At 49.5% G+C, this 57671-nt stretch carries 50 protein-coding genes (1 of these 50 running past the window's edge); 24 read left to right on the top strand and 26 right to left on the bottom strand.

Annotation, left to right across the window (positions count from 1 at the left end):
- The 5 genes from lon to bolA all read right to left on the bottom strand — a co-directional run.
- A protein-coding gene (gene lon / locus ABLV75_RS12940) for an endopeptidase La (protein ID WP_004099539.1) crosses the window boundary here: on the bottom strand, positions 1-2169 show its 5' portion. Its footprint begins 186 nt before the window's first position; only the first 2169 of its 2355 coding nucleotides appear in the window; it begins with the start codon at positions 2167-2169; its stop codon lies off the left edge, out of view.
- A 183-nt stretch (positions 2170-2352) separates the two neighbouring features.
- The gene (gene clpX, locus ABLV75_RS12935) at positions 2353-3627 is read right to left on the bottom strand and encodes an ATP-dependent protease ATP-binding subunit ClpX (protein WP_004099538.1); all 1275 of its coding nucleotides are present in this window, start codon (positions 3625-3627) and stop codon (positions 2353-2355) included.
- A gap of 132 nt (positions 3628-3759) precedes the next feature.
- The gene (clpP, locus tag ABLV75_RS12930; RefSeq protein WP_003021624.1) at positions 3760-4383 is read right to left on the bottom strand and encodes an ATP-dependent Clp endopeptidase proteolytic subunit ClpP; all 624 of its coding nucleotides are present in this window, start codon (positions 4381-4383) and stop codon (positions 3760-3762) included.
- 315 nt (positions 4384-4698) lie between these two features.
- A complete protein-coding gene (gene tig / locus ABLV75_RS12925; protein ID WP_004099537.1) occupies positions 4699-5997 on the bottom strand; it encodes a trigger factor in 1299 nt (432 codons plus the stop codon).
- A 347-nt stretch (positions 5998-6344) separates the two neighbouring features.
- Positions 6345-6662: a transcriptional regulator BolA gene (gene bolA, locus ABLV75_RS12920; RefSeq protein WP_004133447.1), complete on the bottom strand. Its 318-nt coding sequence runs from the start codon at positions 6660-6662 to the stop codon at positions 6345-6347.
- A 305-nt stretch (positions 6663-6967) separates the two neighbouring features.
- Between bolA and ABLV75_RS12915 the strand changes: the two genes are divergently transcribed.
- From ABLV75_RS12915 to ABLV75_RS12880, 8 genes are all read left to right on the top strand, one after another.
- Positions 6968-7546, top strand: a complete 579-nt coding sequence (locus tag ABLV75_RS12915) for a lipoprotein (RefSeq protein WP_004099533.1) — start codon at positions 6968-6970, stop codon at positions 7544-7546.
- 45 nt (positions 7547-7591) lie between these two features.
- Positions 7592-9067 (top strand): muropeptide MFS transporter AmpG, encoded by a 1476-nt coding sequence (gene ampG / locus ABLV75_RS12910; protein ID WP_004099531.1) that lies wholly within the window; start codon positions 7592-7594, stop codon positions 9065-9067.
- Positions 9068-9547: 480 nt separating this feature from the next.
- Positions 9548-10495 carry a cytochrome o ubiquinol oxidase subunit II gene (gene cyoA / locus ABLV75_RS12905; protein ID WP_004099529.1) on the top strand — a complete coding sequence of 316 codons (948 nt, stop codon included), beginning with the start codon at positions 9548-9550 and terminating at the stop codon, positions 10493-10495.
- A 19-nt stretch (positions 10496-10514) separates the two neighbouring features.
- Positions 10515-12506 carry a cytochrome o ubiquinol oxidase subunit I gene (cyoB, locus tag ABLV75_RS12900; RefSeq protein ID WP_004099527.1) on the top strand — a complete coding sequence of 664 codons (1992 nt, stop codon included), beginning with the start codon at positions 10515-10517 and terminating at the stop codon, positions 12504-12506.
- Positions 12496-13107 carry a cytochrome o ubiquinol oxidase subunit III gene (locus ABLV75_RS12895; protein ID WP_004099525.1) on the top strand — a complete coding sequence of 204 codons (612 nt, stop codon included), beginning with the start codon at positions 12496-12498 and terminating at the stop codon, positions 13105-13107. The genes cyoB and ABLV75_RS12895 overlap by 11 nt, the downstream gene beginning before the upstream one ends.
- Positions 13107-13436 (top strand): cytochrome o ubiquinol oxidase subunit IV, encoded by a 330-nt coding sequence (locus tag ABLV75_RS12890; RefSeq protein ID WP_004099523.1) that lies wholly within the window; start codon positions 13107-13109, stop codon positions 13434-13436. Before ABLV75_RS12895 ends, ABLV75_RS12890 begins: the two co-directional genes overlap by 1 nt.
- Before the next feature lie 11 nt (positions 13437-13447).
- Positions 13448-14335 (top strand): heme o synthase, encoded by an 888-nt coding sequence (cyoE, locus tag ABLV75_RS12885; RefSeq protein ID WP_004099521.1) that lies wholly within the window; start codon positions 13448-13450, stop codon positions 14333-14335.
- 283 nt (positions 14336-14618) lie between these two features.
- Complete coding sequence (locus ABLV75_RS12880; protein ID WP_004099519.1) at positions 14619-14951, top strand: hypothetical protein; 333 nt, start codon at positions 14619-14621, stop codon at positions 14949-14951.
- Between the two features lie 53 nt (positions 14952-15004).
- On the opposite strand, the gene ABLV75_RS12875 is transcribed toward ABLV75_RS12880, so the two are convergent.
- Complete coding sequence (locus tag ABLV75_RS12875) at positions 15005-15763, bottom strand: IclR family transcriptional regulator C-terminal domain-containing protein (RefSeq protein ID WP_004099518.1); 759 nt, start codon at positions 15761-15763, stop codon at positions 15005-15007.
- A gap of 153 nt (positions 15764-15916) precedes the next feature.
- On the opposite strand from ABLV75_RS12875, the gene ABLV75_RS12870 reads away from it, so the two are divergent.
- From ABLV75_RS12870 to ABLV75_RS12825, 10 genes are all read left to right on the top strand, one after another.
- A complete protein-coding gene (locus ABLV75_RS12870) occupies positions 15917-16738 on the top strand; it encodes a shikimate 5-dehydrogenase (RefSeq protein ID WP_004099516.1) in 822 nt (273 codons plus the stop codon).
- The gene (locus ABLV75_RS12865) at positions 16735-18435 is read left to right on the top strand and encodes an FAD-dependent oxidoreductase (RefSeq protein WP_004099514.1); all 1701 of its coding nucleotides are present in this window, start codon (positions 16735-16737) and stop codon (positions 18433-18435) included. Before ABLV75_RS12870 ends, ABLV75_RS12865 begins: the two co-directional genes overlap by 4 nt.
- A complete protein-coding gene (locus ABLV75_RS12860; RefSeq protein WP_004099512.1) occupies positions 18425-18745 on the top strand; it encodes an NIPSNAP family protein in 321 nt (106 codons plus the stop codon). The genes ABLV75_RS12865 and ABLV75_RS12860 overlap by 11 nt, the downstream gene beginning before the upstream one ends.
- 10 nt (positions 18746-18755) lie before the next feature.
- Positions 18756-20459, top strand: a complete 1704-nt coding sequence (locus ABLV75_RS12855; RefSeq protein WP_004099510.1) for an FAD-dependent oxidoreductase — start codon at positions 18756-18758, stop codon at positions 20457-20459.
- 64 nt (positions 20460-20523) lie between these two features.
- Positions 20524-21342 carry a TIM barrel protein gene (locus ABLV75_RS12850; RefSeq protein WP_004099508.1) on the top strand — a complete coding sequence of 273 codons (819 nt, stop codon included), beginning with the start codon at positions 20524-20526 and terminating at the stop codon, positions 21340-21342.
- A 10-nt stretch (positions 21343-21352) separates the two neighbouring features.
- Positions 21353-22717 carry an aromatic acid/H+ symport family MFS transporter gene (locus tag ABLV75_RS12845; protein ID WP_004099507.1) on the top strand — a complete coding sequence of 455 codons (1365 nt, stop codon included), beginning with the start codon at positions 21353-21355 and terminating at the stop codon, positions 22715-22717.
- A 404-nt stretch (positions 22718-23121) separates the two neighbouring features.
- Positions 23122-24522, top strand: a complete 1401-nt coding sequence (locus ABLV75_RS12840) for an MFS transporter (protein ID WP_023329370.1) — start codon at positions 23122-23124, stop codon at positions 24520-24522.
- Positions 24523-24612: 90 nt separating this feature from the next.
- Entirely contained in the window at positions 24613-25791 is a 1179-nt protein-coding gene (locus ABLV75_RS12835; RefSeq protein ID WP_032734250.1) for a Gfo/Idh/MocA family oxidoreductase, read from the top strand.
- Positions 25792-25947: 156 nt separating this feature from the next.
- A complete protein-coding gene (locus tag ABLV75_RS12830) occupies positions 25948-27333 on the top strand; it encodes an MFS transporter (RefSeq protein WP_004099503.1) in 1386 nt (461 codons plus the stop codon).
- A 796-nt stretch (positions 27334-28129) separates the two neighbouring features.
- On the top strand, positions 28130-28456 hold the full coding sequence (locus ABLV75_RS12825; protein ID WP_004099502.1) for a hypothetical protein: 327 nt from the start codon (positions 28130-28132) through the stop codon (positions 28454-28456).
- A 150-nt stretch (positions 28457-28606) separates the two neighbouring features.
- On the opposite strand, the gene ABLV75_RS12820 is transcribed toward ABLV75_RS12825, so the two are convergent.
- The 18 genes from ABLV75_RS12820 to ABLV75_RS12735 all read right to left on the bottom strand — a co-directional run bounded on the left by ABLV75_RS12820 (position 28607) and on the right by ABLV75_RS12735 (position 49533).
- Positions 28607-29593 carry a hypothetical protein gene (locus ABLV75_RS12820; protein ID WP_004099501.1) on the bottom strand — a complete coding sequence of 329 codons (987 nt, stop codon included), beginning with the start codon at positions 29591-29593 and terminating at the stop codon, positions 28607-28609.
- Positions 29594-29603: 10 nt separating this feature from the next.
- On the bottom strand, positions 29604-30536 hold the full coding sequence (locus tag ABLV75_RS12815) for an ACP S-malonyltransferase (protein WP_004099500.1): 933 nt from the start codon (positions 30534-30536) through the stop codon (positions 29604-29606).
- A gap of 9 nt (positions 30537-30545) precedes the next feature.
- On the bottom strand, positions 30546-31934 hold the full coding sequence (locus ABLV75_RS12810) for a hypothetical protein (RefSeq protein WP_004099499.1): 1389 nt from the start codon (positions 31932-31934) through the stop codon (positions 30546-30548).
- The gene (locus ABLV75_RS12805; protein ID WP_004099497.1) at positions 31931-32719 is read right to left on the bottom strand and encodes an outer membrane lipoprotein-sorting protein; all 789 of its coding nucleotides are present in this window, start codon (positions 32717-32719) and stop codon (positions 31931-31933) included. Before ABLV75_RS12805 ends, ABLV75_RS12810 begins: the two co-directional genes overlap by 4 nt.
- Before the next feature lie 9 nt (positions 32720-32728).
- Entirely contained in the window at positions 32729-34039 is a 1311-nt protein-coding gene (locus ABLV75_RS12800) for an ABC transporter permease (protein WP_004099496.1), read from the bottom strand.
- The gene (locus tag ABLV75_RS12795; protein ID WP_004099495.1) at positions 34040-34684 is read right to left on the bottom strand and encodes a hypothetical protein; all 645 of its coding nucleotides are present in this window, start codon (positions 34682-34684) and stop codon (positions 34040-34042) included.
- Positions 34668-35375: an ABC transporter ATP-binding protein gene (locus tag ABLV75_RS12790; RefSeq protein WP_004099494.1), complete on the bottom strand. Its 708-nt coding sequence runs from the start codon at positions 35373-35375 to the stop codon at positions 34668-34670. The genes ABLV75_RS12795 and ABLV75_RS12790 overlap by 17 nt, the downstream gene beginning before the upstream one ends.
- 13 nt (positions 35376-35388) lie before the next feature.
- The gene (locus ABLV75_RS12785; RefSeq protein ID WP_004099493.1) at positions 35389-36351 is read right to left on the bottom strand and encodes a hypothetical protein; all 963 of its coding nucleotides are present in this window, start codon (positions 36349-36351) and stop codon (positions 35389-35391) included.
- The gene (locus tag ABLV75_RS12780; protein ID WP_004099492.1) at positions 36352-37572 is read right to left on the bottom strand and encodes a beta-ketoacyl synthase N-terminal-like domain-containing protein; all 1221 of its coding nucleotides are present in this window, start codon (positions 37570-37572) and stop codon (positions 36352-36354) included.
- Positions 37573-37576: 4 nt separating this feature from the next.
- Positions 37577-40138 (bottom strand): beta-ketoacyl-[acyl-carrier-protein] synthase family protein, encoded by a 2562-nt coding sequence (locus tag ABLV75_RS12775; protein ID WP_071991980.1) that lies wholly within the window; start codon positions 40136-40138, stop codon positions 37577-37579.
- Between the two features lie 81 nt (positions 40139-40219).
- Entirely contained in the window at positions 40220-41380 is a 1161-nt protein-coding gene (locus ABLV75_RS12770; RefSeq protein ID WP_004099490.1) for an aminomethyltransferase family protein, read from the bottom strand.
- Between the two features lie 31 nt (positions 41381-41411).
- Positions 41412-41693: a phosphopantetheine-binding protein gene (locus ABLV75_RS12765; protein ID WP_004099489.1), complete on the bottom strand. Its 282-nt coding sequence runs from the start codon at positions 41691-41693 to the stop codon at positions 41412-41414.
- Between the two features lie 19 nt (positions 41694-41712).
- Positions 41713-42261: a 3-hydroxyacyl-ACP dehydratase FabZ family protein gene (locus tag ABLV75_RS12760; protein ID WP_024273836.1), complete on the bottom strand. Its 549-nt coding sequence runs from the start codon at positions 42259-42261 to the stop codon at positions 41713-41715.
- Positions 42262-42264: 3 nt separating this feature from the next.
- Positions 42265-43020 carry a 3-oxoacyl-ACP reductase family protein gene (locus ABLV75_RS12755; RefSeq protein ID WP_004110989.1) on the bottom strand — a complete coding sequence of 252 codons (756 nt, stop codon included), beginning with the start codon at positions 43018-43020 and terminating at the stop codon, positions 42265-42267.
- Between the two features lie 18 nt (positions 43021-43038).
- The gene (acpS, locus tag ABLV75_RS12750) at positions 43039-43407 is read right to left on the bottom strand and encodes a holo-ACP synthase (RefSeq protein WP_004099485.1); all 369 of its coding nucleotides are present in this window, start codon (positions 43405-43407) and stop codon (positions 43039-43041) included.
- Positions 43408-43425: 18 nt separating this feature from the next.
- Positions 43426-45072 (bottom strand): ShlB/FhaC/HecB family hemolysin secretion/activation protein, encoded by a 1647-nt coding sequence (locus ABLV75_RS12745; protein ID WP_004099482.1) that lies wholly within the window; start codon positions 45070-45072, stop codon positions 43426-43428.
- Between the two features lie 64 nt (positions 45073-45136).
- Positions 45137-47863: a filamentous hemagglutinin N-terminal domain-containing protein gene (locus tag ABLV75_RS12740; RefSeq protein WP_224324037.1), complete on the bottom strand. Its 2727-nt coding sequence runs from the start codon at positions 47861-47863 to the stop codon at positions 45137-45139.
- Positions 47864-49041: 1178 nt separating this feature from the next.
- Entirely contained in the window at positions 49042-49533 is a 492-nt protein-coding gene (locus tag ABLV75_RS12735) for a YajQ family cyclic di-GMP-binding protein (RefSeq protein ID WP_004099480.1), read from the bottom strand.
- 142 nt (positions 49534-49675) lie between these two features.
- On the opposite strand from ABLV75_RS12735, the gene panE reads away from it, so the two are divergent.
- Together panE and yajL are read left to right on the top strand one after the other, a co-directional pair.
- Positions 49676-50587: a 2-dehydropantoate 2-reductase gene (panE, locus tag ABLV75_RS12730; RefSeq protein WP_004099477.1), complete on the top strand. Its 912-nt coding sequence runs from the start codon at positions 49676-49678 to the stop codon at positions 50585-50587.
- Positions 50550-51143 carry a protein deglycase YajL gene (gene yajL, locus ABLV75_RS12725; RefSeq protein ID WP_004099475.1) on the top strand — a complete coding sequence of 198 codons (594 nt, stop codon included), beginning with the start codon at positions 50550-50552 and terminating at the stop codon, positions 51141-51143. Before panE ends, yajL begins: the two co-directional genes overlap by 38 nt.
- A 29-nt stretch (positions 51144-51172) precedes the next feature.
- On the opposite strand, the gene ABLV75_RS12720 is transcribed toward yajL, so the two are convergent.
- Together ABLV75_RS12720 and thiI are read right to left on the bottom strand one after the other, a co-directional pair.
- Positions 51173-51805 (bottom strand): hypothetical protein, encoded by a 633-nt coding sequence (locus ABLV75_RS12720; RefSeq protein ID WP_348854990.1) that lies wholly within the window; start codon positions 51803-51805, stop codon positions 51173-51175.
- A gap of 23 nt (positions 51806-51828) precedes the next feature.
- On the bottom strand, positions 51829-53277 hold the full coding sequence (gene thiI, locus ABLV75_RS12715; protein WP_024273832.1) for a tRNA uracil 4-sulfurtransferase ThiI: 1449 nt from the start codon (positions 53275-53277) through the stop codon (positions 51829-51831).
- 198 nt (positions 53278-53475) lie between these two features.
- Between thiI and xseB the strand changes: the two genes are divergently transcribed.
- The 4 genes from xseB to ABLV75_RS12695 are packed head-to-tail and all read left to right on the top strand — an operon-like array spanning position 53476 to position 57533.
- The gene (xseB, locus tag ABLV75_RS12710; RefSeq protein ID WP_004099468.1) at positions 53476-53718 is read left to right on the top strand and encodes an exodeoxyribonuclease VII small subunit; all 243 of its coding nucleotides are present in this window, start codon (positions 53476-53478) and stop codon (positions 53716-53718) included.
- Positions 53719-54618 carry a (2E,6E)-farnesyl diphosphate synthase gene (gene ispA / locus ABLV75_RS12705; RefSeq protein WP_004099466.1) on the top strand — a complete coding sequence of 300 codons (900 nt, stop codon included), beginning with the start codon at positions 53719-53721 and terminating at the stop codon, positions 54616-54618.
- Between the two features lie 18 nt (positions 54619-54636).
- Entirely contained in the window at positions 54637-56499 is a 1863-nt protein-coding gene (gene dxs / locus ABLV75_RS12700; protein WP_004099465.1) for a 1-deoxy-D-xylulose-5-phosphate synthase, read from the top strand.
- 59 nt (positions 56500-56558) lie between these two features.
- Complete coding sequence (locus ABLV75_RS12695) at positions 56559-57533, top strand: aldo/keto reductase (protein ID WP_004099464.1); 975 nt, start codon at positions 56559-56561, stop codon at positions 57531-57533.
- The last annotated feature ends 138 nt before the right edge of the window (positions 57534-57671 follow it).

Raw genomic sequence — 57671 nt, 5'->3', positions numbered from 1 at the left:
CAGTTTTTCCTTCAGACCACCGATTGGCAACACCTGACCGCGGAGGGTGATTTCCCCGGTCATCGCCACATCGGCGCGCACCGGATTACCCGTCAGGCAGGAAACCAGTGCGGTACACATCGCAATACCGGCGCTTGGGCCATCTTTCGGCGTTGCGCCTTCCGGTACGTGCACGTGGATATCGCGTTTTTCATAAAAGTCTGAGTTAATACCCAGCTTATCCGCACGCGAACGCACCACGGTCAGCGCAGCCTGGATAGATTCCTGCATAACCTCACCCAGTGAACCGGTATAGGTCAGCTTGCCTTTACCCGGAACGCAGGCGGTTTCAATGGTCAGCAGATCGCCGCCCACTTCCGTCCACGCCAGGCCAGTCACCTGACCCACGCGATTTTCACTATCCGCACGGCCATAGTCGTAGCGCTGCACGCCCAGGAAGTCATGCAGGTTGTCGCCGTTAATCTCAATATGCTTCAGCGACTTATCCAGCAACAGCTGTTTGACCGCTTTACGACACAGTTTCGAGATTTCGCGCTCCAGACCACGCACGCCCGCTTCACGAGTGTAGTAACGGATAATGCCGATAATCGCGCTGTCATCAACCGTCAGCTCGCCTTTTTTGAGCGCATTACGCTCTATCTGTTTTGACAGCAAATGGCGTTTGGCGATGTTCAGCTTCTCATCTTCGGTGTAGCCGGAGAGGCGAATCACTTCCATACGATCCAGCAGCGGCGCCGGAATATTCATGGAGTTAGAGGTCGCGACGAACATCACGTCGCTGAGATCGTAATCCACTTCCAGATAGTGGTCGTTGAAAGCCACGTTCTGTTCCGGATCCAACACCTCCAGCAGCGCCGATGCCGGATCGCCCCGCATGTCCGAAGACATTTTGTCGATCTCATCCAGTAAGAACAGCGGGTTTTTAACGCCCACTTTGGCCATTTTCTGGATCAGTTTGCCCGGCATTGAGCCAATGTAGGTACGGCGGTGACCGCGGATTTCCGCTTCGTCACGCACGCCGCCCAGCGCCATACGCACGTACTTACGTCCGGTTGCTTTGGCGATAGATTGACCCAGCGAGGTTTTACCAACCCCCGGAGGCCCAACCAGGCACAGGATTGGCCCTTTGAGCTTGTTAACACGGCTCTGCACCGCGAGGTACTCAAGGATGCGATCCTTCACGCGCTCCAGACCGTAGTGATCGGTGTCGAGGATCTCCTGAGCCTGACGCAGGTCTTTTTTAACCTTGCTGCGGGCGTTCCATGGTACCTGCACCATCCAGTCAATGTAGCCGCGAACGACGGTTGCTTCCGCCGACATCGGGGACATCATTTTCAGTTTTTGCAGTTCCGCTTCGGTTTTCTCTTTTGCCTCTTTCGGCATTTTCGCCGCGTCGATCTTACGCTTCAGCGCTTCGTTCTCGTCAGGGGCGTCGTCCATCTCGCCGAGCTCTTTTTGAATGGCTTTCATTTGCTCATTCAGGTAGTACTCGCGCTGAGATTTCTCCATCTGCTTTTTCACGCGGTTGCGAATGCGCTTCTCAACCTGCAGCAGATCGATTTCTGACTCCATCATCGCCATCAGATATTCCAGACGTTCGTTAACGTCGGACATCTCCAGCACGGACTGTTTGTCCGCCAGCTTCAGCGGCATATGGGCTGCGATGGTATCCGCAAGGCGCGCCGGATCGTCGATGCTATTCAGCGACGTCAGCACTTCCGGTGGGATTTTCTTGTTCAGCTTGATGTAGCCTTCAAACTGGCTGATAGCGGTACGAACCAGCACTTCCTGCTCGCGTTCGTCAATCGCCGGCGATTCGAGATATTCAGCTTTCGCCGAAAAATGCTCGCCGTTATCAGATAGCGCAGAGATGCGCGCGCGCTGCAAACCTTCGACCAGCACTTTGACAGTACCGTCCGGTAGCTTCAGCATTTGCAAAATAGACGCCACGGTCCCGACGGTGAAAAGATCGTTTACACCCGGCTCATCCGTCGAGGCTTCTTTCTGCGCAACCAGCATGATTTTTTTATCATGATCCATGGCTGCTTCGAGACAACGGATAGATTTTTCCCGCCCTACAAACAGGGGTATGACCATGTGCGGATAAACCACCACATCGCGCAACGGCAATACGGGGATTTCAATGCGTTCAGAACGCTCAGGATTCATAGAGCTCTCTCTTAGTTTAAAGTCCGCCAGGTAGCCGACGACGCAACTCAACGACGCGTCGCCGTTAATATGTAAACCAGTATATGGGGATGTATTCCATACATTCAACGGCGGGAATGCAGGAAAAATAAAAGGGGAGATAAAATCCCCCCTTTTTGTTAACTGCTTGAGCAAATTGGTTAATTATTCACCAGATGCCTGCTGCGCTTCCGGTTTGCCGTAAATCAGCAGCGGCTTGCTCTGACCATCGATAACCGAGGCGTCGATGACCACTTTTTCCACATCTTCCATTGACGGAAGATCGTACATGGTATCGAGCAGCGCAGCTTCAACGATAGAACGCAGGCCGCGAGCGCCGGTTTTACGCGCCATCGCTTTCTTAGCGATAGCATCCAGCGCTTCGTCGCGGAACTCCAGCTCAGCGCCTTCGAGGCTGAACAGCGCCTGATACTGCTTGGTCAGGGCGTTTTTCGGCTCTTTGAGGATCTGAATCAGCGCTTCTTCGCTCAGCTCGCTCAGGGTCGCCACCACCGGCAGACGCCCGATGAACTCAGGAATCAGACCAAACTTAATCAGATCTTCCGGTTCAACCTGAGACAACAGCTCGCCTTCGCTGGCCTTGTCGGATTTAGCCTTAACCGTCGCGCCGAAACCGATACCAGAACCGGTTTCAACACGGTGAGAAATGACCTTATCCAGTCCTGCAAAGGCGCCGCCGCAGATGAACAGGATCTTAGAGGTATCAACCTGCAGGAACTCCTGCTGCGGATGCTTACGCCCGCCCTGCGGCGGAACCGCGGCAACGGTGCCTTCAATAAGCTTCAACAGCGCTTGCTGCACGCCTTCGCCGGAGACATCGCGGGTGATCGACGGGTTATCCGATTTACGGGAAATTTTGTCGATTTCATCAATGTAGACGATACCGCGCTGGGCTTTCTGTACGTCGTAGTCGCACTTCTGCAGCAGCTTCTGGATGATGTTTTCAACGTCTTCACCCACGTAACCGGCTTCGGTCAGAGTGGTGGCATCCGCCATGGTGAAAGGCACATCCAGCAGGCGCGCCAGCGTTTCCGCCAGCAGCGTTTTACCGGAACCGGTCGGTCCGATCAGCAGAATGTTGCTTTTACCCAACTCTACGCCGTTGCTGGTGTCGCCATTGCGCAGACGTTTGTAGTGATTGTATACCGCCACCGCCAGCACTTTTTTCGCCGGCTCCTGGCCGATAACGTAATCGTCCAGATGGTGGCGAATTTCGTGCGGAGTCGGCAGCGCGCTGCGCTCGCGATGCGGCGCGACTTCTTTAATTTCTTCGCGAATGATGTCGTTACATAAATCAACGCATTCGTCGCAGATATACACGGATGGCCCGGCGATTAGCTTACGCACTTCATGCTGGCTTTTGCCGCAAAAAGAGCAGTACAACAGTTTGCCCGAACCATCTTTGCGTTTATCTGTCATGAGTCCAAACCTCTTATTAAGTTCTTTGTGCCGCACACGACGACGCAAATGCCATTCTCAGGCGCAAACCGCTATGAAGCGTTGTGCCGCCCTCTTACAACCAAGTATAGCGGCACCCTTGCGCCAGGGGCATCAATTACGATGAGTCAAAATGGAGTCGACGAGGCCGTATTCCACTGCTTCTGAGGCAGACAGGAAGCGATCGCGCTCGGTGTCACGCTCGATCTGCTCAAGAGATTGACCCGTATGATGTGCCATCAGTTCATTCATGCGACCTTTCACCTTCAGGATTTCGCGGGCGTGGATTTCGATATCCGTCGCCTGGCCCTGGTAGCCGCCCAGCGGCTGGTGAATCATCACGCGTGAGTTCGGCAGGCAGAAACGCTTGCCTTTCGCCCCGGCGGTGAGCAGGAATGCGCCCATAGAGGCCGCCTGGCCCATACAAATGGTGCTCACGTCTGGTTTAATGAACTGCATGGTGTCATAGATAGACATCCCGGCGGTAATCACGCCGCCCGGAGAGTTAATGTACAGATAGATATCTTTTTCCGGGTTTTCCGCTTCCAGAAACAGCATCTGCGCCACGATCAGGTTAGCCATGTGATCTTCTACCTGGCCGGTCAGAAAAATGACGCGCTCCTTGAGCAGACGGGAGTAAATATCAAATGAACGTTCGCCGCGTGAGGTCTGTTCAATGACCATCGGCACCAGGGCCATATGGGGTGCAAAGTTGTCTCGTTCGCCACTGTATGACATTTCCGTCTCCTGGATTAATTTGAAAAAAACCGCTGCACTGATTGTAACCTTACGGACGGATTATCAGCCAGAATTTCTGCTGTCGGGCAGAAGTGCATAGATGCACGCTTCATTACGGCGCATGATTATGCCAATGCAGTTACGTCTCCCGGTTATGGGGATGACGTCGCCATAATTCAAGCATAACAATCTTTTGCCGTAACGCTATCACTGAAATCGCCTTTTCGCACTCATCCTAAGGCTATCATTGCAATAAAAAAACCCGCAGCCTTTCGGCAACGGGTTTTTACTCAAACCTTAAACCTGGAGGCGAAATTACGCCTGCTGGTTCATCAGTTCGCTGAAGGAAGTGGCTTTTTCAGACACTTTAGCTTTCGCCAGCACGGCTTCAACGGCCTGCTCTTCCAGCGCAACGTTGCGCATGTTGTCCATCAGCTCTTTGTTCTTGCTGTAGAACTCGACCACTTCTTTCGGATCTTCGTAAGCGGAAGCCATCTCTTCGATCAGACCTTTTACGCGATCTTCGTCAGCTTTCAGCTCGTTGGTACGAATCACTTCGCCCAGCAGCAGACCAACAACAACGCGGCGTTTAGCCTGCTCTTCGAACAGCTCACGCGGCAGTTCCAGAGCCTGTTTCTCGTTACCGCCAAAACGCTGAGCAGCCTGACGACGCAGAACGTCGATTTCGCTGTCGATCAGTGCAGCCGGTACGTCGATATCGTTAGCTTTTACCAGGCCTTCGATAGCCTGAGACTTAACGCGATTACGCACGGCGCCTTTCAGCTCGCGCTCCATGTTTTTACGCACTTCAGCGCGCAGACCGGCTACGGAACCATCTTCAACGCCAAAACGTTTGATGAACTCTTCAGTCAGTTCTGGCAGTTCACGTTCTTCAACTTTTTTCAGGTTGATAACGAACTTCGCCGCTTTACCTTTCAGGTTTTCAGCGTGGTACTCTTCCGGGAAGGTCACGTCGATGGTGAACTCTTCGCCAGCTTTGTGGCCTTTGATACCCTCTTCAAAACCCGGGATCATGCGGCCCTGGCCCATCGCCAGGACGAAGTCAGAGGCTTTGCCGCCTTCGAACTCTTCGCCGTCAACGGAACCAGTGAAGTCAACGGTAACGCGGTCTTCAGCATCAACTGCGCCGTCTTTTTCTTTCCAGTTAGCCTGCTGCTTGCGCAGAGTATCCAGCATGGTATCAACATCGGCGTCGGTCACTTCAACAACCGGTTTTTCAACTTCGATCGCTTCCAGACCCTGCAGCTCAACTTCCGGATAAACTTCGAACTCTACCGCGTAGGTGAAATCTTCACCCAGCTTGTATTCGCCCGGAACATAGTTCGGCGCGCCGGCCGGATTAATTTTTTCTTTGATGATCGCGTCAACGAAGTTGCGGCTCATCAGATCACCCAGCACGTCCTGGCGAACAGATGCGCCATAACGCTGAGCAACAACATTCATCGGCACTTTGCCTTTACGGAAGCCGTCAATGCGAACTTTTTTCGCTACGTTGACCAGCTCGCTTTTGACAGCATTCTCGATGCTGTCAGCGGCGATAGTAATCGTTACACGGCGCCCAAGGCCCTGAGTGGTTTCAACTGAAACTTGCATCTTGTTACCTCAAAAAAATCACAGTGCTCGGTCAACTCTGGAAGCGCGAACTGGTTGCTTCGCAGAACCGGGATGCCCTCTTCAAATCAGAAACACATTCCCTGTCGTCAGAATCATCCCGAAGACATTCATAATAAAAGACGCGGCATTATAGCGGCATCACTTTTGTGAGTCGAGAACGGTTGTCGCCCACTGCTGCGGCTTTTTTCACATTTCCCGAGCAAATTTGCCTGCCAAAATGCGCGCATCGCACAATTTTCAGGCAAAACAAAACGGCCCGCAGGCCGTTTTCTCATAAATCTCCACGCAACATACTGGAAAAGCTCCAGCGGTTGCAAATGTGATTTCTACGCGATACTTCCAGCTCCGCGACAAGGAGGAGAAGCAAAGACGGTATCCTGTAGCCCTTCCCACTCTTTGATTGTGTAGGTATGCAACGCCAGAGCGTGCACGGTGCTTGATAGTTCCTCAGTCAACGTTCCGTAAATCATACGGTGACGATTAAGAAAACGCTCGCCAAGGAAGCGATCGCTTACCAACACCACTTTAAAATGACTTTCAGAGCCCGCAGGAACGTTGTGGCGATAGCTTTCATCCACGACTTCAAGATACACCGGGTCGAACGCTGCCCTAAGTTTTGCTTCGATCTGTTCACGTATCATCATGAATTTTCTCCTCCGACAACGCTGTATTGCCGCCATTCCCTTTAAATGTTAGCCGCTTTTACCGCTTCCATTGGGCGAAAACAACAAAAAATTAGCATTCCTCTGATATTTTGCGGCAAAAGTATCAGGTTTACTGATTCTGTCTCGCTGAAGCCCCGTCCGGATGGCGATAACCGATATGGCAAGGCCAGAAAACGCACAAGACGATGAATTTACATGCGTTGCCACTTCCCCTTGCCGTTGGCGATGTTATGATGGCGGGAATTTTCCTCATTACCACTCCACCATGCGTTGAGACCCTGAACATGTTTAAGAAAATTCTCTTTCCTTTGGTCGCGCTGTTTATGCTGGCCGGATGCGCCACTCCGCCGACCACTATTGAGGTATCGCCGAAAATCACGCTGCCGCAGCAGGATCCGAGCCTGATGGGCGTGACCGTCAGCATTAACGGCGCCGATCAGCGTCCGGATCAGGCGCTGGCGAAAGTCACCCGTGATAATCAGCAGGTTACGCTAACCGCCTCCCGCGACCTGCGTTTCTTGCTGCAGGAAGTGCTCGAGAAGCAGATGACCTCGCGTGGCTACATGATTGGTCCAAACGGCGCGGTTGACCTGCAAATCATCGTCAACAAACTGTACGCCGACGTTTCTCAAGGCAACGTACGCTACAACATTGCGACCAAAGCGGATATTGCGATTATCGCGACCGCCGCCAACGGCAATAAGATGACGAAAAACTACCGTGCCAGCTACTCTGTTGAAGGCGCCTTCCAGGCCTCGAACAAAAATATTGCCGATGCGGTTAATAGCGTCATGACCGACACCATCTCCGACATGGCGCAGGACACCAGCATTCACGATTTCATCAAGCAAAACGCGCGTTAATTTGAGTTGCAGACCCGGCCTCGCGTCGGGTCTGCACGATATGCTATGTCCAATCATTATTTACGCATTTTCACGCAGCCAAAATCAGCTATCCTGCTGATTCTCGGTTTCGCCTCTGGATTACCGCTAGCCCTGACCTCCGGCACGCTACAGGCGTGGATGACCGTTGAAAACATCGATCTCAAAACCATCGGTTTTTTCTCGCTCGTCGGGCAGGCCTACGTCTTTAAATTCCTCTGGTCGCCGGTAATGGACCGCTATACGCCGCCGTTTCTTGGTCGTCGACGCGGCTGGCTGCTGGCGACCCAGATCCTGCTACTTATTGCCATTGCGGCGATGGGATTCCTTGAACCTTCCACGCAACTACGCTGGATGGCGGCGCTGGCGGTCGTTATCGCCTTTTGCTCCGCCTCGCAGGATATCGTGTTTGACGCGTGGAAGACCGACGTGCTGGCCGCTGAAGAGCGAGGCACCGGGGCGGCAATCAGCGTGCTGGGCTATCGTCTGGGGATGCTGGTTTCCGGCGGGCTGGCGCTATGGCTGGCCGATCGCTGGCTGGGATGGCAGGGAATGTACTGGCTGATGGCCGCACTGCTAATCCCCTGCATTATTGCTACTCTGCTGGCCCCGGAACCCAGCGACGTCATTCCGGTGCCGAAGACGCTGGAGCAGGCCGTCGCCGCACCGCTGCGCGACTTCTTCGGCCGCAATAATGCCTGGCTTATTCTCTTGCTTATCGTCCTTTATAAGCTTGGCGACGCGTTTGCCATGAGTCTGACCACCACCTTCCTGATTCGCGGCGTCGGTTTTGATGCGGGCGAAGTGGGCATGGTCAATAAAACGCTCGGCCTGTTCGCCACGATTGTCGGTGCGCTTTATGGCGGCGTGCTTATGCAGCGCCTGACGCTTTTCCGCGCGCTGCTGATTTTCGGCCTGCTGCAGGGGGTATCCAACGCCGGGTATTGGCTGCTCTCAATTACCGATAAACACCTTTTCTCCATGGCGACGGCGGTGTTTTTCGAAAACCTGTGCGGCGGAATGGGCACAGCGGCATTCGTTGCGCTGCTGATGACGCTGTGCAATAAGTCATTTTCAGCCACCCAGTTCGCTTTGCTCTCAGCGCTCTCCGCTGTTGGGCGCGTATATGTGGGGCCTATCGCCGGCTGGTTTGTCGAAGCTCACGGATGGCCTGCTTTCTATCTCTTTTCCGTTGTTGCTGCGGTTCCGGGGATTTTGCTGCTGTTAATTTGTCGCCGTACGCTTGAACATACTCAACGTTCGGAGAGCTTTATGCCGCGCACGCTTTTTCCTCAGGCATACGGGCTGGCATTAGTTATTCTGGCGATTGGCTGCCTGATGCTGGCGATATGGCTACTGCTGCTGGTCCTCAACGCGCTGGATTACACCACCTTTTCCTTCCTCGCGGGCCTGCTTGAGGTTGCCGTTCTTACCGCCGTTGCGGGTATTTTGCTCGGCGCGTTCCTTGACTACCTCGCATTGCGCAAAACCGAGTTGATTTAAATCAGCGCAAGAACGTAAATGGACGTTGTAATTACTAAACGTAATTATAACGTCTTATTAACGATTTTATATTCAATGTACCTGATTTGTTGTTTTGTGCGTTTTAGATTTCTGGAAATTATTGACAATTTTTATGCGAATCTATAAATAATTTAACCGATTCAGCTCAGCTGGTTTTATTTTCGGCTTTTATGATGTCTTTAATTTGATAATTAATTGTTAATTATTTGTGTTGTTTTGCGGGTGGTTATGCTCATTCTCTTATAAACCCTTTCATTCTTATCCCTTTCGTTATCAATCCCGCGTAAATCAAGGTTTGCAAGCTATAATGTCACACTCCGTAACATATGTGACAAGGCAAGCAGAAGCCGCTAACATAGAACAGACACAGCTCCAACTATGTTTACAGTAATGCAACCTTCCCGTAAAATGCCCGTACACTTTAAGCGCCACCAGATTCCGTGGAATTGAGGTCGTTCAATGAGACTTAGGAAATACAATAAAAGTTTGGGATGGATGTCATTAATCGCAGGCACTGTATTACTCAGTGGTTGTGATTCTGCACTCCTCGACCCAAAAGGACAGATTGGACTGGAGCAACGCTCTCTGATTCTGACGGCCTTTGGCCTGATGATGATCGTCGTTATTCCAGCCGTCTTGATGGCAGTAGGATTTGCCTGGAAGTATCGTGCGAGCAATAAAGATGCGAAGTATAGCCCGAACTGGTCACACTCCAACAAAGTTGAAGCTGTGGTCTGGACGGTTCCTATTCTGATCATCCTGTTCCTGGCCGTTCTGACCTGGAAAACAACTCACGCATTAGAGCCGAGCAAACCGCTTGCTCACGATGAAAAACCTATCACCATCGAAGTCGTTTCGATGGACTGGAAATGGTTCTTCATCTATCCGGAACAAGGCATTGCTACCGTCAACGAAATCGCCTTCCCGGCGAACGTACCGGTACACTTCAAAGTGACCTCCAACTCCGTGATGAACTCGTTCTTTATCCCACGTTTAGGTAGCCAGATTTACGCAATGGCCGGGATGCAGACTCAGCTGCACCTCATCGCGAACGAACCTGGTACTTACGACGGTATCTCCGCCAGCTATAGCGGCCCGGGCTTCTCAGGAATGAAGTTCAAAGCTATCGCCACGCCGGATCGTGCAACCTTCGATCAGTGGGTAGCGAAAGCCAAACAGTCTGCGAACGCTATGGACTCCATGGAAACGTTCGACAAACTGGCTGCGCCTAGCGAATACAACAAAGTGGAATACTTCTCTAACGTGAAACCTGATTTGTTTAAAGATGTGGTGAACAAATTTATGTCTCACGGTAAGAGCATGGATATGACCCAACCCGAGGGCGAGCATGCAGCGCACGAAGGAATGGAAGGCATGGACATGAGCCACGCGGAAACCGCTCACTAAGGGGCCGAGGAAGAAAACGATGTTCGGAAAACTTACACTGGATGCAGTGCCCTACCATGAACCCATTATTGTGGTTACGGTGGCTGCAATTATCATTGGGGGGCTGGCGCTTCTGGCTGCCATCACTTACTTCGGTAAGTGGTCCTACCTTTGGAACGAGTGGCTGACTTCGGTTGACCACAAACGTCTCGGTATCATGTACGTTATCGTAGCAATCGTCATGTTGCTGCGTGGCTTTGCTGACGCCGTTATGATGCGTAGCCAGCAGGTGCTGGCCTCGGCCGGGGAAGCAGGCTTCCTGCCGCCTCATCACTACGATCAGATCTTTACCGCCCACGGCGTTATCATGATCTTCTTCGTAGCGATGCCGTTTGTTATCGGTCTGATGAACCTGGTGGTTCCGCTTCAGCTCGGTGCGCGCGACGTTGCCTTCCCATTCCTTAACAACCTGAGCTTCTGGTTCACCGTTGTGGGCGTGATTCTGGTTAACCTTTCTCTGGGCGTCGGTGAATTCGCGCAGACCGGTTGGCTGGCCTATCCGCCGCTATCGGGAATCGAGTACAGTCCAGGCGTCGGGGTCGATTACTGGATCTGGGCTCTCCAGCTATCCGGTATTGGTACAACGTTAACTGGTATTAACTTCTTTGTTACGATTATCAAGATGCGTGCCCCTGGCATGACCATGTTCAAGATGCCGGTATTTAGCTGGGCATCTCTGTGCGCCAACATCCTGATTATTGCCTCTTTCCCAATTCTGACCGTCACCGTCGCGCTGCTGACCCTGGACCGCTACCTGGGCACCCATTTCTTTACCAACGATATGGGTGGCAACATGATGATGTACATCAACCTGATTTGGGCCTGGGGTCACCCGGAAGTGTACATTCTGGTTCTGCCGGTATTCGGGGTCTTCTCCGAAATCGCCGCAACCTTCTCGCGTAAGCGTCTGTTTGGCTACACCTCGCTGGTATGGGCAACAGTATGTATTACCGTTCTGTCGTTCATCGTTTGGCTGCACCACTTCTTTACTATGGGTGCGGGCGCGAACGTAAACGCCTTCTTCGGTATTACGACCATGATCATCGCTATCCCGACCGGGGTTAAGATCTTCAACTGGCTGTTCACCATGTACCAGGGCCGCATCGTCTTCAACTCAGCAATGCTGTGGACGATTGGCTTTATCGTTACCTTCTCCGTAGGCGGTATGACCGGCGTTCTGCTGGCGGTACCGGGCGCAGACTTCGTGCTGCACAACAGCCTGTTCCTGATCGCGCACTTCCATAACGTCATCATCGGTGGCGTGGTGTTCGGTTGTTTCGCAGGTCTGACCTACTGGTGGCCGAAGGCCTTTGGCTTCACGCTGAACGAAACCTGGGGCAAACGCGCTTTCTGGTTCTGGATCATCGGTTTCTTCGTGGCGTTTATGCCGCTGTACGTGCTGGGTTTCATGGGTATGACCCGTCGCCTGAGCCAGCAGATTGACCCGCAGTTCCATCCGATGCTGGTTGTTGCAGCCTGCGGTGCGGCGCTGATCGCCTGCGGTATCCTCTGCCAGCTGATTCAGTTCTACGTGTCTATCCGCGATCGCGAGCAGAACCGCGACCTCACCGGTGACCCATGGGGCGGCCGTACGCTGGAGTGGGCAACCTCTTCTCCTCCGCCGTTCTACAACTTCGCTATTGTTCCTGTCGTTCACGAGCGTGACGCGTTCTGGGAAATGAAAGAAAAAGGCGAAGCGTATAAGAAACCGGCTGGCTATGAAGAGATTCATATGCCGAAAAACAGCGGCGCGGGCATTGTCATTGCAGCTTTCGCAACGTTGTTTGGTTTCGCAATGATCTGGCATATCTGGTGGCTGGCGATTGCAAGCTTCGTCGGCATCCTGGCGACCTGGATCATTAAGAGCTTTGACGAGGACGTGGATTACTACGTGCCGGTTGCAGTAGTCGAAAAACTGGAAAATCAGCATTTCGATGAGATTAACAAAGCAGGGCTGAAAAATGGCAACTGATACTCTTGCGCATAACGCCCACGCGCACGAACACGGGCACCATGATACAGGACCGATGAAGGTATTCGGTTTCTGGATCTACCTGATGAGCGACTGCATTATCTTCGCCACTCTGTTCGCTACCTATGCCGTTCTGGTGAACGGCACGGCGGGCGGTCCGACCGGTAAAGATATTTTTGAACTGCCGTTCGTTCTGGTTGAAACCGCGCTGCTGCTGTTCAGCTCCATCACCTACGGCATGGCGGCTATCGCCATGTACAAAAACAACAAGAGCCAGGTCGTTTCCTGGCTCGCGCTGACCTTCCTCTTCGGGGCAGGATTCATCGCGATGGAGCTCTATGAATTCCATCATCTGATTGTTGAAGGTATGGGTCCGGATCGCAGCGGCTTCCTGTCAGCGTTCTTCGCGCTGGTCGGCACCCACGGTCTGCACGTGACTTCAGGTCTGATCTGGATGGCGGTGCTGATGGTTCAGGTTTCCCGTCGTGGGCTGACCAGCACTAACCGCACCCGTATTATGTGCCTGAGCCTGTTCTGGCACTTCCTGGACGTCGTGTGGATCTGCGTGTTCTCTGTTGTTTATCTGATGGGGGCGATGTAATGAGTCATTCTACCGATCATAGCGGCGCTTCTCACGGCAGCGTGAAGAGCTACATGACAGGATTTATTCTGTCGATCATTCTGACGGTTATCCCGTTTGCAATGGTGATGAGTGGCTCCGCATCGCATGCGGCAATTCTGGGAACCATCCTGGTTACTGCAGTTGTGCAGATTGTGGTACACCTCGTGTACTTCCTGCATATGAACAGTAAATCGGACGAAGGTTGGAACCTGACCGCATTTATCTTCACCGTAATCATCATTGCTATCGTAGTCGTTGGCTCCATCTGGATTATGTGGAACCTGAACTACAACATGATGATGCACTAAGAGCGGCGAGTATGTTTAAGCAATACCTGCAAGTAACGAAACCAGGCATCATTTTTGGCAACCTGATCTCCGTGATTGGCGGTTTCCTGCTGGCCTCCAAAGGCCACATCGACTATCCGCTATTTCTCTGGACGCTCCTCGGAGTATCCCTGGTGGTCGCCTCGGGTTGTGTTTTCAACAACTATATCGACCGTGATATCGATCGTAAGATGGAACGGACGAAAAACCGGGTGCTGGTCAAAGGGCTGATCTCGCCAGAAGCTTCGCTGGTATACGCCACCGTGCTGGGTATTGCTGGCTTCATGCTCCTGTGGTTTGGCGCTAATCCCCTGGCCTGCTGGCTGGGGGTGATGGGGTTCGTGGTTTATGTCGGCGTTTACAGCCTGTACATGAAGCGCCACTCCGTCTACGGCACGTTGATTGGTTCTCTCTCCGGCGCTGCGCCGCCGGTGATTGGCTACTGCGCGGTTACCGGTGATTTTGACAGCGGTGCCGCGATTCTGCTGGCGATTTTCAGCCTGTGGCAGATGCCCCACTCCTACGCTATCGCGATCTTCCGCTTTAAGGATTATCAGGCAGCGAATATTCCGGTTCTGCCGGTGGTGAAAGGCATTTCAGTCGCCAAAAATCATATTACCGTTTACATCATCGCCTTCACCGTGGCTACGCTGATGCTCTCTCTGGGCGGCTACGCCGGATATAAATATCTGGTTGTCGCTGCGGCCGTGAGCGTCTGGTGGCTCGGTATGGCGCTGCGCGGCTATAAAGTGGCGGATGATAAAGTCTGGGCGCGTAAGCTGTTCGTCTTTTCGATTGTCGCCATTACCGCGCTGTCGGTGATGATGTCCGTTGACTTTATGGTGCCGGATTCACATAGCCTGCTGGCAATGGCGAGATAACTCGCAGGTCAGCTATCGTTCTACAGCCTCCGTTCGTAAGATCGGGGGCTGTTTTTTTTATCTACCCTTCCTTCTAATTCACATTATTTAAAGAAACTGGCCATTCGCTTCATTTTCTAACAGGTGAATGATGTACATCATATGTATTAGATTCATTAAAAATTGATAGAAAAATAAGCATATCCCTCAGCCTGGCATCTGGTTTCTCTCTTTCCCATGGTGTTAGCCTTTCGCTCGAGCAAGTAGCTCGCAATTTACAATATGTCCAATAAGGGAATAAAAAATGAAAGAATTAAATATTTGCGAAATGGAATGCGTTTCCGGTGGTTTCAACCTCGTCGATGCTGCCACGAGCTTTACCAATTTCGTGGTCAACTCGGGAGTTGGTTTCAGCTCTTTTGTCGCGACCTCCGGCGCAGCCTTCGCTAACTTCGTGATCGATAGCACGGTACAGTTTGGCAAATTCCTCAGCGGTCAAGTGGACTGGAACGCTTTTGTCTCCGCAGGTCTGGATAACTGGAATGGCTTCGTTAATACGGCCTCTAACAGCTGGTCAACCTTCGTTAACAACGCAGGTTCCGACTGGAACAGCTTTATCGACGTCGCGAAAGCGTAATTATGCGGGCAGGCTATCAGCCTGCCCATTTCTACTCCGCGCTGCGACGCGGGTTAGCCCACCAGCATCGCCTGGGCGCTATAGAGTAAATCCAGATGATCGCGACACAGCGCCTCCAGCGAGGTTCTCGACTGATGGCTGGTTAAGCTCAGCGCCCCCCAGTAGAGCCCTTCCCTGTCGGACAGCGGCACCGCCAGCACCAGCATGCCAATTTCAAACTCCTGCTCAATCGCGGCATAGCCCTGCCGACGCACCTGAGCGATCTTTTCCATTAAAGCCGCTACGTCCGTTACCGTATAGGGCGTGCGCTGTTCGCGGCGGATCCGCTGCAAAACGGTTTCACATTCATCTTCCGCCAGCGAAGCCAGCCAGAGCCGCCCTCCGGCGGTACAGTAAATCGGCACCCTTTCTCCCAGACGCACTGAAGTCGAGTTAAACGGCGTATGCTTGCTGCGGGCGATATAAACCAGCTCATCGTCATCAATCACACCTACCGAAGCATGCTCTTCCGTTCGGCTGGCGATGTACTCCACGATCGGTCGCACCATCCGCGGAAACTGCGCCGAATCCACATACGCCTGCCCCAGCCTTAACGCTTTGGGCGTCAGCCAGTAGTGACGTCCGTCGGTCTGCAGATAGCGCTCATGCAGCAGCGTGAGGAAAAAACGGCGTGCGGCGCTAGGCGTCAGACCGCTCATTTTCGCCGCCTGCGGCACCGTGAGACGTGGAAACTCTTTCGAAAATAGCTGGATCAGCGCCAACCCCTTTTGCAGGCCGACGATTAGATCGCGGGAATGAATCTGGTTTTGCATAGCTGTTCACACTTTCGCAACAATATGATCAGTTTAGCGCGATTATCGCAGTGGTGGTGCGATTAACAACCAGTATGGCCGAATTCTGCGTTGTCGCTCTCAGCTTCCGCTGAAATACTTTCACAACATTCATTTAACAAAATGAGGTTGGAAATGGTCAGTGGATTCACTCAGGTCGTCGCCGTTATCGGCCACCCGATTACCCAGGTTAAATCGCCGGAGAACTTCAACCGCTACTTCGCCGAACGACAGATGGATAGCATCATGATCCCGGTGGATATCGCTCCGCAAGCCGTTGCTGATTATCTCAATACGCTACGCGGCTGGCACAACATGAGCGGCGTGCTGGTTACCGTTCCGCATAAACAGCGTGCCGCTGCCCTGGTTGATGAGTTAACGCTGCGAGCCCGACACCTGAATGCCGTCAATGTCATCCGTAAGCTGGCCGATGGCCGTTTGCAAGGCGATATGCTGGATGGCGTCGGCTTCCAGCTTGCCGCAGAGGCGCATGGATTTAATGCCGCGGGTAAAAAAGCGCTTCTCTCCGGCTGCGGCGGCGTCGGCAGCGCAATTGCCTGGGGATTATGCGAAGCGGGCATCCTTCAGCTGGCCCTGCATGACCAGAATCCCGCTACCCTTCAGCAACTGCATAACCGACTGGCAGCCCATTTTCCCCACGTTCAGCTCCGCGACCTGCCCACTACCCTTACTGGTCTGGATTTAGTGGTGAATGGCTCTCCAGCGGGAATGACCGGTTTCGCTTCTTTACCGCTGCCGCAGGCGCTGCTGGAAACCCTTCCCGCAGCAACGCATGTCGCTGACGTGGTAACCGCGCCGATCGTCACCCCGCTTCTGGCCTTCGCCCGCGATCGCGGCTGCACTATCCAGACCGGGCCGGAGATGGCGCTGGCGCAGATGAAACTCATGGGGCAGTTCATTGGCGCCATTCCGCAGGAACAAGGAGCGGCAGCATGAAAAGCTGGGATGTCATCGTTATCGGCAGCGGCGCAGCAGGCTTTGCCGCGGCGGTGACCGCCTGCTGTAAAGGACTGTCGGTGCTGATGCTGGAAAAAGCCCCGCAGTTTGGCGGCACGTCCGCCATTTCCGGCGGCGCGGTATGGATCCACGATAGCGATCAGGCGCGAACAATGACTACAGACGATAGTCAGCAGGCAATCAAAACCTATCTGCGGACCATCATCGGCGAGCCCAACTATCGTCAGGATCTGATCGAAGCTTTTATCTCTTCGGGACGCGAGGCGCTGGCGTTTCTTGAAAAAGAGGGGGCGGTGAAATATAGCCTGCGTCCGCTTTCTCCGGATTATTACCCGGATGAACCCGGTGCCGTCGACGTCGGCCGGGCGCTGGAGGTGGTGGAGTTTGACGGGCGCAAGCTAGGCGAATATTTCCGCGATCTCCGTTCTCCTCCGCCGGGGATGCTGCTATTTGGCGGAATGATGGTTAATCGGGTCGATATCCAGCACTTTCTCGATCTGCGCCGCTCCCTGCGCTCTATCACCCACTGCGGCAAGCTGCTGCTGCGCTACGGCCGCGATCGGCTCAAATACCCTCGAGGAACACGGCTGGCGATGGGTAACGCGCTGATAGCGCGCATGGCGACGCTCGCCTTTCGCAAAGGAATGCAGCTCAGGCTCAACGTGAATGTGCTTTCGCTAAGCGAACGCAATGGCGAAATAACCGGCGTGGAAATCGAGAACGATGGGCAGCCACAGCTCCTCGAAGCCCGCTGCGGCGTGGTGCTGGCGGCGGGAGGTTTTGCCGCAGGCAAACTGGCTGAACGCTATCGCCCTGCTACTCGCGAGCACTACACCATGTCGCCCGCCGCCAACGACGGCGCCGCGCTGCGCCTTGCCGCCGCGGTCAATGCCCGCGAAGGCGCCGATCTGCCGTCTAACTTTTTCTGGGCGCCGGTCTCGGTTTTACGGCGTCCCGACGGCACGCAAGAGCGCTTCCCTCACCTGGTCACCGACCGCGCGAAACCCGGCGTCATTGCCGTTAACCAGCGAGCGGTTCGCTTCGTGAATGAATCAAATTCTTATCACCATTTCGCCAGCGCCATGCAAAGCCGGGCAGAAAACGCCCCCTGCTTCCTGATTTGTGATGCTCTGGCCATGAAGCGCTATGGCCTGGGCCTTGCGCGCCCTGCTCCGGTGAATAACGACGCGCTGGTGAAGGCGGGCTATCTGCACCAGGCCGAAACGCTGGCGGAACTGGCGCAACAGCTCGGGCTGGACCCGCAGACGTTGGCAGAAACGGTGGCACGCTATAACCGCGATGCCGCCCAGGGCCACGACCCGGAGTTCGCCAAAGGCGGCAACAGCTATAACCGCGCGATGGGCGATCCCGGCCATCGGCCAAACGCCTGTAACGCTCCGCTGACCAGCCCGCCGTTTTACGCCATTACCCTCTATACCGGCGATCTCGGCACCTCGCGCGGCCTGGTCACTACCGCCAATGCTCAGGTCATTAACCAGCAGGGGCGCCCCATTAAAGGGCTCTATGCCGTCGGTAACGATATGGATTCGATTATGGCAGGCACCTATCCCGGTCCAGGCATTACTCTCGGCCCGGCGCTCACCTTCGGCTATCTCTCAGCCAGCCATATGGCGCAACAACACGCACTCTCAACAGGAGAAAATTATGATCTATGAAAAACGTACCTACACCATTAATCCGCTGAAAATGGCCGACTGGCTGGCGTTATATAAAAGCGATGCTTACGCCGTACAAACCGAACATCTCGGCAAACTCATCGGCTTTTTCTTTACTGAAATTGGGGTGGTTAATCAAGTGGTGCATATCTGGGCCTATGAAAGCCTGGACGATCGCCTGGTGCGTCGGGCGCGCATGGCGCAGGACGAACGCTGGCTGACGTTTTCACGCAAGAACCGCGAACTGGCCGCCGTTGAGCGCCTGGAGTCGGTTCTTCTGCGCCCTACTGATTTTTCACCGCTGCAATAAGGAGTCGGTTATGAGCGGGCAGATGAACGTGGATGTTCTGGTGGTCGGCTCCGGCGCGGCGGGGCTCTCCGCCGCCGTCACTGCCGCCATTGGCGGCGCCAGCGTGCTGGTTGCGGAGAAAGAGTCGGTGATTGGCGGCACCAGCGCCTGGTCCGGCGGCTGGCTGTGGATCCCGCATAATCCGCTGGCGCGTGAAGAGGGGATTAAAGAAGAGCCCAACGCACCGCTGGTTTATTTGCAGCATGAAATGAACGGTGAACCGGCCGATGCGCGCCTGCTTGCCTACTTACGGCACGGACCGGAGATGATTGACTTTTTCCGCCGCCATACTGCCGTGCAGTTTCTTTCCGGCAGCAAAATGCCCGATTTTCATCATTCGCCGGGATCGGCCGCCGGAGGGCGCTCGGTCACGGCGCAGCCTTTCGACGGGCGGCTGCTCAGCGACTGGCTGCATCGCCTGCGCCCGCCTCTGGAGACTATCAGCCTCGCGGGAATGGGCATTGCCGGCGGCACGGATATGGCACACTTTTTCAACGCCACTCGCTCTCCGCGATCGGCGCTGTATGCCAGCCGTCGCCTGCTGCGCCACGGCTGGCAGCGGCTGCGCGCCGGACGCGGACAGTATCTGGTTAACGGCAACGCTTTGGTTGCCCGGCTGCTGCGCTCGGCGCTGGATGCAGGAGTGACTTTTCAGCTTAATGCGCCGGTTGAACGGCTGCTCGCATCCGGGAACGGAGTAAAGGGCGCGATATTACGCAGCGACGACGGCCGGATAGAGGTTCGGGCCGGTGCGGTGATCCTCGCCTGCGGCGGCTTTCCTCACGACAGACAGCGCCTGGCCGAAAACGTGCCGCACGCCGCCAGCGGCTATGGCCACTTCTCCGCCGCGCCTCCGGGTAATCAGGGGGAGGGCATCCGCCTTGGCGAAACGGTCGGCGGCCAGTTTGATACCACGCTCAGGCATGCGATGGCCTGGGCGCCCGTTTCGCGCGTGACGCAGGCCAGCGGTCTGCAGCTGCTCTTCCCACATCTGGTTGAGCGCGCCAAGCCCGGCTTTATTGCCGTACTGCCCAACGGTAAACGCTTTACCAATGAGGCTGATTCTTACCACGATTTTATCGCCGCGCTGCTGGAGGCCACGCCGCCTGGCGAAGCGCCACAGGCGTGGCTGATTGGCGATAGCCGTGCGCTTCGGCGCTATGGGTTAGGCCATGCCCGCCCTTTTCCTTTTGCCCCGGAGTCCTGGCGACGCACCGGCTATCTGTACGTCGGCGAGACGCTGGAAGCGCTGGCGAAAGCATGCGCTATCGATTCGCAGCAGCTGGCGGAAACGATCGCCCGTTTTAACGGTTTTGTAGACCAGGGAGAGGATAAGGATTATCAGCGCGGCGCGTCGGCATACAACCGCGCGCAGGGGGACGCCAGCCGTTCCCCTCACCCTACGCTTGGGAAACTCAGCCGCGCGCCTTTTTATGCGGTACGCATTCTGCCCGGTTCGCTGGGCTCCTTCAGCGGTTTAATTACCGATGAGAATGCGCGGGTTCTCAACGCGAAGCAGCAGCCGATTCAGGGCCTTTACGCCATCGGCAACGATATGTCGAGCGTGATGCGGGGATTCTATCCCAGCGGCGGTATCACGCTTGGTCCGGCCATGACCTTTGGCTACATGGTCGGTAAAAAACTGGCAGAAAACATTAATAAAGCAACGCAGTAAAGCATTTTACCAGGGACGGCAATACGCATAACAACAATCACCTGCAACTGTACTGGAGTCCTTTATGAACATGCGAACCCTGTCACTCGCCGCGCTTACCCTACTCGACGTCCCGCCACCGCAACAGGTGCGGATCGCGGCCCAAACCGGATTTACTCACGTCGGCCTGCGCCTGCTTCCCGCCACGGCGACCGACCCTGACTATGGCATGCTGGGCGATACTGCCGCTGTCCGCGATACCCTGGCAGCGCTGATGGAAACCGGTATTCGCGTCTCGGACGTTGAGATAGTCCGCCTGACGCCAGATTTTTCGCTGGACGCTCGTTTGCAGCTCTTTCTCCATACCGCCGCGCGTCTGGGCGCCAGACAGGTTTTAGTCGCCGGAAATGATGACAACCGCGCTCGCAGCGCGGAAAATCTGGCCCGGCTTGCCGAAGCTGGCCAGGAGTATGGTTTAACCATGAACCTGGAGCCCATGCCCTGGACACAGCTGCGCACCATCGCCGAAGCCCAGGCGCTTATCGCCGCCAGCGGCCGCCAGGATATCGGTATTTTGATCGACGCGATTCATTTCTGGCGCTCAGGCGAGTCGCTGTCTACGCTCGCCGCGCTGCCGAAAAACTGCCTCAACTATATGCAGCTTTGCGATGCCTCGCCGCAGATCCCAGCAGATGAACAGGAGCTGATTTACCAGGCCCGCGCCGCGCGTAAGGTGCCCGGCGAAGGCGGGCTCGATCTGCATGGACTGATGGCGGCGCTTCCGGCGACGCTGCCGGTTTCTATCGAGGTTCCGCTAAGCGGCGAACGCGGCGCGCTGCCGGCACTCACTCGCGCTCAGTTGCTGTTTAACGCCGCGCAGTCCTACCTGCGCCCTTGCGCATAAGGAGCATCCCATGACACAGACTCAACGCCTGGACGTCAGGGAGTTAATCAACGCCAATCCGCTCAGCCGCTTTCAAAAACTGGTGGTGTTTTTAGGCTTCTGCGTGATTGCGCTGGACGGCTTTGATATCGCCATCATGGGATTTATCGCCCCGACGCTGAAGCAGGAATGGGGAGTAAGCAACCATGAACTCGGTTTTGTCATCAGCGCCGCGCTGATAGGCCTTGCGCTGGGCGCTATATTCTCCGGGCCGCTCGCCGACTGGCTGGGGCGGAAAAAAATCATCATCAATAGCGTCTTCTTCTTCGGCTTCTGGACCATTGCCACCGCCCTTTCGCAAAACATCGAACAGATGGTGCTTTTTCGTTTTCTGACCGGGCTCGGATTAGGCGCCGCCATGCCGAATATCGGCACTCTGGTGTCGGAGTATGCGCCTGAGCGTCAGCGCTCGTTTCTGATTACGATTATTTTTTGCGGCTTCACCTTTGGCGCCGCGGCGGGAGGATTCTCCGCCTCATGGCTAATCCCGAAGTTTGGCTGGCACTCGCTGATGCTGCTCGGCGGCATCCTCCCGCTGCTGTTCGCGCCGCTCCTGATCTGGCTGTTACCGGAATCGGTGCGTTTTCTGGTGGTTAAGCGCGCGCCAGCCCGACGTATTCGGCTGATTTTGCAGCGCCTCTATCCGGGCCAAATCGCCGATGATGCCGAGTTCACTCTCCCAGCCCAGCCCGTGCAGGCAAATGCGATGCGCATCGTTCTCTCCCGCCAGTATCGCTTCGGTTCGATGATGCTCTGGCTGGTCTATTTTATGGGGCTCTTTCTGGTCTATCTTCTCGGTAGCTGGTTACCGACGCTGGTGAAAGAGGTGGGATTAACGGTTGGCCAGGCGGCGGTGATGACCGCAATGTACCAGGCGGGAGGAACCATTGGCTCGCTGTTTGCGGGCTGGTTGATGGACCGGATTAATCCGCATCGGGCGCTCGGAATGATTTACGCCGTTGGCGGCCTGTTTACGATGGCAATGGGATATGCAGCGGCAAGCTTTGCGCTCATCTGCCTGCTGGCGTTTATCAGCGGAGCCTGTTTAAACGGCGCCAATACCGGTATGAATGCGCTTTCCGCCCGCTACTATCCTACCGAAGCGCGGGCTACAGGTTCCAGCTGGATGCACGGCGTGGGCCGCATGGGCGCCATCCTCAGCGCTTTTGCCGGAGCTGAGATGCTGGCGCTGAATATTAGCTTCGAAAGCGTTTTTCTGATCCTTGGCATCCCCGCCGCGATCACCGTCGCCGGGCTCGCGGCCAAAGGAATTTTCGCGGCTGATTCGGCGCCAAAATCCACCTCCTCCACCGCCGCGTTCGGCAATACCGGTTAAATGCGTTAATCAGTCGGGCATGCTGCAGCATGCCCGACCACAAAAAAGAAAAATTAATTTCAATTTACATTAATAATGAAAAATAAAAATCTAATGCCTTATCGATTCACTTCACAAAATCAGCACTCAAAATCACAAATTGCATATACAAGATGAATCAATGAGCATCAAAAAAGGCAGCAAATAACCTTATTAATCAGAATGACTTGATGATTCCCCGATCCACATCGGACGCACAATCTTTTCTATTTTTCGATCCGCCTCTCATATACAGAAGTTAAATTTCATATAACCATTGAAACGAAACAAACATTTCCTTATGTTCTGGCTGACATCAGGATAAGGTAGTGCCGGTGGAACTGGCGCTGAGGTCCTTACTTGTCCCCCCGACAAAGGAATAGACCATGAGTGAACAGCAGATCCTTATTTCTCCCGTAGCATCACGCGGCGATAAGTTAACCTGGACGACCCGGATAGCCTATGGTGGAGGCGATACCGCCTGTAACGTCGTTTTCGGCATGATCGGCACAGTTTTAACGCTTTTCTATACGGATTATGTCGGCATCAGTATCGCCACGGTCGGTCTGGTAATGCTGATCTCACGTCTGTTTGACGGTGTTTCCGATGTCATTATGGGTCTGATGGTTGAGCGCACAAACTCTCGCTGGGGAAAATCACGCCCCTGGCTGCTGTGGATGAGCGCCCCCTACGCCGTATCGGCGATTCTGCTCTTTACCGTGCCCCAAACCACCGGAACGCTGCAGTTTCTCTACCTGCTGGTAGCCTATAACTTCTGTACCACCGTGTGCTACACCGCGATCAACCTCCCCTATGGCAGCCTCTCCGCGATGATGACCCGGACCTCCTGGGAAAGGGATATGCTTAGCATCACCCGCATGTCGATGTCGCCATTTGGCCGCATTCTCGCCGTGGCTTGTACATTGCCGCTGGTGAAATATTTCGGCGACGATCAGGCAGCATGGATTAAAACCATGGCCATCTGGGCTTTTCTGGCGCTGCTGTTACTGCTGTTTTGCTTCTACAAATGTGAAGAAAAAGTGGTTATCAAAGCGCGGGAAAAGCAGGGAAACGTAGCGGTAAAAACGCAGCTTTCTGCCCTCTTCCGTAACCAGTACTTCTGGGCCAGCGCGATCCTCTGGACAGCCCAGAGCGTTTATTACACCGTGGTTGGTATCGCGCTACCTTACTACTGCCGCTACGTGCTAGGCGACGATACCTTCTACAGCTCCATTTTCGTGGCCGAAACCGCCTGCATCATTATTTTCACCTTCCTGAGTTCCATCCCCATTCGAAAATACGGTAAACGCAACGTGGCCCTTTGCGGCATTGTGCTGGCGACCATAGGCCAGGTGCTGTTTATGTTTAATTCTGACGACTACCACTGGGCGCTGGCCAACGCCATTATTCGCGGTATCGGCTTCGCGCCGCTGAATGCCGTGCTATTCGGCTTCTGCGGTGACGCCGTCGAATACGGCCAGTGGAAAACGCGCGTCCGCCAGGAGGGAATGATCTTCTCTGCGGGGTCTGTCGGTACGAAGCTCGGCGCAGGCATTGCCGCCGCGGTTATCTCCGGCCTGTTAAGCCTCTCGGGCTACGTCAGTTCCAGCAGTGGATCCGGCGTTCAACCGCAAAGCGCTATCGACATGATTAATAACGTTTATCTCTACGGCTCGTTCTTCCTGTGGATTGTGGTCATCATCACCCTGCTGTTTTATCGGCTGGATAAACAATATCCACAGATTATGCAAGAGCTGAAAGAGCGCGAGGCGCGTGGAGAAATGTAAAGCCCGAAACCTGGCCCGCGCCTCTCCGGGTGCGGGCTATCCAGAAGAACATCTGAAATCCGAAGTCTCTCTTTAGAGGAGTGCATCATCATGTTAAACGGCATGAAACCCTTATCTCGCTCCCTGCGCTGGGGAATGGTCGGCGGCGGCGGCACCAGCCAGATTGGCTACAGCCACCGCTGTGCAGCACTGCGCGATAATGTCTTTACCCTGCTGGCCGGCGCGCTCGATATTGATGCCGAACGCGGCCGTCAATTTGGCGAGCAACTCGGAATCGCCCCCGAGCGCTGCTACGCCGACTATCAAACGCTATTTGCAGAGGAAGCCAAACGCCCTGACGGCATTGAAGCCGTTTCGGTCACTACGCCGAACAATACCCATTTCGCGATCACCAAAGCAGCGCTGGAAGCGGGGCTGCACGTTATCTGTGAAAAACCACTGTGCTTTACCGCCGCCGAGGCCCGCGAGCTGCTGGCGCTGAGCAAAAAGCAGAACAAAATAATCGGCGTTACCTACGGCTACGCCGGGCACCAGATGATTCAGCAGGCGCGGCAGATGATCGCGGAGGGTATGCTTGGGGAGATCCGCATTATCAATATGCAGTTTGCCCACGGTTTTCATAATGAAGCCGTTGAACTGCAGGCTGAATCTACCCGCTGGCGGGTAACGCCCAAATATGCCGGCCCTAGCTACGTGCTGGGGGATCTGGCGACTCACCCGCTATTTATTGCGGAAACCATGGTGCCAAATCTGAATATCACCCGGCTGATATGCGCACGTCAGAGCTTCGTCAAATCGCGCGCGCCGCTGGAAGATAACGCCTTCGTGCTGATGGAATATAATAATGGCGCCGTCGGTTCACTGTGGACCAGCGCAGTCAACAGCGGCGCTATGCACTCACAAAAAGTCCGCGTCATTGGCGAAAAAGCCAGCCTTGAGTGGTGGGATGAGCGCCCAAATCAGCTCAGCTATGAGGTGCAGGGCGAACCCGCGCGCGTTCTGGAACGTGGAATGCCCTATTTAAGTCCGCAGGCGCTGGCAGACGACCGCATCGGCGGCGGCCACCCGGAAGGGCTGTTTGAGGCATGGGCCAACCTTTACCGCCGTTACGCCATCGCTATCGATGCAATGGATCGCAGTGACCAGGCGTTTCTGGATAACTTCTGGTATCCGGACGTCGAAGCCGGGCTCCACGGGGTCTACTGGGTTGAGCAATGCGTCAAATCCGCCGATGCAGGCGGCCAATGGGTTGATTTTAACTGCCAATAATCTCCGCTAGCCGGCGGAGCCCGCTCCGCTGGTTTCTTTTTGTCTACCGCCCTCACCTCATCGTGCAACACAGCAGTAATATCTGTTAAACAAACATCTATTTACGCTTCTGGCTCCCCCCACTACACTAGGCGCAGTTTTTAGATTGAGGTGGTAATGAACGATAACAAAATGACGCCAGGCGAACTGCGCGCAACCTGGGGTCTGGGGACCGTTTTCTCTCTGCGCATGCTCGGCATGTTTATGGTCCTGCCGGTTCTGACCACTTATGGCATGGCGCTCCAGGGCGCAAGTGAAGCCCTTATTGGCCTGGCTATAGGCATCTATGGACTGGCGCAGGCAATATTCCAGGTTCCTTTTGGCCTCCTCTCCGATCGCATTGGCCGTAAACCGCTTATCGTCGGCGGCTTGTTAATCTTCGTTCTCGGCAGCATTATCGCCGCGCTTTCCGAATCGATCTGGGGCATTATTCTTGGCCGCGCGCTGCAAGGCTCCGGAGCGATTGCCGCAGCGGTAATGGCGCTGCTTTCCGACTTAACCCGCGAACAGAATCGCACTAAAGCCATGGCGTTTATCGGCGTCAGCTTTGGTATTACCTTCGCCATCGCCATGGTCCTCGGACCTATTATCACCCACCAGTTAGGCCTGCACGCCTTATTCTGGATGATTGCCGCTCTGGCGATGCTCGGGATTCTGCTTACGCTGTGGGTTGTGCCAAATAGCCATAATCACGTGCTTAACCGTGAATCCGGTATGGTGAAAGGCTGCTTTAGCAAAGTGCTTGCCGAGCCAAAACTACTGAAGCTCAATTTCGGCATTATGTGCCTGCATATTATGCTGATGTCCACCTTTGTTGCCCTGCCGGGTCAGTTGGAAGCTGCCGGTTTTCCCGCAGCTGAGCACTGGAAAATCTATCTGGTCACCATGCTGGTCTCTTTTGTTGCCGTGGTGCCGTTTATTATTTACGCCGAAGTAAAGCGCAAAATGAAGCGCGTTTTTCTGCTCTGCGTTGCCATTTTACTGATCGCCGAGATCGTACTTTGGGGAGCGGGAGGCTATTTCTGGGAACTGGTTGCCGGCGTTCAGCTATTTTTCCTCGCGTTTAACCTGCTCGAAGCGTTACTGCCTTCGTTAATCAGTAAAGAATCACCTGCCGGCTACAAAGGAACAGCGATGGGGATTTACTCTACCAGCCAGTTTCTTGGAGTCGCGATTGGCGGTTCGCTAGGCGGCTGGGTAGACGGCTTTTTTGATTCACAAACCGTTTTCCTGCTTGGCGCCCTGCTGGCAATGCTGTGGTTACTGGTGGCCAGCACCATGAGCGAACCGCCTTACGTTAGTAGCCTGCGGGTCGAGATCCCTGCCGACGTGGTGGCGGATGAAATGCTACAGCAACGGCTACAGGCTCAAGCAGGAGTTAAAGAGGTACTGGTAGTTAACAACGAACGTTCGGTGTATATCAAAATCGACAGTAAGGTGACTAACCGCTTTGAGATTGAGCAGGTGATTAAGCAGGGGGCAGTTCAGACCGTTCCCGCGTAAAGTGGTTAAGCAGCCAGGGACATGGTACGTGGCAGGTATGATGTCCCTGCTGCGTACTGGCGAAAGCTTGCGTGACGGTCTCCCCTCCCAATTATCTTCGCCGCTTTAAGCGTTGGTTTAGCGTTATCCCTCTCATCTTCTTTAAGCTAACGCTACGTTTCAAATCCCCACTTCACCTCCCCATAAGAGGGCTGAGCCCAGGCAGACAAGCAGAAAGCGGCATGAGATGCTTCGCAATAAACGCACCGGGAGGATAGCAGCGCCGCTCAGTCTCTGGGATTATCACCGTGCAGCTGTTCTGACCTGGTGATAAACATCAAAAACAACTTTTTTGAAATAGGTAAAGGACAAACATGAACTGCCTGAGGGATTATCTATATTAGAACGAAGAAAGCGACGGTGAATTATAGATAGCTTATTTTTATGGATAGCAGTATAGGGCCATTCACATAAAACATTCTAACATCACTATGTGAATTCATAATACCCGCAGCATAAAATTTAAAAATTACGTTCTAAAAATGCCACATAGCGATTACTTTCAGTAAGAGAGATAAAAGATTGGTAGTAAACCCATATCCATAAAATATAAAATCAATCAATTATAAAAAACGCAATTATTCGGAATTTTTATTAGAAGCACGAATTTATCATCACGTTAACTATTCATAATGAATTACCGGTTCATTTAAATATTCACTATTATCAAAACAAAGCCCTGGTTAATATTTACGAGGGTGTACTCAGCTTGCCCGCAACTAAGTAATTATAAATAGTAATAGCACAGGAATAAAAAATGAAAGAATTAACACAATATGAAATGGAAAATATCTCGGGTGCTGGCCTCTTTGACCTGCCTTGTGCCCTGGTTGATTTCACTATTCAATCCGCACTTGGACTGATGAAAGTCGGCTTTGATGGCTCCCTTACCATTGCCAAAACGGCGCTGGAAACCTCTCTGGATATGCTTAGCAACTTGCTGAGTGGCTCCCCATCCAGTATTGGTAGCATACTGGCAGATCACCTGAATTCAATGATGTATGAAAAATCAGGTATCTGGTCAAACTTCGTCTATGATGCAGCGACGAACTGGGGCGACGTAGTTTCTTCTTTACAGAAATAAAAAACCAAGCCAGTCAGGGAACTGACTGGCTTTATCCATTCAACAATACATCTTTTCAGATTAACATTCACATATAATCTACATCCGCTCATTCAGGATTGTAAACTGCAATGCTGTCGTGCATATCTCCTTAGTAAGTTTTATTTCATTTTAACGTTCAATTCGATCGCAACGAAAATACATATCACATGCGACGATATAATCATTATGCCAATGCCAGTAAGCATGTAGATAGAAATAAAAAAATGAAGGCAGAGAGCAGGATAAAAAATAAAATTCAAAATAAATACTCAATCCCGAAAATGCCAAAATGACATTGAGCAATACAATCCAAATAAACTGAGTGATTAAAACCATGAATAATCTAAGCCACATCGCTTTATTATAGAGCCATGGCCAGGGGATTGACTTTGATAGATGGAAGTCAAATTCCCTCAGGAACAATCGCCCGAGAAAAATGTAGCGTTTCGATGGACGGATGAAGATCATATCTAAAAACAAAACAATAACGCAAAGAATAAACATCGCTATCATTAATCTGGCTGAAAAAAAACCATCCGCCAAAGAAAAATCATCCTCATTTGCTAACGGGCTGACTATCAAGCTATTCATTAAAAAGGTGATAAAAAGATTAAAACCGACGTAATGATGTAGATTGCGCCAGACTACCTTTTGGGCAGTAAAATCCTTCATTCGCTTCACATAGCTATAACGTGCATATTTAAACGCCAGGTAAATAGCCAATGGCGAAATAATAGCAATACAAAGTAGTGCATGACCCGATGACATAAACGACAGGCAGCTCGTAATGAGAAGATAAAAGATCGCAAAGTATGAGAAGGTAACCACTGCCGGATGCCACAAAAACGCCTCATACGAGGATATAGCTTTCCCCTGAAAACAGGAAAAATCTATATGCTTCATGACACATTTATAACCCCAATAGTTTTTCAGCTCGTAAATAAAAGAAAAGACAATTAATGCCAGGATAACGCTCAGGCTCAATACATTACTTGGCAGTAAGTTATAACCATTGTTTTTCCAGAAAAGGAAAAGTAAAAACATAGTTAAAAGATAAAGATAAATAATCACTCGTTTATCCTGATAACGAGTAAATGTTAAATAGTCAGGGATCATAGCGCCTCCATTACAAGCCAATCAGCTTTCTACAATGCACGACATTTTCTGGCGCGAAACGCCGGAAGTCATAAAGGAGTTGTCCTAAATAAGCTTTATTGCTGAACTCCAGAAAAGTTACCGGCTGAGAATTCTGTAAATGAGCCGTAAGAGATTTTGACCATTGCACCGTATGCGTCAGATGTAGAGCCAGATTTTCTTTGATCTGCTCAGGAAGGAATTCTGCTTGCCCGGTAACATTCATCAGCACGCTGTATTTAGGCGAACAAATATCGATTTTTTGCAAAAAATCGCGCATCATCTGAACACCATCGGCCATCAGACGCGTATGCCATGCGCCGCTAACCCCCAGTTTAACCGCCTCTAAACCGGCACCATAAAGGATCTGTGAGATACGGCCCAGATCAGCAGTCGTGCCACCGATAACCTGCTGACGACAGCTGTTATCACAACTCACCTCGACAGGTATACCAGATGCGGAAATCATGTTAGTTAAGGTTTCAAAATCAGCGCCCTTAACCGCGAGCATAGCTCCTTTATGAATTTTACTTAAATCATTCATAATCTTTGAACGGGTATGTATCATCCTAAAAAGCGCCTCCAGGTTAAATGCACCCGCAGCGAAAAGCGCGCTGTACTCGCCAACGCTATGCCCGCAAGAACCCACGATTGGCAAATCAGGCATTTTTTCCAGACAGAGGCAATAGAGCGTCACGTTAATAGCCGTAACGGCAACTTGCTGAGCCGTTGTCTGGACCAGGCGACTCATCGGCCCGCGCTCGCATAAACGGCGAATATCAATTTGGGTAATATCGCTCGCGCAGTCCCAAATATTTTTTGTGACTGCATTCAGATCCCACAAATCAGACCCCATTCCAATAACAGGGTTACCTTGTCCTGCAAAGATAAGAGCGACAGAAGGTGTTGATAGCTGTGATACCATAAAATATCCTTATAAATAGTATTTAAAACCGACATAAATGCTTAGTGTTTCACCAAATAGCGCAAACTCTGATTCAGAACCTCCCAGGGAGCTGTATGCGCCGGCATATAACTCAAACGGCGCCCACTTACCTTGCAAGGGTTTAATAAAATGGGCCCCAAATAATACGCTGCCATCCGCTATATTTATCATTGCATAGGGTTGCAGGGTGGACTGGTCATTATTACGCAGACTAAAATAGGTATTAAAGTAATGTTTGGATAACAGCATGCCTTTATTTGAAGTGTTACCAATCTCTGAGGCCATAAGATACTTATAGCTATCAAACGCCCGGTCTAAAAAATCGTAGCCAGTCCTGTATCCCATCAAGCGAATGAAATCAATCTGCTCCTGCCAGGCCTTTTTCGAATATCCCTCACTCTGAAAATAGTATTCTAAGCCGAATACGCTAAAGCTATCAGTTGTATACTGCCCGCCAAGCGCAAACTCAACGCCTTGTTTATCCTCCACAGAATAGAGTGAGGATGGAAATGAGCCAGCCAGTACGGCCTCTTTTTTATCATTTGAGAAGTGACGCCACTGCTGGCCTTTATGCCAGGAAAACTCAGCATTAATTAAAAACTGTGATGTATAATTATATAGTTCTGATAATGAAAACGCCGGATTATCGCCTAATAGTAAATTAGCGGACAGGCGATGACTAGCTAGTCGGTAATCATTATAAGTTAATAGGTAACGCTCTTCACTATTTGAGCGTTGTGCTGCAGACCAGTTGCCTGATGATTCATAGTACTTATCGATACTGCTCAATCTGGGAGCTAGCGTAAGTAAAAAATTATAATCCTGATACTCTTTAGATAATGTGCCCCCCCAAAATGATTCGCTATAAGCTGATTCCATTGCTGGCCCATATATTCGGTTTGTTTTAAAACCGGAATAATAATTTGTCAGCAATGTAGCGGGGGATCTTAAGAAAAAGGCCCCTTTTGAAGGTCTCAGCTTCCCTCCTTCCAGGCGTGTTGTATCAGATAAAGCATAGGTAAAACGCAGTCGATCTATCATTATCCTTGCACGATTTTTATCTTTTTCAAAGACTCCGGGACTGCGAATCGGATAATAACCTAAAGAATAAAATGAAAAATCCATATTGAGATTATTATCCACTAGATCGCACTGACCTTTTATGCCTAACGCAATATCATTATAAACATTGTCGGCCACGTACGGATTGCGACCATCAATTTTCCAGATTGACGGTTCTTTATTTACATATGAAATCTGCGCTGCCAAAGTAACATCCATATTATCTTGCAACACACTTGCGGACAGACAGTGTCCCTGAACCAGGGTAGAGACTAAAGTAAAAAAGGGAATAAGGACGTAGAGAGATATTTTCATTGCCCCCCCCTTAACATCGCCTCTTTTGTAAAAAAATACTCAGGTAATTTTTCCAGTCTTACGTTACTATATTTCATCACTGAATAGCCTTTTGCATATCGAGCACTCTGTACGACAATTTCAGATGGCCGATATTTACCTAAAATTTTCTGGTAATTTTTATAGGAGACTTTTTTGAGCAATTGGTTATCAAGGGAGTAATAAGATGCCTGGTAAGGCCTGAAATCATCTCCTTGTTCTACAAGGTATATCACCTTTGGATAAGTTACCTTATCCGATTTGCGTATCAGTGATAGTCTATAACAGACTTTCTGTCCGCAAGGTTCAGTACCTTCGATTGTAGAATCGTAGGCGTACTCAAAATTAGTGACGATAACGTCTGCATTTGAGATTTGCCCACTCAGCCTTTGTGCCGGTGAAATAGGTATCGGTTTTCGTAGTTCAGGTGTATAAAACCAGAGATCGTACCAATCAGAAAGCATAATCTTCCCTTTATCCCGTGGAGGATAAATAAACCGGACTAAAGAACGCGCATCTGCCCGCGAGCCATTTTCAGGTTTCATAAAACGCATTGACACATCGAGAATTTGTTTACTCTCCGGCTGCTCGCCACCCTCTTTATATTCAAGAACAGTTACCGTATAGCGGAAAGGTACATTAGGCGAACGTATATCATCAGCCAAACGTATAATATCTATAGCCTGAGGTGCCGGAGTCTCGGCTATTACCCAGGATGAAGAAAAAAAAGTAATAAGAATAAGTAAGCGCAGTTTCAGGTGTTTCATACTCATTCCTCAGGAATATTTAAACGCCGCAGAAATATTGAGCCGTGATGCGCGATACGAAGGAAGAACAGACGCAAGAGCTGACGTTAAAATCGGTAAAACCAGCGTAGTCCAGAAAAGCTCGACATTATCAATCTTAATAAACGCAGTATATCCTATCGATTGACCCGGGGATGGCGGCATAGCAATCCCATAAACATTGATCATCGCAGCTAAACAATATCCCACCAAAACACTCCCCATGGCACCAAACACGCCAATAAAAACACCTTCCAGCCAAAATAATAATGTCACATGGGAGGCCTCAAGACCAATGGCTCTCAGGGTGGCTATTTCACGCGTTCTCTCAGCAATATTCATCGTTATTGAATTACCAATCATAAACACGACAATAAGCGCGACAATAAGTTTGATAAAGAAATATATGCCTGAGAGCATTCCCTCGACCTGTTGATAAAAAATAGATGTTTCTTTCCAGTCCTTCACAACCAGCGGCAACTTATTGTCAACAATATATTTATTCAACTTAACTATAAATTCATCAACATTATTATTATTCAGCAATATAAGTACTTTACTCACGCCATCTGTGCCCATAATCCTTTGTGCTGTATCTAGCGGAACCTTCAATGCTACATCATCATAATCTTTAATACCGGATGCAAATATCCCACGCAATTTTAACGATAAAGCTCCCTGGCCACCTGATGTATTAACTACCATCACATCAAGCCAGTCGCCATAACCCGCGGCAAGAGTTTTTGCCAGCCCGCTGCCTATTGTGATTTCATTACGTTTTACGCGCGATAAATCACTGCCTAAAATGATTTTATCAAAGGCACCCAGTTTCAAGGCAGGTAAAGGCTCGACCCCCTGAGCAGAAAAATAGCTTGAGGTTTCATTTTCATATTGAGAAATAACTCCTGTAAACTCAAGCTGCCCTGAAAGGGTGGATATATCATTAGCTAGCGAAGAATTATGCATAATATCATTTTTTAGAGCAGCATAATTATTGATGAGATGTTTACTCTTGTTTGCAGTATCAAAGTACTCCTTGTTATAAACTTGTACATGACCAATGTTTGTGCGGATTGTTTGCTGCTGGAGAATCCAGAAAGAATAATTAATAAAGCCGCCATATAAAAATATGGCAACACCACCAAGAATTATCGCACAAATTGTTGACAAAGTTCTTCTGCGATGCCTTAATAAATTCAAAAAAGAAAACTTAGCATCACGGAAGCGGAAAACGACACAATAGATGATAAATAAAACAATTATAAGCACAAAACCATTTACAAAGATCATATTCATTGACATTTATTTGGCCCTCATAAGGGGTATAATAATTTGCGTAACTTCATCAAGTTCCCAGGTAGATGAACCGTTATAAGCCATATCAATTTTTTTATTTGGATTATCCACCTGTAATATTGATAATAATTGGCCAGCCTGTTGATAAAGTTTACAGTTATAAAATGCTCTGTAGCGCATATCATTGACGTTATCTCGAATTCTGCTACTTAATTCTTGTTTTAGCAGTATGTCTGTGTCCTCGAGGGTAATAACGCAGCGTCCCAACTCGGCGGGTAGGTACGCATCGACCTTGGCACGCAGATATCTGATGAGTGGTATGTTTTGATTTAAATCCACAGCTTCATCGAGATAAAAGAAGCCTGTTTTAGCATACTCTGAAGCCTTAATAATATCATTAGTGGCCAAAAAATAGTTTGCTTGCCTCAACATCCCGTAGGCATAAAAAACCAGCGAAGCAATATTTCCGGTCTTTTTGAACTCATCGGATAGAGATTGAGTAGTTTTTGCTAACACGTCAGGCTGAGTTGGAAACCCATTATGGAGTATGCTTTCAACTACAGGCGTATAAGTGGGAGCCGCCGTGGCGGCTACAATAACCAGAGACAGGCTCAGGCACAGTAACCTGAAGAAATTATTCATATGAATCATAAGCTAATTCTCCATCACGGATTTCCACCACTCGGCGCGCACGTTCCGTTAGCTGGGTGGAGTGGGTCGATATAATAAAAGTGGTGCCCGTTTGATGATTGATATCTAGTAAAAGATCCAGAATTGCGTCTCCCGTCGCCAGGTCGAGATTTCCCGTAGGTTCATCTGCAACGACAATCTGAGGTTCATGTGCGAGTGCTCTTGCTATGGCGACACGCTGTTGTTGCCCGCCAGATAGCTGCCCCGGTTTCCGGTCTTCCAGGCCGGATAAACCCACGCTATTCAGAAAATGGAGGGTTCGCTCCTTTGCAGTTCTGGCATCGAAATGGCCATTAAGTATCAATGGATAAAAAACATTATCAAACACGTTAAGTACCGGGATTAAATTAAAGAACTGGAAAATAAATCCCAGATGCTTACTACGTATTGCTGCCAGATTTCTCTCTGACAATGCATTCATATTTTTATTGAGAAAGAAAACATGCCCTGCGGAGGGTTTATCAATTCCGGATAATATATTTAACAATGTGCTTTTACCACTCCCAGAAGGCCCACATAAAGCCATAAACTCGCCAGCAGCGATATCAACATTGATATTTTTAAGTGCAACAACCTCGTTCTCGCCCATTCCATAATTTTTATAAATACCATGCAAAGAAATAGCTGGCAATTCTTTAATATTAGCTCTCACTGTGGCCTCATGGTTAATACCAGGTATCAAAATAAGTTAAGCCGCCATTATAATCGGGCAAGATTGTTCTCATGCGACCACCCTTAAAAGCGTGCTGAAAAATATGATGCCAGCTCAAAGCAGGCGTTATGCAACCACTAGAACCATATTTCTTTTCAAGATCGAGTAATTTTACAGGATGGTTAAAAAATGGCGTTATCGAACTGGCCCTGCCGGAAAATGCAACCAGATCAATATCTGATGCATAATTTTTTTGATACTGTGATGAGTCTGCGCTAAAATAGGGCCCGCAGTTTACTTTTAGATCACCAGTTGTTTGACTGAAAATAAAACATCCTACGCGTTCGATTGATAAATTCATCCCAGGAATTTTTCGAGATTCTTTCATTTTACTACGAGGATTAATATTTGTTGCGGTAAACGCTAACAATGGTATGGCACGATAACCACCACAAACAATGACAAAATCAAAGATATCCCAGCTTAAATAGTCTTGCGCCAGGCGCATTGCCTGAATCAGCGCATTTTTTTCACCGCGGATTTTGCATGTCACATTATCTACAGAAAACTTTTTTACTAAATTTTTTGGTAGTGTATCAATGGTAGATAAATGCAGCGTACTTATATCATATTCAAAGCCAGCCGCTTCTCCCCATGAGTCAACATAGATAAAAGCAGTTCGTGATTTCATCAATAGCATACGTTCCTTCTGAGGCAACGCCTGCATTGCGACATCGGATACTTTTTCTAACGCAGAGATATACGCCATGTAATTAGTTCTGTTCACTACTTCTTTGTCATAGGCATCTGCGCGAGTACCAAATCGTTTAAAAGCCCAGCTATTTGTATCGGTATTTTTCAAAGCTATATCATAGGAATGTGCTTCCCAAACATTTAGCCAACTGGGACTGTATAAAAATAAAGGTGCCTCGGGCTCCATAAGAGACAACGATAATAAATGCATAGCATCATCCATTTAGCTAGCTTCCCTGGCGGTATTGGACAGCAAAGCTGCGATAATAGAACCATCTACCCCTAAGCCGGTTTTAAGCAAATGACTCTTGTGATGTTTTATTACTCCCGGCCCGGTAAGAAAGTGGTGAGCTATACCATTAACAATGGGTTCATTAATTACCGGTTTTATTAACTCATGACAACTTACTGAATGATGACCAATTATTAAATCTACCAATCCAGAACCAGTAGCGGTATAACCTATTTGCCCTTTGTAAGCGAGGACTGGTAGCATATTCTCCCCTGCCAGAATAGCAATAGCTTTCGCTTCAATGCTGTCACTGAACGCTGTACCATTACCATGAGGGATAAAAGCGCACACGTCCTCAATTTTAACTCTCGTATCATTCAAGAGTTGGTTGACTAGTTTTAATATACAGGTACTCTGCCAGTAAACATCGTTACTTCTACTGGCATTAATCTGTTTATAAGCCGTCTTGATACTCACTCCATCAACAAGTTGTCGAGCCAGGCGATGATGGTCACTTTCAAGTACCAGAACGCTATAACCTTCAGCAAAGATCACCCCTTTGCTATTTACACCAAACGGTTGAACAAGATCCGTATCCAACATTGATTGAGTTGAGAGAAACCAAATATCCTGAGATTTTACCTGGGATATATTAATAATGAGAGCAAGCTCTATACCACCGCGCTCAATTGCATGGCTTGCCAGATGAACGGCTGTAAGCCCGGAGTTACTGGTGCAATTAATATTCGGTGGTAGATACCGCAAACGATATTTTTTAGCCAAAAGCTCTGCAATTATATCCTGAGACATATTTTTGGCGCATAAATTGGTTATTGAAGGAGTCAGCGCGAGATCTTCAATATCATTATAAGTAGCGAAAGAACGATAATCTATAGCATCAACTCGAGGCCCTATACCAGTAATATAGACTCTGATATTATCTTCTCGAAGACAATTCTCATCCAGCATTGACTGCCTTAAGGCCTCATCAATTAGGCGATAGAGTAATTCAGGAATGCTATCATTACTATATTTCATCTTTGCAACATTGACATTACCACGAAGCCCACATTTAATAGCTTCATCATTCGACTTGAACCAAGGCGCGGTTTTGACACGCTTTCCCTGTTTCAGATTTGCAATGAGCTGTGAACCATCATCGGCAAATGGTAAATGAACGCTATAACCAGAAATAATAGACTTCCTGTCCATCGTATTATCCTTTGATAATAATTGCGTAATAGTTGCCGCCTTCCGTCGCCCCTACCAGCAATACATATTTAATTTTGATATTCAGAGGCTGACGCACAAAATTTATACGCTGATCAACAAAGTCACTGGTATACGGTATAGCAGGAACTGCCTGCTTTTTAATACAATCAAGAAGTATGATCAGATTCAACAAGCCTGCACACGAAGCCACGAAGCCAAAAAAGGCGTTGTAGTTGACTACCGGGACTATTGGATTAACCTGACGAAATGATTCATATATGGCATTCAACTCAATTGTTGAATTCTCAATGCTTCCGTTGCTGGTGCCACACACCAAATCGATATCTCTGGCACAAATTCCTGCATCATTAAGCGCGCGTTCGATGGCTAAGGCCATTGCGCTGGATTTTTCATCAATTTGAGTAACATCAAAATAGCTGTTGTTGCATGATTTACCATACCCGACAACTTCCGCTAAAACCTCAGCGCCGCGCGCAGCGGCCGCAAGCGGATCTTCGAGCATTAACATACAGGCGCCTTCGCCAGGTACGTAGCCCTTCGCTTCTTTAGCATAGACCTGATAGTCCCTGACATCAGATGCCGCGTGAATCTTCTGCGTCACCCCATCCATGTATAGAGACATGGAAGGGAAATACTCATCAGCGCCCCCGACAATAACTTGCGGCTGAAGCTGCTGGCGAATGATCTCATAACCATAAGTTAATGCGCCAAGAGCCGCATTTTCACCGGTTGCAAGAGTAGTGGTGTACCCTTTTACCCCTTCAGAAATACCGCAAAAAGTTGCAATCGCATTCATCAGTGAACCAGGAAACTCCGACGTACGTACCTTTCCAGGGTCTGGCTTCAGACTCTGCAAATATTTATAAGTTGTCTCTTGTGGCCCGCGCGCCATGCCCATAACCAGACCGAGTTCTTCTCCATCGCGCTTAATACGTCGCTTAGCCATATTTAGCGCTTCCGTAAGCGCAATTAGCGCGAAGGTACCGCCGCGAGTAGCCTTACGCGAATCGAAGCGACGCAGGTGTTTACGCGGCTCAATCCCTTTGACCTGGAAAGTTTTAAAGGTGGATGGTTCATGCGATGCTTCACAGCTGGCAATGCCATAATTTGCCCCAAAAAGCTCCTCAAACTGCCTGCTCTTTATTAAAACATGCAGCAGCTCTTCAGCTTCAATTAATACATCTTGAGGGAAAATGATCTCCTCAAGCTCGACGGCGCTGCTTTCAATTTGACTAATATTCGTAAGTATTTCATTGATACGATGCCCAATAGCGGATACAGCTCCTATGCCAGTTATCGCTACCCTTTTGGCCTCATATGAAGTCACCGGAACCGAGCCCGGCCTGGTGCTTACAATCATGCAGCAGTTGTTACCCCCGAATGCATAGTTATTCTTCATAAAGATATTAATATCTTTTTTTACGAACTCATTCGGGACGTAATCCAGATCGCAGTTAGGCCGTGCCTCAGTGAAATTAAGGGTAGGTAGTACCTGTTGGTCAGGCAAAGTGACCAGGCAAGCTATAAGTTCAACGATTCCGGCAGCGCCAATATTATGGCCAAAGTAGGATTTCGTAGAACTGATCGGAATATTTTCAATGTCGCGAAACACTTTTTTCATCGCCAACGTTTCGATTTGATCGTTAGCTTCAGTACCTGTTCCGTGCGCATTAATATAATCAACCTGATCGGGTGTAATCCCCGCATTAGCCATGGCCTTTAACATAACTTGTACTGCTCCGCTGGCTCGCGGATCGGGCCCTGTTTCGTGGTAAGCGTCGCAGGATGTGGCATAAGAAAGAATCTCGCCATAGATGGTAGCGCCGCGTGCAATGGCGTGTTCATACTCTTCCAGTACAATAGCCCCCGCCCCCTCGCCAATTGACATACCGGATTGGCCAGAGAAAGGTGAACAGGATACGGGATGCATGACATTGAGAGCATAAAAGCCAGCAAAGGTCGGTAAATAGATCGGCTCCGTCCCAACTGCCAGCATAGCGCTACTCTTGCCATTCTGAATATAATCGAATGCCATACCTACGGCATTAGGGCTTGCTGTACAGGCCGTGGCAACAAGTTCGACTCCACCTTTCAGCCCTAACAATGTCGAAACGCTGGAACAGCAGGAAGAGAAGCCACCGGAATACATCGCCTTACGTAAGGAAAAATCCTGAATTCGCTGCTCAAAAAGCGGCAGGAAGGCTTCTGTACCCGCAGAGGAAACGCCAACTATTAAGCCCATCTCATCAAGGCAACGAGGGCAGTTAACCAAGCCGGCCTGTATCAACGCGTCCCTGCCAACCTTATATGCCCACAGCGCAGCGTTATCGAGCGAGGCAATAATCTCCTCAGATAATTCAGGACAATCGATTTCATGTAGTACTTCGGCCGCCCGTGCGTTTTCAAACCATTCTGAAAAACGTGCGCTATCAGTAATACCATTTCCCTTCTGTAGCAGGGCTAGCCTGAAATCCTCAATATTATCCGCAAGAGATGACAGGATGCCCATCCCTGTAATAACTACTCTTTTCCTGTTTGTTTTCATAATATCCGGAAAACCCTTGATTTAAACAGCAAATAAAAAATAACGACCGTGTTTAGCAAGTTAACTTTAATACTCTATGCTTTATAAAACACTTTTCGCTTTCGATGGATCAATATAGCTATGCGTTGTCGGGTTAACCAGCAAACTGAAATTATATATAAATGGTAAAGTTTTAGTTTTTGCCGCAATATCACCGTGCGCTGTTTTTATTATGTAACCGTCGATGTCTGATAGTGCATAAGGGGTATTAATAAACGCCAACGCTATCCAACTTTGCGCAGCCGGAGAATATACAGCATTAATAATAAACCCAACGGTCTGCCCATTAACAAGGATTTTATCATCCTTGCTAAGCGACGCGCAATTAACGCACGGAACAATGCCAACAACTTTGCGAGCAGCACTCTGGGCAGACATCAGCTCAACAGCAGCTTTGCCGATGAAATCTTCCTTGTCATACTGGATAGCCCACTGCAATTGTAATTCGACAGGGTTTGTTGAATATTCTGCGTAAATGCTTTGATCCCAGCCAGGATTTTCTACGCGAACTATACGCTGGTAATCCAAACCGCCAGTTTTAAGTAAGTACTTAACTCCTATCTTTTGTAATTTAACCCATAGTTCAACGAGTAAACTTTGAGGGCCAATTACTTGATAGGCAAACTCCCCATGCTTACCGCAGCGGAAGACAATTAAGTCATCTTCAGTATTCATGTATTCGCAATAAGGAAGACCGATGATATCATATCCATAGATCTCGGACATCAACTCCCAGGAATATGGCCCTTCAAGCATGATAGCCCCCCAGTTATCGTCTTCCATGGATTTTATTTCCGGGATCTCCTGAATACCTAAATCATCATATTTTTCCGCTGCGAACTTAAGGACTTCTATAATCCTGGCAACAGAAATATTTTCAGACAATATATAATAACCATCCATAGCACACAGCACATACATATCACCAAGGATAGTCCCGTCGTCATTTAAGACGAGTGAATAAATTCCTTGTTCATCTCGTACAATTGAAATGTCAGCAGAGGCAATGTGATTTACAAGAATCCATGCATCTTCACCTGTTACGCTAACAATGGCCATATGAGAGTAGTCGACCAGCAAAGCATTCTCTCTCACCGCTTTATATTCATCTAAAATATCATGATAGGATGAAGGTATGCTCCGGTTGTTATAATTGCCCATCACAGCATTATCTTCTAAATGTAAATCGAAAAGCGAGCTCATAAAACACCTTTATAAATTAACATGATTGACATCAGGAATGTTTTTTCTGAATAATAAATGAAGCAAGGCTATTAATACTTCTCATATATGATGGATCATCCCCTTCTTGCACTTGAATGTTAAAAGCCTTATCAAGCATGACGATAATCTCCGTCGCATCAACAGAGTCCAACTTCAGTCCATTACCAAACAAAGGAGTATCGTCATCAATTTGATGCTCTTCACGTTGAATATTAAGCCGATGAATAAGCTCCGCTTTTATAGTCACAAGTATTGATTTTCTTTGATCGATCTTCTCATTAATATCAGTCATAACATTCCCTTACGATAAATTATAAAACTTCCCGAAAATTGATAATGGTGCCCTGGCTTATAATTTTCTTACCTACATTGGCAATAACCGAGTAATGTTTAAAGCCATTATTGTCAGAAAACGCGAGTTTACTTACCACTTCAATAGTATCCCCCGGATAAGCTGAGGCTTTAAACTTCAAATTTTGCGCAGCCAGTACTCCACGTACCTGTGCCCGACGCTTATGTATAACTTCAAGCATATCAGGTTGATCTATATATGTGTGGATATCACGCAGAGTTAGAAATTCTCGCCCTGTGCGTAGTTGATAAATATCGCAAATGTCACACAAAAAAGAGAAATATTCACTAGCTTGGCCAAATATCTCCGAAATAATAGCCCCTGGCATGATAGGATCTTCAGGAAAATGGCCAAGAAGATACGGTTCATTATAAGTGACATGCTTTATCACTTTAACATACCCATTCTCGCCATACTTAAAATCATCGATTCTATCTACCATTAACAATGGCTGGCGCCACCCACCCATAGCCAGAAAAACTTTTGTCGGGATCTTAAATTTTGACATATATCACCGCATAACCATACCACCATCAATGACGATGGTTTGCCCGACAATATAACTTGAAGCAGAAGAGCTCAAATAAACAATAGTATTTGCAACTTCTTCACATTTCCCAAGGCGCTTAAGCGGAATTGAATTAGTGACTTCACGCACTACCGTACGAGACACTTTTTTAACCATTTTTGATTCGATCATTCCCGGCGCAACGGCATTTACTCGTACGCCCCGTGGCGCAAGCTCAGCGGCCAGCGTTCGTGTGAAACTTAAAATGGCACCTTTGGAAGCGCTATAATTAACCTGACCAATACTCGGAACAATAGCAGCAATAGATGCAACATTAATGATTGCAGGGTTCTGGGCCGAACGTAACAAAAGTAAGACCTCTTTAGTCAAGCGAAAAAGCCCCAGAAGATTAGTATTAATAACAGAGCTAAAATCATCAAAAGTCATAGCAGCAAAGAGGTTATCTTTCACTATTCCTGCATTGTTCACTAAAACATCCAGTTTTCCTTTATCACTGGATAATTGTGCACATATGGCCGCAACATCTTCCTGATTCGATAGATCCCCCTGCAGGAGATGAAGTTTTTTTCCAGCAGGATGATGTGATTGAAGCTCCATCAACTGCGCTTTATTGGTGCAGTAAAGTGCATAAACGACGCATCCTTGCTCAAGAAATTTGCCGCAAATGGCGTGACCGATATCACCGCTGGCACCTGTGACTAATACGGTTTTATCAACGAGGTCATTATAATTATACATATCTATTGATCACCTTAATTAACAAAGAATAGTCACTGCGATTGCATGAGTACGGCAATGAGAGATACTTAAGGAGATATTAGCAACTCCTTGCTCATCGAGGATTTCCTTCAGTCTTCCGGTTATCAAAAACGCTGGCTTTCCATATTCATCATGCGTAACCTCAATATCATGAAAGCGGATTTTATTGTTAAACCCATAACCTACTGCTTTTACAATTGATTCTTTTGCCGCCCAGAACCCAGAAGCGCGCTCATAATTTGGGTCGTGCGGGTTAATTTTATTAATCTCAGCATGAGTAAACACTCTCTGTAAAAAGCAAGAATTGCTGTTCGTCAAGGCCTGAATAATTCTTTCCACTTCAACAATATCCGTACCAACACGCATGATTTATCGCTACGATAGTTATAATTGGTAATTAAAGTTAAACTTAACTTTATACTTATCTACATTTAAATTATCGGGGTAGACAAAAGGGCTCGATAAGGATAAATCGTACTCCAAACCATAAACAACTCCTTTTAAACCGGTTATGCCGCCCATTATTTTTTTACTCTCAATCTCCTGTACCGGGACCTTACCGATGATTTGGCCATAATCCAGACCAAAATAGGGAGTTATGTTTTTATAACCTGTAATAAGATTGAGCGTGTTCTGTATATAGAATCCCTTATTACCATAAATTCCTCCACTATCATCAAAGCCACGAACACTCCAACGGTCGCCTATAGTAAGCTGATCCTGTAGAGTAAGATTATCCGGCGTATACTGTACACCGAGATTAAGTTCATAATAAGCATCAACAGGTAATGAAGTTAGCCATTTCATATAATTCACATTCAGATTCATGATCTGACTCTGGCGACTTACATCTCCGTTACGCATATCCGGCGTTTCTGTACTTCCTAAGGCCTTGATAAAACGCAGCCAGCTTAAACTGGAATCTAACACGGCCCCGGGGAAATTTTTCTTGTAATTTACCCCGAGCTTCAAATTACTCATATCGCGTTTTTGTAAAACTAATTCTTCCCCCCCTAATGTATAATCATACTTGCGTCTGATAAGTTCTGCATTGGCGGAAAGCTTTGAACTCGCATCACGATGCAGCATTCGTGATCCCTTAAGGCTGAAGTACTGCGTCTTCCCCACATAGTCAAAATCATAGGGGCCAACATCAATACTCTGTTTTGATTTACTACTACTATAAAAAAGGCTTAATTCAGAGTATCCAAAAGGGATACTATAGTAGGTGCTAACATTTTTATACCCTCCTGTCTGACTACTGGTACCGGCCAAATAAAAAAGATCGCTAGATTTCGTTAAATTATAAAGATAACCGGTTGTCCCTAAGAGTTGGTTGCCAGTACTTTTATCACCAAAATTGTTATATGTTGTTCTTAAATTCCATCTTTTAGTACGCTGAGGTTTAATCTCAACTTCACTGGTACCGTTGTTAACGCCAGGTATGATATTTATCTTAACATCAACCCAAGGCGTCCTCTGTATATTTTCCAGCCCCTGCTCAATATCCCTGACATTCAGAATATCCCCTTCCTTAAAGGGCAACCCCCATGTACTTATATCATTATCAGATATAATAAGTTGTGATATTCGCCCAGGAATAACTCGCAGCTTTAGTTTTTTAGTCAAAAGATCCTGAGAAGGTATCTCGACTCGGGTTGTTATGTACCCGGAATTTATAAAGTGATCCTGCAAAACGACAGCTGCTTTTTGTAATCCTTTGACCCCTAAACACTTACCGGTGATTCTTTTTTTAATTTTTTGGATCCAGCGATCGTTCAGGAAGTCATTTTCGAGAATAAGCTCGTCAATATCATAGCATGGCGTTTCTTGCGGAAAATCGCTATCCACCGCTATTTCCTGTACGGCTTGCGAAAAAACATCTTTTTTTTCAATCTTCCGTTCTTTGATTGATGTATTATCATTACTCTGCTGTTCTTTTATCATACGCCCGAGTGGCATGTCTGCAAACGTCTTCGAGCTGAAACTCATTAATATCAAGGCCGCGCTGAAAATATATCGAATATCCATTTCGTTTCCTGACAGGTAAAAGCAGCAATCCCTTGCTGCCTTTACCTTATATTTAGCGTTCTATCTATTTACCAACCACAGTACCAAATATATTTGTTATATTTGCAGCTGTCTGAAGTCCTTGAGCCCCACCAAAGACAGCCCAAAAGCCAGTATTGATAACTTTTTTGGCATTGATTACTGCTTTTCCTTCGGTATAGATATTCAAATAGTTATAGATATTATTTGCCACATTCAAATTGAGTTGGGATGAAGCAACCAGGTTACCCATATTAGAGACATTATTAGCATCGACCCTGGTCGTATACCCAGTGATATTACCATTAGCATTGTTGGTCAAGTCAGTATTGGTAGTAATTGTCAATGCCTTGCCAGAAACGATATCTTTATTGTTAGCTATAGTGTATCCACTAACGTTAAGATTCCCGTCAGCATTAATGGTATGAGAATTTCTTAAATAGCCGGTGCTTTTTACAGTCACATCCCCCTTGCCACTAATCCAGCCATTATTGAAATAATCACCATTAACATTTATGAAAATATCTCTATCTGAGGAAATAATACCAGTTGCGGTATTTTTAGCGATAGAACCGTTACCTTCTAAAGACAGCGAGTCAACATTAATATTCATGTTGCCTGCACTGTAAACGGTTGAATAATCTGCAGCAACATGTTTGGCAGCGATGTTCATGTTGCCAGAATTAGCAACCACCTGCCCTTTGTTGTTTGCCAGGTTACCAGAAAGGTTAATGTTAGCATCTCCCGACTGAGAGATAATACGTCCAGAAGTATTGTTGACATTTTTTGCAGTAATATTCAGATCTTTACCGGCGATTACACCGCCTTCCTGGTTGATATAACCGAAATATTGTCCAGCATAAGCTCCAAACATGTTACTAGAACTAACATTAATGTCGCCTTCCGCCTTTAACGTCAGGTTTTCATCGGAGACCATCATTGAATACTTGCTGTCCAGATATGAGCCTGATTCAACGTTGATATTTTTGGCGAGAATCAATGAGCTGTCGTTAATAATTTTGTTAGCTTTAATCGATACGTCACCCTCGGTAGACGTTACCATAGCAAGACGGCTATCAAATTTGTCGCTAAGCTCGATATTAACACCTTTTATACCATTGATTCCTGCCTGGCTGGTCCGCAGCTCACGACCTTCGATTGAAATATTCTGACTACTTTCAATTTTCCCCTGGTAGTTATCGATATCTCTAGTGGTCTTTAATTTAATATCACCAGCTGAGGCGATTGTTCCAGCATTATTAAAGACATAATCTGCCGAGATGTCTGTGCCGCTTCCAGAAATTATACCTTTGGCCTCAGCACCGGCCGGATCGAGTGATTTATTATTGTTATTTTTAATAGCTTTAGTAGTTGTTATTTTTACATTAGCTGCACTGGAGCGAATCAAGCCAGTTATATTTTCTATATTACCAGCACTATTAATCTCTACGTTTCCATCGGCATCAATAACGCCAGAGTTATTAGCCATAGAGCTATTCTTTAGATTAATATAATTGCCATGTATTTGACCATTACTATTGCTGAGTTCTCCGCTCTCGATAAGTACTATTGCCGCTTCGATACCAGCGTTTTTGCTTCTTCCGGAGTTGTTCAGCTTATTATTGTTGGTATTAACCGTTAACATTCCTCCAGATGCAATCTTACCATTGGCATTATCCAGTGCACCGCTTAGAATGTTAATATCTGATGCAGCAGAAATGTTTCCCCCAGTGGTATTATTGATGCTGCTTTTGGCAGTATCAATTGTAATACTTCTACCGCTGTTAATTTTACCGTTTATATTATCCAGAGCACCATGGGTATTTACAGCTATGTCGCCACTAGATTGGATCATAGCGCTGTTATTTATTAGCTTACCGTTGCTAGTGATATTAAGGCCACTGGCACCGCCGGCAATAGTCCCTTCGTTACGTACCCCAACGCCGCCTTCAGTGCTAATCAAATTAATGCGGTTGGCATACATACCGCCGAGTTTAGAGACATCCACGCCATAGGAAGCAGCTTTATCGATGGCCTCCACTGTGCCGGTGATAGAACCATCGACATCGATAACGTTGTTGCCTGCGGTGACTGATAGCTCATCAACTCTTAGACTTCCGTTCACTTTGACGCTGCGGGCTAAAATTTCTGTGGGTGATTCACTTTGGAAGTTACCAACAGTAATATTGCCGCCCTTCACGGTATAACCAGTTAATGCACCATCTTTTACATTTGGCGTACCGGTCGTCAGCGTCCCTTTTTCCGCATTGATGAAACCACCCCCTTGGGTGGTAATCCCATTTGGGTTAGCAATGATCAGATGAGCAGAGTCGCCGGCCACTTCCATCATCCCGTTGATGGTACTTGCATTTTTTGAAGTTACTTCATTCAAAATAACTTTCGCGGTTCCACCCGCGAGATTAGCATTACCTTCAATCTGCCCGGCCAGAGTCGTTTGCACGGCGCTGGCGGAGTTATTGAAAATCACCCCTTCTTTGCCCACGTTTAGTGTTTCGTAAACGTTATGTGAGAGTCCTTTGCTATTTGCTTCTTTAATATTCACAACAGGAACACCGTTTGCTGACGTGACGTTCCCATTAATGATTGAGATATCAGCTTGGGCCATTACCGGTAAAAGCAGTAATATTGAAGCAGCAACAGGATTTAATTTTAGCATTCTTTTTTTATTCGCGTAATGTTTCATATAAACCTTTTCAGATAGTATTGATAGAGCACAGCCTAATGGAATTACACAATGTGCAAGCATCATCATTCACATCAGGCCATTTTTAGCACACTAATTAGTGCACCGATCCTTGTGTGTAAATCACATCCAATTCATCAACATCTTGTATACAGCAACCAATATGATTTATGAAATATATGAAGCATAAACTTTAGTATTTTTAAGCAAAATATTTAGTCGATTATATTTTTAATTTACGAATTTTACCCTCTGCAGAGGTTGTATCCGCGTAAGCTTATCTCTGTTCTGCACCTTATGGTTTAGGCCGCTGATATTATCCCTGCCGGCCACAGCTTTCATACAACACTTAACTGACTTCGCTATACTTTCCTCGAATAGTTTCATAAACAAAAGTGAATTATTACCCATTATATCAACTTCCAGACCTTCATGATGAAGATCAAGAATGAATATTATCTTTAAAATAAATCGGAAGATCTCTAATATCCTCAACCTTGTGTTTACTATTGTTTCATGCGAAACCAAAAAGAATAACACCGCTCAAAGCCGGCCTTCAACAATTTGATTTTATTGGACTTTTGAAACAACCTCAAATAAAGACACCATTCGGTCAGTCGCTATTCTTTCGTAAACTCACTTCACAATATTGATAAAGTGAGGATACTTGTAAACATCTGGAAGTTAGTATTACCTATCTGAAATTGCTTTAATTTTATTTTCATCAATTTCTGATACCTTATGCAATGTGTCATTGACCATTAAATTATAAAAATACCAGGCAGGTAAATAATAAGTACGATGAATAAAAACATCTCCATATTCCCCTACCGTACAAATTTTATATGGCGGCAACATAGTGAAAGTCGAATAATTCAACCGACTCTTTGATGAGTAAAAGCGCTAATACGTCAATGAATAGTCTATTAAGGAGTTAGCATGGCAAAACATGAAATATATTTGAATGCAAGCTCAAGGACATAACCTTGCCGGCTATCGCCAGTATTATGCAACTGGCGTGCTGTACCGCTTACCAGTCATAATCGATATCGGGTTTAATGTCTGAGAGCAAGCCGCTGTTGCGAGGCTGAAAGGAGATTGATTAACTAAAGGGAATATTATTTTGTAGTTGAATTCATTTATTTCACATTTAAAATGTCATGATTCAGAACGTGAGTGAAAATGAGCGACGGCTTATCCGACCGTTCTAATGGGCCGGATAAGCGCGTACTATCTGAGCATACTGGCTAATCGCGGAAATTTTTGAACTGGAACGGCTGACCTAAATCACCGCCGCGTACCAGCGCCATAACCGCCTGCAGATCGTCACGAGATTTTCCAGTAACGCGAATTTCTTCACCCTGGATCTGCGCCTGCACCTTCAGCTTACTGTCCTTAATAAGCTTAACGATTTTCTTCTGCGTCGCGCTCTCAATTCCCTGCTTCAGCTTTGCATCGACAAACCAGGTCTTACCGCTGTGCACGAACTCATCCGGAACTTCAATAGAACTGCCTTCAATTCCGCGTTTAAGCAGCTTGGCGCGCAGAATATCCAGCAGTTGATTAATCTGGAAATCAGACTCACTGAGGACCTTGATGGACTCGTTCTTTTCGTTCAGTTCAAAGCTCGCTTCGACGTTACGAAAATCAAAACGCGATTCAACCTCACGGGTCGCGTTCTCTACGGCGTTTCGAACTTCCTGAAGATCGACTTCAGAGACAATATCGAAAGATGGCATCTTTTCCTCTCCTTCAGTTTCTTTTGCGTTGCATAATACCTGCAACGCGACATAACTCAACTTGTTATCCCGAAAGGATAACTGATAACGCTATACTTTAGCCATGAGCACCTGATGCAGCACTCACAGGTGAGGAGGAATAATGAAAGTAACCGTACTCGGATGCGGTGCACTGGGACAGTTATGGCTAACTGCGCTGTACAAACACGGGCATGAAGTCCAGGGCTGGTTACGCGTCCCCCAGCCATTCTGTAGCGTCAATGTCATTGATACCGACGGTAGCGTGTTTAATGAATCATTTATCGCTAACGATCCTGATTTTCTCGCCAGTAGCGACCTGTTACTGGTCACGCTGAAAGCCTGGCAGGTCTCCAACGCGGTGAAAAATCTGAGCGCAATTTTGCCCTCATCATCGCCTGTTTTGCTCATGCATAATGGTATGGGAACCGTGGATGAGCTTAAAAGCATCAGACAGCCGCTGCTGATGGCTTCGACAACCCAGGCTGCTCGCCGCGACGGCAACGTCATTGTCCATGTTGCCAATGGCACCAGCCACATTGGTCCAGCGAAAAATTATCCGCAGGACTACAGTTATCTTGCCGATGTGCTCCAGGGCGTGCTACCTGACGTTGCCTGGCATAATAATATCTACCCCGCAATCTGGAGTAAGCTGGCGGTTAACTGCGTGATCAACCCGCTGACGGCGTTGAAGAACTGCCAGAACGGCGCCTTACGCGAATATCCTCAGGAGGTCGCTGACATCTGCTATGAAGTTGCGGCGGTTATGGAGCGCGAGGGGATGCATACCTCGCCGGAAAACCTGTTATTCTATGTTCATCAGGTTATTGAAAGTACGGCAGAAAATACTTCTTCAATGCTGCAGGATATTCTCGCCCAGCGCCATACGGAAATCGACTATATTACCGGTTTTCTGCTAAAGCGTGCCCGAGCCCACGGTATAGCCGTACCTGAAAATACCCGTCTGTTTGAACTGGTTAAGCGTAAGGAGAATGAATATGAGCGCGTCGGCACTGATTTGCCTCGCCCCTGGTAGCGAAGAGACCGAAGCGGTCACCACCATAGATTTACTCGTTCGCGGCGGCATAAAGGTCACAACCGCCAGCGTCGCCAGCGATGGCGATCTGACGATTGTCTGCTCCCGCGGCGTCAAGCTGCTGGCCGATGCGCCACTGGTGGAAGTGGCCGATGGCGACTTCGATATCATCATTCTTCCTGGCGGCATTAAGGGCGCCGAGTGCTTCCGCGACAGCCCTCTGCTGGTTGAGACCGTGCGTCAGTTTCACCTTTCCGGGCGTATCGTCGCAGCGATCTGCGCCGCGGCGGCCACCGTACTGGTGCCGCATAATCTGTTCCCCATCGGCAATATGACCGGATTTCCCGGGTTGAAAGATCGCATTCCTGCCGGGCAGTGGCAGGACAGGCGCGTCGTCTGGGATGCTCGCGTTAAGCTACTTACCAGCCAGGCACCCGGGACGTCCATTGATTTCGCTTTAAAGATAATTGATCTGCTGGTTGGGCGTGAAAAAGCCCATGAAGTCGCATCACAGCTGGTCATGGCGGCGGGAATTTATAACTACTACGAAGCGTGAGCCAACGGCGGAAATTTCCGCCGTTACCTTCACATATGACGTTCAATAAACCTGAATACCTGCGCTCGCGGATACGCATCTAAATCAACGGGGATCCACAAAAATCCTAAGGTCCCTAAATCTAAATAATCCATTTTTCCGTGAGTTACGATCCCCTTAACGTGTCTCCACGCCAGAAAAGCCCGGTAATTTTGATTAGAGTGATCCATCCAGCTTACGCCCTCCTCCCACAGCTGAAGGCAATATCCGCTGCGAATAGCTTCATTGGCGTCATAAAAGCGACGGGACCAACATCTCTGAAATCGGCGATAAAGAAGCCGGATGGTCAACACGCCGACAATGTAGCATCCCAGAAAAACGGCTATCACCTTTGAATTGCGTAACCTGAAAAGATACTCGCCCGCCCCATCGCTAATGGACCAGGCGCTTAATCTGAACTGATAATGACCATCGCTCAATGACGAAAAAAAGGCAAAAATCAGCCACATAATAAGTGTGCTAATAAGAAATGCGGGTACAGGAGCTAAACGGCGGCGACGTTCTGGCAATGCGAGCCGGGCCAGCCTCGCTCCCCACTGGTATTGGGAAAACGACAAACACTGTCCCGGAATATAAATCGTCAACGGCACGCCATCCTGGCCTGCGGGTTGTTCAGGAATCATATAACATCCTTGTTATCAATTTGTTATGGGCGATACACCTTCACGTTCTGGAAGCCCTGCTCGCGCAGATACAGCGCCTGCAGGCGGCTCATCACGCCGCGTTCACACCACAGCAGCCAGGTTTTATTCTGGTCGAGATCGCCAAATTTGGTGCTGAGCTTATAGAACGGTAGAGAGACCACATCCACGCCTTCCACCTTTAACGGCCTGTCATCCTGTTCGTCGACAGAACGAATGTCGAGGATTACGTCGTTCGGGCCAAAGCCGCTGACGGTTTCCACCTCCACCACGTCCTGTTCTGTCTGCTGAGCAATATCGCGGATATCGATATTCGTCGCTTCCGCTACCACTCTTTCCAGGATGTCGAAATCGAAGTGCTCTTCTTCCGCCTCGATCTTCGCCTTTACCGCTTTAATGGTCGGGCTCTTCGAGATAACGCCGCAGTATTCCGGCATGGTACGGGCAAAATCTTCGGTACCGATTTCACGCGCCAGATTAATAATGTGCTCTTTATCGTGTGAAATCAGCGGACGCAGAATCAGGGTATCCGAGACGTTGTCGATCAGACGCAGGTTGGTCAGCGTCTGGCTGGAGACCTGTCCCAGCGCTTCGCCGGTAACCAGCGCCTGCACGCCGTAGCGCTCGGCGACTTTTGACGCCGCGCGAACCATCATACGCTTGAGCACCACGCCCATCTGGCCATCATCGACTTTTTCCAGAATCTCGCCAACCACGGGTTCGAAGTTAATCGCCACGAAACGTACCCGGTGGGAACTGCCGAAACGGTTCCACAGGTAGTGCGCCACCTGACGTACGCCGATTTCATGCGCAGCGCCGCCGAGATTAAAGAAGCAGTAGTGCACGCGACAGCCGCGACGCATCAGCATATAGCTGGAGACGCCGGAGTCGAAACCGCCGGAAATAAGCGACAACACGTCTTCCTGGGTGCCGATCGGGAAACCGCCAATACCTTCATAGCGCCCTTTAACCAGCAGCAGGCGATCGTTTTCAATCTCGAGGTTCACCGTCACATCGGGGTCGGTTAACTTCACGCGCGCCGTTTCAATATGTTGGTTCAAACCGCCGCCAACGTAGCGCTCGACTTCGATTGAGGTAAACTCATGCTTACCGCGGCGCTTAACGCGCACGCAAAAGGTTTTACCTTCCAGCGCTTCACGCCACAGCGGCAGCGTCTGCTCGAAAATATCGTGCAGGGAAGTATAAGGAACGTCCTCGACTTCAAGAATATGGTGAATACCGGGGATACGGGTCAGGGCATCGCGAATAGCCAGGCGCTGGTTTTCATCCTTTGCCCGAACCTCGATATGATCCCAATGACGAACGACGGCAAGCGTCTCATCATAGTTTTTGAGAACGTTACGAATGTTCCCGGTTAAAATTTTAATGAAGCGCAATCGCACAGATTGGCTTTTGATGGTGATTTCCGGGAACAATTTAATGATAAACTTCATGGCGACAATATTCGTTGGCAAGCCCGACGGGGCTTTAAGCATAAAAAGTTGTACAGGCGCGATCGGCGTCTGCATCCAGGGCGCGGAGTATACCACTGTTGGACGCTTTTCACCTGGCATTGCGCGTTATTTGATTAACCGCGCGACTTCGTTACCATATTGATAGCCATCGAGACATAACAAGAGTCTATATTCACTATGCCAAAGAAAAATGAGGCCCCGGCCAGCTTTGAGACCGCCCTGGGCGAGCTGGAGCAGATTGTTAATCGTCTGGAAAGCGGCTCGCTGCCGCTAGAAGAAGCGCTCGGCGAATTCGAGCGCGGCATACAGCTTGCGCGCCAGGGGCAGGCAAAGCTGCAGCAGGCCGAGCAGCGCGTGCAAATTTTGCTGGCGGATAGCGAAGATGCGCCGCTGACGCCTTTTACGCCGGACGCTGAATAAATGGATTTTCCGCAACAGCTACAGTCGTGCGTTGAGCAGGCTAACGAAGCGCTGCGTCGTTTTATCGCTCCGCAGCCCTTTCAGAACACTCCGCTGGTCGAAGCCATGCAGTACGGCGCACTATTGGGCGGCAAGCGCCTGCGCCCGTTTCTGGTTTACGCGACCGGCGACATGTTTGGCGTTAGCCGCGCTACGCTGGACGCTCCCGCCGCCGCCGTCGAATGCATCCATGCCTATTCGCTAATGCACGACGATCTTCCGGCAATGGACGATGATGATTTGCGCCGTGGACAGCCGACCTGCCATATAAAATTCGGTGAAGCGAACGCAATTCTTGCTGGAGACGCCCTACAAACGCTGGCGTTTTCTATACTGAGTGATGCGCCGATGCCAGAAGTACCGGATCGCGATCGTCTGGCGATGATTTCTGAACTGGCGCAGGCCAGCGGCATCGCCGGGATGTGCGGCGGTCAGGCGCTGGATCTGGAAGCGGAAGGTCATCAGGTTGACCTGCCGTCGCTGGAGCGTATTCATCGCCATAAGACCGGTGCATTGATTCGCGCAGCGGTACGAATGGGCGCACTGAGCGCAGGTGAAGCCGGACGCAGAGCGTTGCCCGCTCTCGATCGATACGCAGAAAATATCGGTCTCGCCTTCCAGGTCCAGGATGACATTCTCGACGTGGTAGGGGATACTGCCACCCTTGGCAAACGTCAGGGAGCCGACCAGCAGTTGGGCAAAAGTACCTACCCCGCCCTTCTGGGACTTGAGCAAGCCCGGAAAAAGGCCCATGACCTGATTACCGACGCCCGCCGGTCGTTAAACGAGCTGGCCGCGCAATCTCTGGATACCACGGCACTGGAAGCGCTCGCGAATTACATAATTCAGCGTGATAAATAAACAATAAATGAGTCTCTGATGAGTTTTGATATTGCCAAATACCCGACCCTGGCGCTGGTGGACTCCACCCAGGAGTTGCGTTTGTTGCCGAAAGATAGCCTGCCGAAACTGTGCGACGAACTGCGGCGCTACCTGCTGGACAGCGTCAGCCGCTCCAGCGGGCACTTTGCCTCCGGCCTCGGCACGGTAGAGCTAACCGTGGCGCTGCACTACGTCTATAACACGCCTTTCGATCGCCTTATCTGGGACGTCGGCCACCAGGCTTACCCGCATAAAATTCTGACCGGACGCCGCGATCAAATCGGGACTATCCGTCAGAAAGGCGGACTGCACCCCTTTCCCTGGCGCGGGGAGAGCGAGTATGACGTTCTTAGCGTCGGCCACTCGTCCACTTCTATCTCCGCCGGCATCGGCATAGCCATCGCCGCGGCCAAAGAAGATAAGCAGCGTCGCGCGGTCTGCGTGATCGGCGACGGGGCGATCACCGCCGGGATGGCGTTTGAAGCGATGAACCACGCTGGTGATATCAAACCCGACCTGCTGGTAGTGCTCAACGATAACGAAATGTCGATCTCTGAGAACGTCGGCGCGCTAAACAATCATCTGGCGCAGCTGCTTTCCGGAAAACTCTACTCCACGCTGCGCGAAGGCGGCAAAAAGGTCTTCTCTGGCGTACCGCCGATTAAAGAGCTGCTCAAACGCACCGAGGAACATATCAAAGGGATGGTGGTTCCGGGGACGCTGTTTGAAGAGCTGGGCTTTAACTACATTGGGCCGGTGGACGGCCACGATGTTATCGGTCTGGTTAACACGTTGAAGAACATGCGCGATCTGAAAGGTCCGCAGTTCCTGCATATCATGACCAAAAAAGGCCGCGGCTATGAGCCCGCCGAAAAAGACCCGATTACCTTCCACGCGGTGCCGAAGTTCGATCACACCAGCGGCGTGCTACCTAAAAGCAGCGGCGGCCTGCCAACTTACTCGAAAATCTTCGGCGACTGGCTGTGCGAAACCGCCGCAAAGGATGACAAGCTGATGGCCGTTACCCCCGCGATGCGCGAGGGTTCAGGAATGGTCGAGTTTTCGAAAAAGTATCCCGGCCAGTATTTCGACGTGGCTATCGCCGAACAGCATGCGGTCACCTTTGCCGCTGGCCTGGCGATTGGCGGCTATAAGCCGGTGGTGGCGATTTATTCAACCTTCCTGCAGCGCGCCTACGACCAGGTGATTCACGATGTCGCTATCCAGAAGCTGCCGGTGCTGTTCGCTATCGACCGCGCAGGAATCGTTGGCGCTGACGGTCAGACCCATCAGGGCGCATTTGATATCTCCTTCCTGCGCTGCATCCCGGATATGGTTATCATGACGCCAAGCGACGAGAATGAATGTCGCCAGATGCTCTATACCGGCTATCACTACAACGACGGCCCGAGCGCAGTGCGCTATCCGCGTGGCTCCGGTACCGGTGCTGCCTTTGAACCGCTGGCATCGCTGCCTATCGGTAAAGGCGTGGTGAAACGCGAAGGCGAGAAGATCGCCATCCTTAACTTCGGCACGCTGCTGCCACAGGCCGCCAAAGTCGCGGAGAAGCTTAACGCCACTCTGGTGGATATGCGCTTTGCCAAACCGCTGGATGAAGCGCTGGTGCTACAGCTGGCCGCAGAACACGAGGTGCTGGTTACGCTGGAAGAGAATGCCATTATGGGCGGCGCGGGCAGCGGCGTGAATGAGCTGCTGATGTCCCGCCGTCGCGCGGTGCCGGTGCTGAATCTCGGCCTGCCTGATTTCTTCATTCCGCAGGGAACCCAGGAAGAAGCGTATGCCGATCTCGGCCTCGACGCCGCAGGAATTGAAGCCAAAATCCACGCCTGGCTAGCATAATTGCCGTTACCGCTCCTGCTATGCTTAAGGGATACTTTTATCCGTAGCAGGAGCGCACTATGCACTATATCCCTCTTGGCGATACCGATCTCCGCGTCTCTCGGCTCTGCCTTGGCTGTATGACCTTCGGCGAACCGGACCGCGGCAACCATGCATGGACCTTACCGGAAGAGAGCAGCCGCCCGCTCATTAAATACGCCCTCGAAGGCGGGATTAACTTTTTCGACACCTCTAATAATTACTCTGACGGCAGCAGCGAAGAGATCCTCGGCCGCGCGCTGCGCGAATATGCCCGACGCGATTCCGTGATTGTCGCGACCAAGGTTTATCATCAGGTGGGCGATCTGCTGCAGGGACTGTCGCGGGCGCAGATCCTGCGATCTATTGACGACAGCCTGCGCCGTCTCGGCATGGAGTATGTCGACCTGCTGCAGATCCATCGCTGGGATTACACCACGCCCATTGAAGAAACCCTCGAGGCGCTCAACGACGTCGTCAAGGCGGGTAAAGCCCGCTATATCGGCGCATCGTCGATGCATGCGCGCCAGTTCGCGCAGGCGCTGGCATTGCAGGAGCAAAATAACTGGGCTCGCTTCGTCACCATGCAGGATCATTACAATTTGATTTACCGTGAAGAAGAGAATGAGATGTTACCGCTGTGCAGCCGCGCAGGGGTCGCGGTAATGCCCTGGAGCCCGCTTGCGCGCGGTCGTCTGACGCGTCCCTGGGGAGAAACTACCGCCCGCCTGGTATCGGATGAATTCGGTAAGTCGCTCTATAATGCCATGGATGAGAATGACGAGCAGATTGCCGCAAACCTTGCGGAGGTCGCGGAAGAGCTTGATGCCGAGCGCGCTCAGGTCGCGCTGGCCTGGCTATTGAGCAAGCCCGGCGTGGCCGCGCCGATTATCGGCGCGTCAAGGCAGGAACAGCTGGATGAACTGCTGCATGCGGTCGATTTAACGCTGACGCCAGAGCAGATTGAGAAGCTGGAAGCACCGTATAAACCTCACCCGATCGTGGGGTTCAAGTAACCCGCCGTCCCTACCAGATTCCCGGCTCGCGCTGCGCTTAGCCGGGCTACAGATTCACCAATATCTGCGGACAACGGGTTGACCACCGCCTCCGGGAAATTATGCCACTCTGCGCTTTGCTCCCGGGGGCGGCGCAAA

The organism is Klebsiella sp. CN_Kp066, from assembly GCF_040065135.1.
GTDB classification, from domain to species: Bacteria; Pseudomonadota; Gammaproteobacteria; order Enterobacterales; family Enterobacteriaceae; genus Klebsiella; species Klebsiella oxytoca.
This window is presented reverse-complemented; position numbering and strand designations above follow the sequence as displayed.

What these genes read in the sequence shown, in the direction of transcription:
- clpX (WP_004099538.1), bottom strand. Translation starts at nt 3,627, where the DNA reads ATGACAGATAAACGCAAAGATGGTTCGGGCAAACTGTTGTACTGCTCT.
- clpP (WP_003021624.1), bottom strand. Translation starts at nt 4,383, where the DNA reads ATGTCATACAGTGGCGAACGAGACAACTTTGCACCCCATATGGCCCTG.
- tig (WP_004099537.1), bottom strand. Translation starts at nt 5,997, where the DNA reads ATGCAAGTTTCAGTTGAAACCACTCAGGGCCTTGGGCGCCGTGTAACG.
- bolA (WP_004133447.1), bottom strand. Translation starts at nt 6,662, where the DNA reads ATGATGATACGTGAACAGATCGAAGCAAAACTTAGGGCAGCGTTCGAC.
- ABLV75_RS12915 (WP_004099533.1), top strand. Translation starts at nt 6,968, where the DNA reads ATGTTTAAGAAAATTCTCTTTCCTTTGGTCGCGCTGTTTATGCTGGCC.
- ampG (WP_004099531.1), top strand. Translation starts at nt 7,592, where the DNA reads ATGTCCAATCATTATTTACGCATTTTCACGCAGCCAAAATCAGCTATC.
- cyoA (WP_004099529.1), top strand. Translation starts at nt 9,548, where the DNA reads ATGAGACTTAGGAAATACAATAAAAGTTTGGGATGGATGTCATTAATC.
- cyoB (WP_004099527.1), top strand. Translation starts at nt 10,515, where the DNA reads ATGTTCGGAAAACTTACACTGGATGCAGTGCCCTACCATGAACCCATT.
- ABLV75_RS12895 (WP_004099525.1), top strand. Translation starts at nt 12,496, where the DNA reads ATGGCAACTGATACTCTTGCGCATAACGCCCACGCGCACGAACACGGG.
- ABLV75_RS12890 (WP_004099523.1), top strand. Translation starts at nt 13,107, where the DNA reads ATGAGTCATTCTACCGATCATAGCGGCGCTTCTCACGGCAGCGTGAAG.
- cyoE (WP_004099521.1), top strand. Translation starts at nt 13,448, where the DNA reads ATGTTTAAGCAATACCTGCAAGTAACGAAACCAGGCATCATTTTTGGC.
- ABLV75_RS12880 (WP_004099519.1), top strand. Translation starts at nt 14,619, where the DNA reads ATGAAAGAATTAAATATTTGCGAAATGGAATGCGTTTCCGGTGGTTTC.
- ABLV75_RS12875 (WP_004099518.1), bottom strand. Translation starts at nt 15,763, where the DNA reads ATGCAAAACCAGATTCATTCCCGCGATCTAATCGTCGGCCTGCAAAAG.
- ABLV75_RS12870 (WP_004099516.1), top strand. Translation starts at nt 15,917, where the DNA reads ATGGTCAGTGGATTCACTCAGGTCGTCGCCGTTATCGGCCACCCGATT.
- ABLV75_RS12865 (WP_004099514.1), top strand. Translation starts at nt 16,735, where the DNA reads ATGAAAAGCTGGGATGTCATCGTTATCGGCAGCGGCGCAGCAGGCTTT.
- ABLV75_RS12860 (WP_004099512.1), top strand. Translation starts at nt 18,425, where the DNA reads ATGATCTATGAAAAACGTACCTACACCATTAATCCGCTGAAAATGGCC.
- ABLV75_RS12855 (WP_004099510.1), top strand. Translation starts at nt 18,756, where the DNA reads ATGAGCGGGCAGATGAACGTGGATGTTCTGGTGGTCGGCTCCGGCGCG.
- ABLV75_RS12850 (WP_004099508.1), top strand. Translation starts at nt 20,524, where the DNA reads ATGAACATGCGAACCCTGTCACTCGCCGCGCTTACCCTACTCGACGTC.
- ABLV75_RS12845 (WP_004099507.1), top strand. Translation starts at nt 21,353, where the DNA reads ATGACACAGACTCAACGCCTGGACGTCAGGGAGTTAATCAACGCCAAT.
- ABLV75_RS12840 (WP_023329370.1), top strand. Translation starts at nt 23,122, where the DNA reads ATGAGTGAACAGCAGATCCTTATTTCTCCCGTAGCATCACGCGGCGAT.
- ABLV75_RS12835 (WP_032734250.1), top strand. Translation starts at nt 24,613, where the DNA reads ATGTTAAACGGCATGAAACCCTTATCTCGCTCCCTGCGCTGGGGAATG.
- ABLV75_RS12830 (WP_004099503.1), top strand. Translation starts at nt 25,948, where the DNA reads ATGAACGATAACAAAATGACGCCAGGCGAACTGCGCGCAACCTGGGGT.
- ABLV75_RS12825 (WP_004099502.1), top strand. Translation starts at nt 28,130, where the DNA reads ATGAAAGAATTAACACAATATGAAATGGAAAATATCTCGGGTGCTGGC.
- ABLV75_RS12820 (WP_004099501.1), bottom strand. Translation starts at nt 29,593, where the DNA reads ATGATCCCTGACTATTTAACATTTACTCGTTATCAGGATAAACGAGTG.
- ABLV75_RS12815 (WP_004099500.1), bottom strand. Translation starts at nt 30,536, where the DNA reads ATGGTATCACAGCTATCAACACCTTCTGTCGCTCTTATCTTTGCAGGA.
- ABLV75_RS12810 (WP_004099499.1), bottom strand. Translation starts at nt 31,934, where the DNA reads ATGAAAATATCTCTCTACGTCCTTATTCCCTTTTTTACTTTAGTCTCT.
- ABLV75_RS12805 (WP_004099497.1), bottom strand. Translation starts at nt 32,719, where the DNA reads ATGAAACACCTGAAACTGCGCTTACTTATTCTTATTACTTTTTTTTCT.
- ABLV75_RS12800 (WP_004099496.1), bottom strand. Translation starts at nt 34,039, where the DNA reads ATGTCAATGAATATGATCTTTGTAAATGGTTTTGTGCTTATAATTGTT.
- ABLV75_RS12795 (WP_004099495.1), bottom strand. Translation starts at nt 34,684, where the DNA reads ATGATTCATATGAATAATTTCTTCAGGTTACTGTGCCTGAGCCTGTCT.
- ABLV75_RS12785 (WP_004099493.1), bottom strand. Translation starts at nt 36,351, where the DNA reads ATGGATGATGCTATGCATTTATTATCGTTGTCTCTTATGGAGCCCGAG.
- ABLV75_RS12780 (WP_004099492.1), bottom strand. Translation starts at nt 37,572, where the DNA reads ATGGACAGGAAGTCTATTATTTCTGGTTATAGCGTTCATTTACCATTT.
- ABLV75_RS12775 (WP_071991980.1), bottom strand. Translation starts at nt 40,138, where the DNA reads ATGAAAACAAACAGGAAAAGAGTAGTTATTACAGGGATGGGCATCCTG.
- ABLV75_RS12770 (WP_004099490.1), bottom strand. Translation starts at nt 41,380, where the DNA reads ATGAGCTCGCTTTTCGATTTACATTTAGAAGATAATGCTGTGATGGGC.
- ABLV75_RS12765 (WP_004099489.1), bottom strand. Translation starts at nt 41,693, where the DNA reads ATGACTGATATTAATGAGAAGATCGATCAAAGAAAATCAATACTTGTG.
- ABLV75_RS12760 (WP_024273836.1), bottom strand. Translation starts at nt 42,261, where the DNA reads ATGTCAAAATTTAAGATCCCGACAAAAGTTTTTCTGGCTATGGGTGGG.
- ABLV75_RS12755 (WP_004110989.1), bottom strand. Translation starts at nt 43,020, where the DNA reads ATGTATAATTATAATGACCTCGTTGATAAAACCGTATTAGTCACAGGT.
- acpS (WP_004099485.1), bottom strand. Translation starts at nt 43,407, where the DNA reads ATGCGTGTTGGTACGGATATTGTTGAAGTGGAAAGAATTATTCAGGCC.
- ABLV75_RS12745 (WP_004099482.1), bottom strand. Translation starts at nt 45,072, where the DNA reads ATGGATATTCGATATATTTTCAGCGCGGCCTTGATATTAATGAGTTTC.
- ABLV75_RS12740 (WP_224324037.1), bottom strand. Translation starts at nt 47,863, where the DNA reads ATGATGATGCTTGCACATTGTGTAATTCCATTAGGCTGTGCTCTATCA.
- ABLV75_RS12735 (WP_004099480.1), bottom strand. Translation starts at nt 49,533, where the DNA reads ATGCCATCTTTCGATATTGTCTCTGAAGTCGATCTTCAGGAAGTTCGA.
- panE (WP_004099477.1), top strand. Translation starts at nt 49,676, where the DNA reads ATGAAAGTAACCGTACTCGGATGCGGTGCACTGGGACAGTTATGGCTA.
- yajL (WP_004099475.1), top strand. Translation starts at nt 50,550, where the DNA reads ATGAGCGCGTCGGCACTGATTTGCCTCGCCCCTGGTAGCGAAGAGACC.
- ABLV75_RS12720 (WP_348854990.1), bottom strand. Translation starts at nt 51,805, where the DNA reads ATGATTCCTGAACAACCCGCAGGCCAGGATGGCGTGCCGTTGACGATT.
- thiI (WP_024273832.1), bottom strand. Translation starts at nt 53,277, where the DNA reads ATGAAGTTTATCATTAAATTGTTCCCGGAAATCACCATCAAAAGCCAA.
- xseB (WP_004099468.1), top strand. Translation starts at nt 53,476, where the DNA reads ATGCCAAAGAAAAATGAGGCCCCGGCCAGCTTTGAGACCGCCCTGGGC.
- ispA (WP_004099466.1), top strand. Translation starts at nt 53,719, where the DNA reads ATGGATTTTCCGCAACAGCTACAGTCGTGCGTTGAGCAGGCTAACGAA.
- dxs (WP_004099465.1), top strand. Translation starts at nt 54,637, where the DNA reads ATGAGTTTTGATATTGCCAAATACCCGACCCTGGCGCTGGTGGACTCC.
- ABLV75_RS12695 (WP_004099464.1), top strand. Translation starts at nt 56,559, where the DNA reads ATGCACTATATCCCTCTTGGCGATACCGATCTCCGCGTCTCTCGGCTC.